Raw genomic sequence first — 57,671 nt, forward strand, 5'->3', positions numbered from 1 at the left:
AGGTTAAATAGTGCTAGATCTCTTATTTTATGAAAAAGTTCTAGTCGTATTCGGATAGCCCATATTTGCTGTAATTTCAGAGGTAACTTTTGTCCTACAAGCTTATTTTTATTCCAAGGCTCTTTGGGCTGATATATTGTTAACTGGTGCATTAGTTGTACTCCGGTGTTTATGGAGTTTTAAGCTTAGCCCGCTACAAAAGAATTCGGGTATGAGCGATAAGCGGTCAGTCAGGTGAGTCGTCATTAACTTAGTCAGAATAAGAGGAAACGTTCCTCTTTTTTACATGTTTATATATGCCACAGAAAGAATAATATTTATAGCTACAAATAGTTTTCATTATTTGCTATTAATATAAGTTCATAAAATAAGGACGTTTTCGCGCTAAAATAGGTAAGATGTTCTCTTATAAAGTGTTATATGCCAAGGGAAACTCAGGGAGTGGTTCATGATCAACAGCATTCTTCACAAACTCGATCAATTAAAAGATTATGAAGTGCACTACAAGCAGGTTTCTGGTGTTAAAACTATGGTTCAGGGACTGGAATACCACTTTGATAACTATATGGCGCAGACAAAAGTGAGGGAGCAACCTTTTTGGTTTCATGAGGTAGTTGCGTATCTGAACAGATTAGGTCAAATCTATTACTTTTTTAAATCTGATTTCATAAAAGTGGTTGACTCAGAAATGCCTAATATTCTTAAAATTATTCCTTTGAGAATGAAATACTCTGCTCATAGGAGTGTTGATGCTCCAAGGGGAAACGATCATTTAGTCATGATGGATATATCAATGCCAAATATTCACTATGTTCACTCATACTATGGTAGTGAAGAGAGAGATGTAGTAAACCCTAATGAGTGCTCACGTGGCTTTTGCATACCAAGAGTTGATGCCAATGGTGATCGCGACGATGTGAGAATTTTTCTTGACTACGAGCATGATGGCATTTTAGCTGATATTGGACTGGTTCTAGATAGAAAATTGAGAGAGTTTGGCATATAACAAACGCATCAAGGCGCTCGCAGGCTCCCTAGGACATCAAAACTACGCGGCAGTTACCAATGTCTGCTCTTGGCACTCTCCAGCCACTCGACAACATAAAATACTGATAATAATTGGCAAGGTACTTTACTGTGTCGGGTGGCGCTTCGCTTATCTGACCTGCACTGGCACATACACGGCTGTCAGATTTAATTTTACAACTATTATTCGTTAAAATCAGCGACCTACTTATGATGAGTTAACTACTAATTTTAATAACCGCTAACATATCGTCGTCATCCTCATCGAGGCCAACTTCTTCAAACCCAAAACTTGAATAAAAATCTTTAGCAACAGGGTTTAGCGGGTTGTAACAAATCTCGATTTGTTCAAGCTTAGAAGTTGTTTTAATCTCTTCAATAGCCATATTGAGGGCTTTGCGCCCAATGCCTTTATTTTGATGAGTTTGATCCACCATAAAGCGCCAAATAGAAACCTTTGTAGGGGTTTCTTGTACCCACATAAAAAAGCCTACTGGTACACCATTTAGGTAAATAGCTTTACAGGTATACCCGCTATTGTAGTGCGCCTCAACTAACGACCACATATTACACGCTAGGTATTCTTCTTGTGTTTTAGCAACCTCTAAATCGCATATGGCTTCGTAGTTATCGGCGGTGATATCTTCCAATGACAGCTTCATATTTTTCCTTCAGTACAACTTTGTGTAATTAGTAAGCTATCAGTGTATGTACCTATAATCAAACAAATGAAGAGATTGATTTTTATACCCCCTTAAATTAGCTTAAATAATGATCTACACGCCTATCTAAAACAAAAAGGCCGCAGTAATAAATACTGCGGCCTTTGATTTTAGCTAAGTGCTTTAAACTAGGTACGTTTAGTAAGCGCCTGCGCTATATATAAGCTCGTAGCTGTGGCTGTAAATCTCAAGGATGTTACCAAACGGGTCTTCCATGTAGATCATGCGGTACGGCTTTTCACCCGGGTAGTAATAACGAGGGGCTTCCATACGTTTTTTACCGCCAGCTTCTACAATACGCTCGGCTAAACCTTCTACATCAGGGTCTTGAACACAAAAATGAAAGATGCCTGTTTTCCAGTATTCAAAATTGTCTTTTGGGTTTTCTTGGTTTTTAAATTCGAAAATTTCGACACCAATACGATCCCCTGTAGATAGGTGCGCTATTTTGAATTTTTCCCACTTTTCGCCAAATACTTCTGTACACATTTCGCCAATTGGGCTTTTGTCTTCGGTAATTAAAGTCGGTTCCATTATTGTGTACCAACCCATAACCTTAGTGTAAAACTCGACTGCTTTTTCAACGTCGGGAACCGAAATACCAATGTGCGAAAAACTACGTGGATATGTATGACTCATAATGCTTCCTCTTTATCTTGTGGCTAGTTGATGGAGTTAGTTTACGAATTGAACAATATTAAGTAAAATTATCATTAATCATCATTTTGAGTATGTTTTGTAATGATAAACCCTGCATGGTTAAACACGTTTTGTACGTTGGTTGAGGTAAATCACTTTACCCAAACCGCCGAACGCCTTTTTATGACCCAATCTGGCGTAAGCCAGCATATTAAAAAGCTTGAGCAACAAGTAAACTGCGCGCTATTAGAGCGTCACGGCAAACAATTTACCCTTACCGTACATGGGCAAAATTTGTATCAGCAAGGCAGTTTGTTATTAAAAGAATGGCAATTTTTAGAACAACAATTAAAAGATGATTCGCCTTACAGCGGCTTGGTAAAAATACAATCGCCTGGTAGTTGTGGGCTACAATTTTACAACCAGTTATTAGCATTACAGGCTGAGCATACCGAGCTTAATATTGATTATCGCTTTGCACCTAATACCAGTGTAGAGCAAGCTGTAGCAAACCACAGTGCCGACATAGGCTTTTTAACCCAAGCCCCCACGCTTAGCGAAGTTACCAGCCACAAAATTGGTCAAGAAGCTTTATTATTAGTAACCCCCGCACATATTAAAAACCCAACATGGGAGGTTTTATGTGAGCTTGGCTTTATTGGCCACCCCGATGCAAAACACCACGCGCAGCTATTACTGAGCGAAAACTACAGCGAGTTTGAGCATGTTGATCAATTTAAGCGCACGGGGTTTTCTAACCAAATAAGTTTAATACTCGAACCAGTAAGTTTAGGACTGGGTTTTACGGTTTTACCTGCGCATGCCGTTAGCGCATTTAATAAACCTGCGCTTATTAAAACGCACCATTTAGCTAATCCTATCAGCGAAAATATTTATGTATGCCATCACCGAAATAGGCCAATGGCAAAGCGTATGAATACAGTAATTGAGCTAATAAAGGCGGGAGTAAATAGTTAAAACGTAAACCCCCTTTACACCCACGGCACTTAATACCATAAGCAAAAGGGGGAATAGAAAATTAATTAACGCTTTCTAATTTTGCTTTTAAATCAAGTAAGTCGGTTGCAATTGTATTTGGCTGTATTTCCCACGGATCGAAGATTGAGTCTTTAGATCGTTGAATCCACGCCGCGCGCATACCGTGCGATATAGCACCGGTTACATCAAACGGATTACTTGATACAAGCCACGTGTTTGCGCCTGTTGAATTGGTTTCGCGTAAAAAGTGGCTATAAACCCCTGGGTTTGGTTTAAAGGTTTTAACGTCGTCGGCACTTACTACCCCTTCAAAAAGCTCACTAATGCCAGCGGTTTCTAATAAGGTATGAACTGCGTCGGCAGCGCCGTTTGAAAATGCAAACAAACGGTAATCCTTCGCTTTTAATTGCTCAAGGCCTGCTTTTACATCATCGAACGCAGGAAGCGTTTTATAAAGCTCTAGCAGTTGCCCTTTTTGCTCTTCACTTAGCTCGGTTTTGTGCGCTAAGCAGGCGTAATCGAGTGCGTGTTTTGTACATAGCGAGAAAGGAATATAATTTTGCATTAATCCACGTCTAAATGAATACTCTAATTGCTTTTCGCGCCATGTATTTGAAAATGCTTGGGCGTTATCGCCAATCATGTCGTTGAGTAAGGACAGTACGCCGTGAGTGTTTATTAGCGTACCGTATACGTCAAATGCAAGTGTAGTTGCCATGTTTGCTCCGCAATAAAATAAATTAAGTTGGTTTTAGAGTACTTGCTTACAGCTTAACTTAATTTGAACGAACGCTCAATTTAATAAAACTTGTATGCATCAAGCGCTAAAATATCCATTTCTATATCTTCATGTATTTTTTTGGCTTTACCGTCACTACTTCCAAGCGCTGCAAAAAGAGGTAAAAAGTGCTCCTGGGTAGGGTGATTAAATAAAGCATGGGGTGCTTCATTTAAATAGTTAAGTAACGCTTGGGTGTTTTGCGCTATTAATTTTTGCTCAACCCAATGGGTAAACTCATTAACCATTTGAACACGATTAGGTGTAGCAGGGTTTTTAAATATTTCACGTAGATTGTGACTAATCCCGCCGGAGCCAATAATTAATACGTTATCGCTGCGCAGTGGTGCAAGTAACTGCCCGTATTTATACATAGCCTGAGCGCCCAAACGCGTGTTAATAGACACCTGAACAATGGGAATATTAGCTGCTGGGTACATTAAGCGCAGCGGGATCCACACACCATGATCCCACCCTTGATCTGCATTTTGCACCGCTTTAATACCCGCTTTGTAAAAGTACTCACTAATAGTATTAGCAAGCTTAGGGTCCCCTGGTGCTGGGTATTGAATTTCATACAGGGGCTTGGGGAAGTTATAAAAGTCGTGAATAGTATGCGGCGCATCTCCGGATGTAATAACTATATCGTGCGCTTCATCAAAGTGGGCAGAAAACACCACAATAGCACGTGGTTTACTCACCGTTTGACCTAATGATGCAAAAAAATCTGACGTAGCCGATTGCTGAATAGCCATCATTGGCGAGCCGTGAGATATAAATAAAGCAAGTTGAGTCATACTAAAACCTTAAACAAATAAACGAGTTATAAACACTATATAAGTTTCTAATTTGACGATAAATATGATACTTATTTATACATTATCAACAAAGTATTGTTAAAGATGGATAAACTCACCACCATGAAGACCTTTTTAGCCGTTGTGCAAGAAGGATCGTTTTCAAAAGCGGCCGATAAACTCGATATTTCGCCGCAGTTAGTCAGCAAATATATTTCTGCGCTGGAAGATAATCTACGCACGCGTTTATTACACCGTACAACGCGAAAAGTAAGTGTTACAGAAGCTGGAAATCAATATTATCAGCGTTGTCAGCAGGTGATTATTGATATTGAAGACATGGAAAACTCACTCAATAACTTAAGCGAAAATGTATCGGGTGTGCTTAGTATTAGTGCGCCTATGTCGTTTGGTACTAAGCATTTAGCAGGTTTGTTGGTTGATTTTCAAAAGCAGTATCCAAATTTAAAGTTAGATTTACGGCTCACCGACCAATATGTAGATATAGTAGAGCAGGGTATTGATATTGCTCTGCGCATTGGCGTATTAAAAAACTCAACGTTGATAGCTAAAAAAATTGCCCCTATACACCTAGCGGTGTTTGCATCACCCGACTATTTAAAACGCCATGGCACGCCACAAACGCTTTTAGATTTACAGTCACATAATTATTTACGCTATTCCCACAGCGAACCCACAAAGCGATTATTTGGGGTTAATGAGTTAAAAAGCGAGCTAAAGCTTGAAAGTAACTTTGTGGCTAACAATGGTGATTTGCTACTAAATACAGCCATTGCGGGTGGTGGTATTGCTATGCAGCCAACATTTATAGCAGAGGAAGCACTGGCTCAAGGTAAAGTAGTGCGCATTTTAAATGACTACGAACCCGAGCCAATGGGGCTTTACATGGTGTATGCAAACAGACAGTTTTTACCCAGTAAAGTACGTGCGTTTGTTGATTTTGCAAGTGGCTATTATGGCGATACACCTTACTGGGATTTAGGACAGTGATATATCGATAAGTAATCAATTAACGTTATTTGTAGATGTAGTGCAACAAGGCTCATTTGCCAAAGCCGCAGCACTGCATGATATGGATAATTCGTCACTATCTAAGCAAATTAAAAAAGGGACAAAACACCCAATTATTATGGAAGTAAAAATCCATAATAAAATAGGAATATAATTAAAATACAGATTCATATTACTGTGAGCGCGTTAAATTAATAATGCCCATTTTACTGTAATGGGGGTTTACAGTAATTTTTTGCGTTATACATTTAGCTCTTTTAATTTATTCCAGACGCTCTCGCCGCCAGGGTGAAGCGCTGCATGGTACCGATACGCATAATATGTAATAGGTACGCAATGATGCTTTTGGCCAACCACAACTAAACTTTTCTCTTTTAGCTCTTTAGTAATGACATAGTTTGGTAACCAAGCAATGCCATTACCCTCTAAAGCCTGTATTTTTAAAAGCTCTGTCATCGACGATACAAATACTTTTTTAAGTTTAGAGCCCGATATTATCGGCTCTAACTGCCTACCCATATAAGAATCTAAACTGTAAGCTAAGTGAGGTACAAACCCATCACTTTCTAAATTGTATATTGCCTTACCGTTTGCATTGCAGGCACTCACCGGCAATAACTCTGCACTGCCTATTTTTTGATGACTAAACGGAGGTAACTTTAATCGTTCGTTATCAAAAGCAATAAGTAGGTCACATGCGCCATGTTCGAGCGTAGCTGTGGCTTTATCAACATCAATGGCTTCTATATTGAGGACTACTTTGCGATCACTTTTACTATGAAAGTTCGACAGCTTTAGCGCTAAAAACGTAGCTAATGAGTGCGCTGCAGCAACCTTTACTGAGTGAGTTTCTTCAGAGGAGAGTTCTTCTAACATACTCACTGAGTTATTCATTTGGTTTATTAGATTACGCGCTGTTATATGAAATATTTTACCGCTTGAGGTAAGTGTAATTGGTAAGTTCTCTCTATCTATTAGCTCTGCACCTACGGCTTCTTCTAATGCTTTAATTCGTCGACTAAAAGCAGGTTGCGTTATATGCCTAAGCCTTGCGGCCTGCGAAAAGCTTTTTGTATTAGATAAGGCCAAAAAATCTTCTAACCATTTACTCTCTATATTCATAATACTCACTCAAGATATGCAATTTAAGCATGGCCAGTAAAATAATAGCATTATTCAAAACAAAAAAAACACGATAAATTTAACCCATACAGTAACAACTTATCGGAATATAACAATGCTTAGAACACTAGGAATATTGGGAGGAATGGGGCCTTTGGCTACCGCCTCATTTATGAATCAAGTAATTGCGTTATCACCTGCTAAGAATGATCAAGAGCACATACCTATGTTTATAAGGAATATCCCGCAAATTCCTGACAGAACAAATTTTTTAATGGGTATTGAAGATGAAAATCCATTTTTTGAGCTTAAAAAGGGTTTTAACCAACTTACTAGCATAGGTGTAAGTTGCATTGTTATACCGTGTAATACCGCGCATTATTGGTACAACGCACTAACGCAAAATGCTGATGTGCATACCATTAGTATTGTACAAAGTGTTATTAAGCGCGCAAAGGCAACGGGCAAACGTAAGATAGGGATATTAGCAACCACAGCCACGCTCAATATGCGGATATATCAGACGGCATTTAGTAAGCACAATATTAAATTTATTGAGCCTAACGAGCAGCAGCAAACATTTATAATGCAAGGTATAACGGCGGTTAAGTCAGGAGATTTAACCTCAGGACATAATCTTTTAAAACAAAGTTATGAGCTAATGCTAGCCCACGGTGCCGATACAGTACTATTTGGTTGCACCGAAATACCGCTAGTTTTAAATGAACAAGTATTAAATTCACCCGATACATGCTTAGATACCATCGCGATTTTAGCTCAAGAGTGCGTTAATTGGGCTTATATAAGCACTCAACAATCAACCCTCTCAAGTGTGGCTTAATTAAACATTAGTTATAAATAGGTGTGCTTACACTGGCGCATTTAAGTAGCACACCTAAATAGCCAACTTACACTGGCGCGTTTTGTTCAATCAAGTTTTTAGCTTTTAACTCACTCCAAAACGCATCCGGAATAGTAACCTTCATTGAGGCTACATTAGCTTTAATTTGCTCCTCCGTGCGTGCCCCAGGAATAATTGAGGATACCGTTGAAGGCGCCTCTGCAAACTGCAGTGCAGCTGTTTTAATATCAATCCCATGTTTAGATGCAATGTCGCTTATTGCATTAAACTTTTGCTGCATAGGCCCTGGAATTTTAGGCGAGTAATTAAAGCGGTTACGACCGGCTAAAAAACCACCATTAAGCGGCGCACCAATGACTGCTGAAATACCTCGTTTATCAAGCATAGGGAAGGTTTTATCAAGTGCCTGCTTGTGATCTAAAATTGAATACTGCAGCGCTAGTAAGCAAATATCTGGGTCTGACATATCAAGCGCTTTATAAACAGCATGAGGTGTATTTACTCCAAAACCCCAGCCTTTAATTATTCCTTCATCACGCATTTTAGTCAGCTCAGGAATAGCACCTTTAGCCGCTTGATCAAAATACTTAAGCCAGTCATCTCCCATATCGCTGTTTTGTGGTGATAAATCGTGAATATAGACAATATCGAGTGAGGCGACACCAATACGATGCAAAGTATCTTCTATTGAACGGCGCGTGCCTGAGGCTGAATAATCATACTTATAATGAAACGGTGAGTGATCAGCCCAATGCCAACTATTTTCTAAAGGCTCTGCTGAAGGGGTAAGAAGGCGACCTACTTTTGAGGATAAAACATAATCTTCACGCTTTTTGTTTCGAAGTAAATCACCGAAGCGCCTTTCGCTTAAACTCAAACCGTAAAAAGGTGATGTATCAAAATGACGAATACCAGAATCCCATGCTGCATTTAGCATTGTTAAAATTTCTGTATCGCTTGATATAGTATTAAAGCCATTCCCGGCGGCAAGGCCGCCCAAGCCCATTCTTGATTCCGGCCGGTAATGCTTAGCGTTAGTAACATCGTTTGTGGGTAGAGCAGCGCTTTTATCTATTGAGCCTTTAGTTTGCATAACACTGCCGTTAGACATTTTTACCTTTAGTTGCTCAGCCAAAGCTGAAGCACTAAAAATAGAGCCTAAACTTAATGCAGCCCCTGCTTTAATAAAATTTCTGCGAGATACCATGTGACTATTCTCCTTGAGTAGGTTAAATATCTACGCTCTAAGCTAGTATAAATAACAACCAAACTCAAGCAAGGAAAATATAATAAATGACAATACTATCAATAAGATAGTTAAATTAACAAACACTGAATAGACGTTTTAATTAACATTTATAACTGATTATTTTCTTTACTCGTATAGTCCTTTTAAATGTACAAAACAGTGCATTTTAATAGCTTGATAAAAAAGCATACTTCCAAATTGGTGCACGCTTTAATACTCATTTATACAATATAAAATGGTTACATTTATTAGATGTGTACAAATTAGTAGACAAAACCGCAATAAATTAAAGATGCACAAATAATCTCACTATCAAAGCGATTGCGGCAACACTTAGCTAATTTAACCGAGCGTAGTTGAAATAATTGGGGTAAATATTACAAAAACGTTTATTATTAAAGGTTTGCCTTGCAATACACGACGTATTTTACTCTTTCACAATGCAATTGCTGGCAAGCCCTGTAAGAGTTTTATCTTGCCAAGTAACACTCTGCAGTGCAGCAAATTGCAACTAAATTCAACGTAGTTAGCGCTGAAAATAGCTGCTTAAATAGATCAATTATTCAAGTTCAGGTTACTTGAGCTTTTTAATACCAATTAACACACAGATGGCACCGCCAATAATACCCGCCCATGCTTCTATTGGTGTGTCGCCACTAAATGCACGGCTAAGCTGCGAAGCCGCCGCATCATACACGTCGTATCCCCACATAATTAAAGCGATACCTATAACGATTAAAACAATTCCTACAATCTTATTATTCATAAATATCCTTAAGGTTTAACTTACATAAACTAAATAAAAATAAATCAGGGTTAATCTAATTCTAATTGAGCACGTTCTACGCTCTCACTAGGTAACTCTTTTTGTACCGATACACCAAGCTCTTTAAACTCTGATGCTTGTTTAATTAAATTACCTTTACCACGGTATAGCTGCGAAAATGCTTTATCATAACTTTCTTTCGCTTTATCAAGCTGCTTACCTACACCTTCCATACTCAATAAAAAACCATTGAGCTTGTTATAAAAACGCTCCGCTCGACTTGCCAGCTCTTTTGAGTATTTAGTTTGCTCTTCAAAACGCCATAACTGTTTAACAATATTTAAACTAGTAAGCAAAGTCGTGGGTGTAGCTACCAGTATATTTTTTTCGATTGCTTGTTGGTAAATATCGCTTTGATATTTGAGTGCTTCTACAAAAGCTGATTCTATTGGTACAAACATAACCACCACTTCTGGCGAGTTAATACCTGGTAAGCGGTCGTACGATTTACTCGCAAGTTCATTAATACGCGCTGTAACGGCGTTTACATGCTCTTTAATTGCTTGATTAGCATCTAGATCATTTTCAGCGTTCACGTAGCGTGTATAGGCATTTAATGAAGTTTTAGCATCAATAACTAAGTGGCGACCCTGTGGTAAGTACACAACTACATCAGGGCGCAAGCGGCCATCTTCAGTGTTAAACGACACTTCGCGCTTATAATCAACGCCTGCACGTAAGCCAGCACTATCTAATACGTTTTCGAGCATAAGCTCGCCCCAATTACCTTGGGTTTTCTTTTGCCCTTGTAGGGCGTTACTGAGCTTGTCGGCTTGATCTGTTATAGCTTGGCTTTTAGCTTGCAAATGCAGTAGCTCGGTTTTAAGTGCAGTCCGTTGTTTTATGTCTTCAACGTGCATTGATTCCATTTTTTCTCTAAAGCCTTTTAGCTCGCCTTGAACTGGTTTTAATAATTGCTCAATGCTTTCTTGATTTAAGGTTTTAAAGCTTTGTGATTTTTCTTCTAGAATTTTATTGGCTAGGTTTTCAAACTCTTTTTTGAGCGTATTTTTACTTTGCTCAATTTGCGCGAGTTGCTCGCTAAAGTTTTGCTGTTTTTGCTCAAGGGTAGTGCGCATATTATTATATTCAACATCGCGCTGATTGTATTGTTCACGAAGCGCTGCCAGCTCGCCTTCGGCTTTACGCCAAAAGTGATTGTATTGAATGCTTTGTTTTTCTTGTTCGCTAAAACGCGTTTTAAAATGCTGCGCTTCATCGCGCTGCTCTTGGTGAGTATGTTCTAGCAGTTCATGATCTTCTAGCAAGGCGCTGTATTGCAGCTCTTTATTATCAAATTGGTTTTGTAACAGGGAAAGCTGTTGCTGCTGTTCGCTTATTTGTAGATGTAGCTTTTTGCGAAGCCGTGTTGATACAGCGCCGTAAAATAGGGCGCCTAAAGCAACACCAGCACCAGCGCTTAGCCAATCAATATTAGTGAGTACTTGAGTGAGCATAAAATAAACTTATAAAATTTAGAGACATGCCATCATAACCAATAACCAACAACAGAAGTAGGGGAGTTAAGAAATTACAGACATAAAAAAGCCAGCTTAAAATAAGCTGGTCAAATATTACTAAGTTAAGTAATCAAAGGGATAATCAACATGTGCCCGAGCAAGCTGCAACTTAAATACATAATCACCAAAATAACTAATATTATTAGGTGAGGCTATATAACAACAGGCATTAGAGTAGACCGGATAACAAAATAATTAAGTCAAATTAATTTGCGGAAGATCAATTATTTTTATTCGGGTTGATTTAAACAAATCAAATTATGGGCATAAAAAAAGCCAGTTCAAAATGAACTGGCTCAATCATTACTAAAATTAGTAACTAAATAGGGGGAATCAACATGAAAACTTGTATTAACTGCAATTAATCAACAAGCATAATAGTAGACGCGTCTTTTTTAATTAAGTTCAAAAAAATAAAAAACTTTTAAAATAAGTGCTCAACGCTAAGTTTTAGACATAAAAAAAGCCAACTCAAAATGGGCTGGCTCAATCATTACTAAAATTAGTAACTAAATAGGGAATCAACATGAAAACTTGTATTAACTGCAATTAATCAACAAGCATAATAGTAGACGCGTCTTTTTGAATTAAGTTCATAAAAAAATAAAAACTTTTAAAATAAGTGCTGCACGCTAAATTTTAGACATAAAAAAAGCCAACTCAAAATGGGCTGGCTCAATCATTACTAAAATTAGTAACTAAATGGGAAATCAACATGATGCTTGTGTTAACTGCAATTAATCAACAAGCATAATAATAGACGTCCACTTTTTAATTAAGTTCATAAAAAGATCAAAACTTTTTAGATCTTTTTTAGTTTTTAATTAATGACAACATTTGCTGCTCATCAAACTTTGTAAAGCTCATTGATTTATCAGTAAATAATGCATCAACAAGGGCTTGCTTGTCTTGCTGCATTTTAAATACTTTTTGCTCTATTGAGTTACTCATTATGAGCTTATAAACAAATACAGGATTAGTTTGACCAATACGGTAGGCTCTATCAGTCGCTTGCTTTTCTACTGCGGGATTCCACCATGGATCAAAATGAATAACGGTATCTGCTTGTGTTAAGTTAAGGCCTGTTCCACCGGCTTTTAAGCTAATTAAAAACACGGATGTTTTGCCACTGGTAAACTCGTCGATTACTTTATCTCGTTGACGCGTTTGCCCTGTAAGCATACTAAAGTTAATGTTTATTTCTTCAAGGCGTTGGGCTATTAAATCGAGTGCCGATGTAAACTGACTAAATATAATAATCTTACGACCCAGGCTTAGCATAAGCGGTAAGTGTGTTGTTAACCATTCAAGCTTAGCGGAGCCTGCTTGAGTATCTGGATCTATTAATTTAGGGTGGCAACAAATTTGCCTTAACTTTAAAAGCGCCTCTAAAAATGCAAGCTTACTTTTTTGTGCGCCTTGTTCGGCAAATAAGTCTATTAGCTTCTCTTCTAATGAACGTGTAATGCCTTGATACATTTCTTTTTGCTTAGGCTCAAACTCAAACTCTTTTGTAAGCTCTGTTTTTTCAGGTAACTCTTGCGCTACTTGTGCTTTAGTGCGGCGCATTATAAAGGGCATAATTAACGCTTTTAACTGCTCAGCCCTCTGCATATCAGCTTCACGCTCAATAGGTGTTTGAAAGTGCTGCTTAAAGTGGGCTTGAGACCCAAGTAACGATGGCATAGCAAAATCGAGTAACGATTTAAGCTCAAGTAAATTATTCTCGATTGGAGTACCACTTAAACAAAGTTTAAAGTCGGCATTTAAGCGTTTAACTAATCGTGAGACCTGTGCGGTATCGTTTTTAATGTATTGTGCTTCATCGAGGATAATATTTTCAAAATATAATGGCGAATAATATGCAATATCACGCTTTAAAAGCGGGTATGTAGTAAGAATGCATTGCGCTTGTGCTAAGTGTTGTAAAGGATCGTTACGGTTTGATCCAAAAATAGTGGTTACTTTCAAACTTTTAGCAAACTTAGTAATTTCGTTTTTCCAATTACTCACCAAGCTAGTTGGGCACACTATAAGTGTAGGGCCTGCTTGTGGGCGATTAAATGTACTCGCTAAAAATGCAATAACTTGGAGTGTTTTACCCAACCCCATGTCGTCAGCTAAAATACCACCTAATTGATGACGTTTTAAAAAGCTAAGCCAATCAACGCCTTGCTGTTGGTACTCACGAAGTGTTACTGAGTCATTTAAGCCATGTAATGAAACCTTAGGCATTGCCTTATCGGTATTATTTAACTCTTGTAAATATAGCTCAAGTGAATCGTCGTGAAGCTCTACGTTAATAGCTGTGTGCTTTACTAGTTCAGGCAAATACGAAAGCGGAATATTAAATTCGTCACGTGTTTTTACAAATTCAAAACGTTCTTTAAATTCGTTTAATAAGTTAATGGCAGACTTATTAATAACCCCAAATTGACGGCCAAGCGGGTAGTAATAAAACAGTTCACTTTGGCGATTCAATGACTGATAAAGCGAATCAGCATTAGTAAACAACAGCGATGCTTTTGCGTCACACAACAATACTTTGCAGTGCATTTGATGCCCTGCTGCACGGTGTACATGTAAACTCACTTCACATTGTGGATTAGGGCTTGTTACTTTACTTACACTGACTTGCCAACCACGCTGCTTAAAGCCAGGGAATACTTCGTATATTAGCCAATGCAAATGGATAGGAGATTGCTTTGTAAATACAAGCTCACTTTGTAAACCCCCTTTACAAAATTCAAACCCTAGATTGATTAGCTCGTTAGTTACGGTGTTTTCAAATGCGCTATTTATAGTACTTGCTGGGGCAGAACCAGCTAAATAGTTTTTATTTTTATACTTAAATAACAGCGAAAGTGATAAACCTTGCTCGCCCATTGTTACTTTTAAAACAGCATTACTAGATAGCTTAGGTAACGTTGGCTGCAAGTTAGTAGGGTGCGGTATAACACCTGCACCAAAGTTATCGGCAAGCTGTTTATATATTCTGTCAAAATTAGCGTCATGCAAAGCAGGCATAGTTTGTAAATGCGCTATTTCGTCTGCACTCAATGGGGTACGAAGACGACCCGCTTTTAAATGATCTAAATCGAGATAAGTAGGCGGTGTTGTTTTTAATAAAGCCCAGTTTTGGGTTTGCTCAAGCTTAATAACTAATTGTGATAGATCTTTATCTTGCTCCCATCTAAAACTCAATGCTTGGCCAGATTGCGCTTTAATTGGCACGCGAGAGCGCTGAAAAAACAAGCGCTCAGTAGCTATCAATTGTTGTAGGGCACTAAAGCCCCATTGGCCTTTTAGCTCAATACTTCCTACTGCATTTTGTGAACGTATCCAACTAAATAATCTAAAATCACTTTCGAGTAAATCATTTGGCGTTACGAAACTATTTAACTGTTGCTCTGTGAGGTTTCGGCCTAACGTGTAATTCTTTTTAGTCTCAAAATTAGCTATTTTAGGTGTTAAAAATACTTTGTTATTTTCAATATCTAATACAAATAATAATACTTGCGACGGTGTATGTTGATCACCACTTTTAAGAGCGCTTAATTCACTAAACCAATCATTAATGAAGTAATCTTCACCGTATTCACCAGAGTGCTCTATTTTAAGCTTAAACAAAATAGCAGCTAAATGTCGGCATTTGGTTTTTGCATTACACGTACAGTGTGTATCAACAGAATAACCAGTTGGTACTTTACTGATCTCAATACGTTGGTTAAATGATGATCCGTTATCCACTTGCACGGTAGAGTCTACAACAGAAAAATTAGGGGTATGCTCTAGCCAGGTGATTTGACCTTTCTTGTAGTACTCTTTGCCTTTATCTAAGACATTTTCGCGGAAAAGTTTTTTAATAAAGCGTTCAGAAAGAGGAAACTGGGTAGCCTGCTCATTTTTAATTTCTTCAAAAATAGCCATTAAATCATTTTTTGATAAGTTAGCAGACATGTCACTCTAAGCATTAAATTTTAAAAATAATTCTGCCAGTATATGCCTTATGTGCTCTGAGCTAAAGCACTATTAACAAGATATAAACTGGTTGGAGCTGATAGCTTAGTAAAAAATCGGTTTATAGGTAAAAATGAGTATAAAATTTCGCAAAATATTAGGCATTACATACAAATATAAAGATTAAACGACACGTTATAGATCACAATTTTACTAACAATAATTATAAACCAAGAGCAAATAGCTAAAAGGGGGCGATTAGTTAGTAAAAAAGTGATCTTGAAGAGGAATTATGATTATTTAAGGTAGTATTAGGCTAGTAAAGATCAGATTTTTACTAACAAAACAATCTGTCAGATCAGTATTTAACTAAGTAGACACGTCTGACAGATCATTATTTAACTAACTAATTAAAAGCACTTAATAGCTTAGTTAATTGTTCTAAGCGTTTGTCTGTCATCACTTTATTGTCGATTTTGATAGACACATCACCACTTTTTAAATTGCGTTGTACCGATACAAACTTATTTTCAAGTACAGCTTCACGCTTAACAGCAGCTTGAGGCTCAGCAGTTAGGCATTTAGTGATTGCCATTGCACGCTTGTCGTCACTTGTAATGGCGTTTAGCTCTTCATCACTAGCTAGGTCACTAACAAGTTGATTAAACGCCTCTTGGTCTCTCTCCTTTGCGCTCATGAGCTTTTTAGCCACTTCGCGACCCACGTGATTCGCAGTAGGGTAGAGTGCAATAACTTCAGCAGGTATTTGTTCATACGCTTTAACAGCATCTGCAATGGCGGTGTGTGATACACCTTCAATTGCAGCAATCTCTCTGTAAGATCCTTTTTTACCTTGTTCAATAAGCTCATTTTTAGTTTGCTGGTAAGCTTGTCCTAGCTCCCATAGACTTGGAGCGATATATTGATCTGAAGATACAGCTAAAATTTTAGCGTCTTGCTCAGTAAAGTCACTTGAACTAAGTACTAAATAATCAGCGTTACCTAAAATACAGGCCATACGACGGCGAGAACCCGCTAAGACTAAGCTTTTATCACCCTGATCCCAAAGTAACGCAGGGTGCTGATTACGGCCATCCTCTGCAATGGCAGGTAAAATATCCGATACTGACTTTTCATTAAGAAGTGCTTGTACACGGCGGTTTTTACCGTACACACCTGTTGTAGATTCAATGTCAGCGTGTGCGATCACTTTGCAAATAAGAGTAATTTGGCGCTCAGGATCGCTCGGTGCTGGCATGCGAATTACATCACCAGCATTTGCTTGTTCAAGTAATGCGTCAAGGCTACTACTTCCTACAGCTGTTGCAAAAGGATCTAAGCGGGTGTCATTTTTACGTTTTTTAGCCATTTTTATTTAACATCCTTACTTAGGGGTATTGAGTGTTGATTGAGTTGACTGCCAATTTGAACGAATAAGCATTTCTAACTCATCGACAACATCTTTAATATTTTCTTGAGCGCGCATTAGTGATTCACGGCTTGCTAAGCTGTCTGACGCTTTTTGATCAAAAATAGTATTGAAAGACGAAGAGCTAGCAGTAATCGCCGAGCTGTGGTTGATTGGGTAACTCATAACTTGGCGACCGAATGCACTACGAACATCTTTAACAATATCGCGCTGTGAGTGATTACCTTTTACATAGTTGGTCACTAAAAACTGCATAAAGTCCCATCCCTCATGGCCAAGTGCCGCAACGGTATGGTAAATCTCGCCTAGTCGTTTTAAATATTTATTATTAGCATCAAAGTCTACAGCTTCTGGATGAACAGGGATAAGCATCGCAGTAGAAGCCATTAATGCATTATAAAACATAAAGTTAAGAGTTGGAGCTGTATCTATTAATATAATATCAAACTCGTCTTTAACAGGGTTAATTACTTTTTCAAGTAACTTATGGTAATGACGAGTTTGCTCATAATTTGAGGTGTCTTTGAGTAATGTTGCAGTTTCGTGCTCAAAATAAAAATCGTCCATACCTGATGGTAGTACACGAATATTTGGGATGTGCGTTGATAAAAATGAGTTTGAAACAAATTCAGGCCATGTTTCGCCCTCATCTAAATCTATACAATCACGCATTAAATCACCAACAGTAATTGGGTCATGCTCGCTTGAAGGAAAAAAGCTTGAAGAAGAACCTTGAGGATCTAAATCAATTATACCAATGCGATAGCGCTTAATATTTGTAGTTGCCAGCGCTGCTGCAATATTAACCATGCTAGTTGTTTTGCCACAGCCACCTTTGAGAGAATTAATGACAATAACTTGCAGTTTGTCATCACCAGTACGATGATCTGGTTTAATATCCATAATATCAGCCATAGCAAAAATGTTTACTAATGTGTAAGCATAATGACCATTGGCGCCGCGTTTTATGTTTAAATCATCAAAGTCACCGTTGTCATGACGTCTTTTTAAAGTACGATTATTACAACCTAATAAATCGGCAGCTGCTTTTTGCGTATAAGTTCTTAATTCTTTTTCTTCTGATTTAAGATGAGCACGATAGTGCTGAATACGACCTTCTAAAGATTTTTCAGCTACTTCTGCAGTTGCTTTTAAAAGCCGGTAGGTACTTAGCGCGTTATTATTGATAGACATACTTTCTTCCTCAAAGTTAGGCAGTTAGTATAATGTCCATTCAAATTGCTGTAAACAACTATTTAAGACGACATGCATTTTAAAAAGAAGACATTTAAAAATACTTTTACACTTTTAATATTGCTTAGTATAAATAAAGAAGTTTAAAGGTGGTTAAATATATAAGGTAGTAAAGGTTAAGGACCTTAAATTAACACATAACATTATGATTAATATAAACAATATAAAAAAAAGCAGATCAGCGTTATACTTGGTTAAGATCAGATCTTTATCTACCTGCAGATCACCTTTTTACTAAGCCTTATTTTTTAAATCAAGTTATACACAGGTTACGCATAAGGTTATGAACAAAAAGAGCCCTTGAGATCAATTTTTTACTAAGTAAATTATAAAGTTATGCACTAACCTTAGCGTCAATAGGTTCGTTTAATTAGTATAGATCTGATCTGTACTTGGTACAGATCAGATCTATGCTAACTCGATAAGCCTTTATCCACAGGGATATTAATTTTAGTATGAATTTGTCGTGCTAAATTTTAAAATAAAGCCATTGTGATGGACAAAATAACAGCTGAGTTAGTAAAAAACAGATTTGTGATGACCCCGTTAGTAAAAATATGATCTGAAATCGCAAGTTATATACATTACTTAGTATAATAGTGATCTAAACGTTTTATTTAAAGTCAGATCACTTTTATACTAACTTAAACATTTAACTTTTGTTGTTTAATGTGTTGTTATTAGATGTCGCAATAAAAATGGAAATAAGAACAATGAGCCGAAAGGTCAACATCTCGGTAGATAATTTGCCCGATACACTCAGGGGCCAAATCCACGGGGTGGAAAGTGCAATTGATAACGAAAGTTTAGCACTATTTACAGACAACAAAGACGTGCGAATTTCTATTGAAAATGCAGCTCATGGTTTACGTGCATATTCAAACACGTTTAATCATTATGATTTGTGGGGCCGTTTTGTTCGCTCTGGCTATAAAAAATTGCCACTTGAAGAAGCGCCTAAAAAAACAATCATTACGCGTAAAATATCAGAGAAAGTAGATGGTATTTTATACGATGGTGAGATAAAAATTACCCCTGCTGTTGTCAGTACTCGTAAAGATGGTGAAGATATCGAGTATCTTGTTTGGCCATCGGACAGAGAAGAAAAAGTAGAACGAGCACTTATTCGTTTAGCTTCTAAAGGCAAAATAGTTAAAATTAATTTTAAGTCCGGTATTCAATACGCGGTTGTTTTTTCTATGAACGAATTAGCGCAAGAGCTCAAAGCGGTAGGGCAGTCAATGCCATATCCTGCAATTAAAGAGTCACTTGAAGCATTGCAAGGTTCTAAACTTTCATTTAAATATTCAGCAACCGATACTAAAAACTCCGATATAGATGATTCGTTTTACGAGTCAAATATGAACTTTTTATCGTCACTTCACTTTAGTGGCAAAAAAGGTCAAGGTGGCAATGTAAAGTGTGTGGCCTGCTTAAATGCGTTTGTTCATAACATGATTGATAACCTTGAATACAAAGGGTATTACTTTAATAGTGCACAAGAATTAAAACGGGGATTGTCGCGTTGGATGATGCTTCGTTTGTATCACCTTTGGCGTTATGCAGCTCCAGGTAAAACGTATCATTTTAGATTACTTTCTATTATGGAAAAATACGGATCTATTTATTCAACTGATGATATTACGGAAAATAAATTAAAAGCGCTTCGTCGTGATATGACCACCACAATGAAAGATTTGATTGAAAAAGGTGCTATATCAGAATACAGCATTACAAACGTCAAAGATGACAAAACTGGTAACATTATTGATTACACATACGAAATGCACCCCTCTGATCAGTTTTGCGATGAAATACTTACATTGAACAAACACAACAAACGCATTGAGATTCAAGGCGGTAAACGTATTGTTGAAAATGCAGTGTTAATTGATGAAGATAAAATAGAAGAGATAGTAGAAAAATAATAAATGTTATTTTAAATACTGTACATATTTACTAAAAAGGCCACATATTGTGGCCTTTTTAACATAATAGCTATCGGTCAACTTGTTCTAAATATAGCCTATCAACTAAAAAATCATACTCACGTTTTCGAGGATGAGCTTCGGGTTTTTTATAATCAGGTAAGATACCTAGTTTAACGTCTGGTTCTGGATTAATCAGAATAAATGGTAATGCGGCGCTCACATGATAGCGGTTTTGTGCTGTGTATCTCACATTAACTTGAGGGCTTACGCGAGTAGGGCGACGAATTCTTAATTTTTCCTTTTCACCTAAACTAGCAACCCGTAATTGTTCTTGAGCTACAAGTGATTGCCATTTTTGTTGATCTATCATTCTTGGATTTCGATAACTGGCCGATTTGTCGAGCATTTCGAGGGCCATTTTTTTAGTCAATGTTTTAGTTGCGTGCTTGTGCATCCAAGTAAACCTAACGGAAAATGGTGATTCACTCTCACTGTGAATCTTACGATAAGCAGCAAGTGTTATTAAATTTGGTATTGCATTATGAACAGCCTCAAATCGGGCATCGTTATTATCAATTGCCAATATACACTCTTTGAAACTAGCTTTAGCTTTGTTAACTTGTGCTATACGATTATTTAAAGCTTGTTTATCTGCATTTTTAATAACAAGTAAACCAGGGTGCCTTTTTAACACGCGACTGCTTAAGCCCGATTTTTTATAAATGTCAGAAAAGGAGTTTAAAATTGCCTTTTGAGCCGGCGCTCCCGTTATTTTAGAGACAACTATGGACTCAGGAACCTTATTTTCATCTAAATTACTTACATCAGGTAACTGATAGTACTCTGCTCTGGAAAACTCACATTCGTTTAATTCCTCAATTAACCTTAAAGTTAATTCGTTCATTAAATCAAACTGACTCCTAATTTGCACTTTAGTAACCACGACACACCTCAAAGAACACATCTTACTAACTCCATATTATTGCATGCACTTTGCACTGAGTAAATATTTAATGAAATAATACTCAATGTTCAGATAGCATTAAAAGCAAATTATGTATGATGTGTTCTTTCTGGGGTAGGTGGTTCTACTTATTCCTGTAATTTAGTACTGTTTTATTGATTAAAGAGTTAGTCCGCTTAGAGCTTAATTGCCCACGTAATGTAATAAATGAGAAATGTAAAATGAACTTGGTGCGGTAGTATTCTAAATAATAGTGTTAGTTTTGGTTGTTTATCTAATTAGTGATTAATATTATAACGTGTTTTAACTATGGGTTTATCATCCAAAAGCGTAGAATGTCATACATGATTTTTGTTGCATGAGAGCCATTTAAGGCATCACTGGCAGTTAAGTTTTTAGTTATCACAACTTGCTACATAACGTTGGCGGCAGGGTGGAAAGGTGAGTGGTGAATCAGCAGATTACCTTGGGTCAGTTGTAAGTATATTCTGGCATCAGAATAATCAACAGCGCTATTCTACTAGGCTTAAAGTACATATAAATGAGCAACACAAAATCCCATATCATATATTTAGGCCTGCACATAGTCCCTGTTAGTTAATAATTAATTTAGCGCGTAAAGTTAAGATTACATTTGATGCAATTTAAGTATGATGTGTTCTTAAGTAAAATACATATAATATACCCTTGTGCTTTATTTATTCTCAATGTGTTAAAATTGAAACTAATTAACTCTAAATGTATGTTTTAAATCACTTTAGTTTATTTTAAATAAAACTAAAGTGATTGTTATATAACCACCTGAGTTAAGTAAAATTACTTTTATACTTAACTCATAACTAAATAATTGTAAAATAGTGAATTTAGTCCTTGAACATAGGGGTCTGCATACGTTAATTTCTTCTTATCAGGTAATGTAGGAATGAGGAAAAATTATGTCATCGTGGAACCCAAATAGCTGGAGAGAGCTGCCAATACTGCAGCAGCCACAGTACCCAGATCAAGAAATACTTAAATCAGTTGAAGGCCAATTAAAAACGGCTCCGCCTCTAGTTTTTGCAGAAGAAACACGAAGCCTATTCAAACAACTTGAAGACGTGTGCGAAGGTCGTGCATTTTTACTTCAAGGTGGTGACTGTGCCGAGTCGTTTAGCGATTTTAATGCCGCTAATATTCGCGATACATTCAAAACAATTTTACAGATGGCTGTTGTATTAACTTACGGGGGTAAATGCCCTGTAGTTAAAATAGCGCGTATGGCTGGTCAATACGCTAAACCTCGTTCAGCAGACTTAGAAACAATTAATGGCGTGTCTTTACCATCTTACCGTGGCGACATCATTAATAATATTGAGTTTACAGAAGAAGCGCGCATTCCAGACCCACAACGTTTAATGACTGCATACCATCATAGTGCTGCTACGTTAAACTTATTACGTGCATTTGCACAAGGTGGCCTAGCCGATCTTCACCAGGTTAACCGCTGGAACATGGGCTTTGTAGCTGCAAATCCACTTAAAGAAAAATACCAACAACTTGCAGATAAAATTCAAGACGCACTAGAGTTTATGGAAGTGTGCGGAATTAACTCTACAATTGCGCCAAGCTTAAAAGAAACCGATTTATACACTTCTCACGAAGCTTTACTACTTGGTTACGAAGAGGCACTAACACGTCGCGACCATTTATCGGGTGATTGGTACGATTGTTCTGCTCACTTTGTTTGGATTGGTGAACGTACACGCCAACTAGACCACGCACATATTGAGTTCTTTAAAGGCATTAAAAACCCAATTGGTGTTAAAGTTGGCCCAGGTATGGACCCAGACGACCTAATTCGTTTAATTGACGCATTAAACCCTGATAACATTCCTGGTCGTTTAACGCTAATTACGCGTATGGGTGCAGACGTACTGCCAGAAAAACTCCCAGCACTAGTAAGAAGAGTTCAACAAGAAGGCCGCAAAGTAATTTGGAGTTCTGATCCAATGCACGGCAATACTGAAAAAGCGACTTCAGGTTACAAAACGCGTAACTTCGATAATATTATGCGCGAGATCAGTCAATTCTTCGCTGTACACAAAGCAGAAGGTTCATACGCAGGTGGTGTTCACCTAGAAATGACAGGTCAGCACGTTACAGAGTGTACAGGCGGTGCTTACGGTTTATCTGACGATGACTTAGCACAGCGTTACAAAACACAGTGTGATCCACGCCTTAACGCCGACCAAGTATTAGAGTTAGGCTTTTTAGTCGCTGATTTACTAAAAGACGCACGTAAATAATATTTATTGATACAAAAAAACCGCTTAGTTGCGGTTTTTTTTATTTCAAATTTGATGAGTAAGTTAGTACTTACGTCGCTCCAAGTCTGTTTCTATCAGTATTTTTGCAGATATTTCTTCAACAGAATGATGCGTAGAATTAAAGTAAGCTATTTTGTGACGCTTATACAACATTTCCACTTCGCGCACCTCAATACGGCACTGTTTAATTGAAGCATACTTAGAGTGAGCCATACGTCGATGCCTTATAGCCGCAAGCCTCTCAGGGTCAATCGTCAGTCCAAATAACTTATGTTTATAAGGGACTAAACACTTAGGCAAACCTTCATTATCTAAATCTTCTTCTGTAATAGGATAGTTAGCTGCTTTAATGCCGTACTGAAGTGCTAAGTATAAGCTTGTCGGTGTTTTACCACTTCTGCTAACGCCAATTAAAATGATGTCTGCCTCGGAAAAGTTTTTAATATTTCCGCCATCATCATTCATAAGAGCATAGTTAACCGCATCAATTCTAAAATCATAACTTTTTTCGTGGATAGAATGCGTACGATGCATTTTTGGAACAGGAGCTACGTTGAGTTCTTTTTCTATTTTTTCGCTATACGTAGTTAAAAAATCATATGTAACTGCATCAGCCGATTTTATAATTTCACTTAAATTGTGATTCACAAAAGTAAAAAACACGAAAGGCTTTTCACCTGTTTTTGCAGCGGTTGCATTAATTAAAGCTTTAATTTCGTGCGCTTTTTCTTCAGTTTCTACAAATGGAATTGTTTTATGATTAAAATCGATAGGAAACAACGACAAAGTTGCATGCCCAAATACCTCTGAAGTAATTGCTGTTCCATCTGATATATAAAAAGCAGTTCTCATAATTAACCTTTTTATTGCGTTTAAATCCCTAAAATGGGTTTCCCACGGTTTACGTGAGGACTGTTGCCAGTGTAGAATGATGACGGCCTTTATAAAAGGTTTTCTTTCTTAACTCTCACAGTTAGACCTACAATTTGTTTTTTTTGGAGAAAGATCCGTGCAAGAATACGTTCTCTGGTATCAAGAGCTTGGTATGCAAGATGTTCCTCGAGTTGGCGGTAAAAACGCGTCACTTGGCGAAATGATTTCAAACCTCGCAAACGCAGGTGTACAAGTACCGGGTGGTTTTGCAACTACCGCAGATGCTTTTAATGAGTTTCTAGATCAATCAGGACTCACCGCCAAAATTCATGACATCCTAGATACACTTGATGTTGATGATGTAAATACACTCGCTAAAGTCGGTGCCGATATCCGCCAATGGATAATCGACACACCATTCCAACCAAACCTAGATCAAGCCATTCGCGACGCATATAGCCAACTCCATGGCGATACTGCAGCAGATGTTTCATTTGCAGTACGTTCATCAGCTACCGCTGAAGATATGCCAGATGCATCATTCGCAGGCCAACAAGAAACTTTCCTTAACGTTGTCGGTATCGATTCAGTCATGGTCGCTATTAAACACGTATTTGCTTCATTATTTAATGACCGCGCAATCTCATATCGTGTTCACCAAGGTTACGATCACCGTGGTGTAGCGTTATCAGCAGGTATACAGCGCATGGTACGTTCAGATAAATCAGCATCTGGCGTAATGTTTAGTATTGATACAGAGTCTGGTTTTGAAGACGTTGTATTTATTACATCAAGCTACGGCTTAGGTGAAATGGTTGTACAGGGCGCGGTTAACCCTGATGAATTTTATGTTCATAAACCAACACTCCTTAAAAACAAACCTTCAGTAGTACGTCGTAATATTGGTTCTAAAGCCATACAAATGATTTACTCAGAAGATAAAGCACATGGTAAGCAAGTAGACATCGTTGATGTTGACCCTGAGCTTTCTAATAAATTTTCGATTACAGATGAAGAAGTGCAAGATCTTGCCAAACAAGCTGTAATCATTGAAAAACATTACGGTCGTCCTATGGACATCGAATGGGCAAAAGACGGAAACGACGGCAAACTATATATAGTTCAAGCACGTCCAGAAACTGTCCGCTCAAACGAAGACTCAAACGTAATGGAACGTTTTCAATTAAATGGCACAAGTAATGTACTTGTTGAAGGCCGTGCAATTGGTCACAAAATTGGTAGCGGTGTTGTACGTGTTCTTGATTCAATTAAAGAAATGGACCAGGTACAAGTAGGCGACATTTTAGTAACCGATATGACCGACCCTGATTGGGAACCAATCATGAAACGTGCAGCAGCGATTGTTACAAATCGTGGTGGCCGTACGTGTCACGCGGCAATAATTGCACGCGAACTTGGTATTCCGGCAGTTGTTGGTTGTGGTAATGCAACTGATTTAATTAAAGCGGGCCAAGAAGTAACAGTATCGTGCGCCGAAGGCGATACCGGCTTTATTTACGAAGGTATTTTAGATTTTGAAATACTAACGTCACGCGTTGATAAAATGCCAGAACTACCAATGAAAGTAATGATGAACGTGGGTAACCCCGATCGCGCCTTTGACTTTGCACGCTTACCGCATGCAGGTGTTGGCCTTGCGCGAGTTGAATTTATTATCAACCGTATGATTGGCGTTCACCCTAAAGCGTTATTAAATTTTGATGCGCAAACCGATGCATTAAAAGCAGAAATTACTGACATGATTGCCGGTTACGAATCACCAGTAGAGTTTTACATAACAAAACTGGTTGAAGGTATTTCAACGCTTGGTTGTGCTTTTGCACCGGAGCGTGTAATTGTGCGTATGTCTGATTTTAAATCAAACGAATACGCAAACCTAGTTGGTGGCCAGCAATACGAGCCAGAAGAAGAAAACCCAATGATTGGTTTTCGTGGCGCCGCACGTTATATCTCTGAAGACTTCCGCGATTGTTTTGCACTAGAATGTGAAGCTATAAAACGCGTAAGAAACGACATGGATATGGCAAACATTGAAATCATGATCCCATTCGTACGTACCCTTGAAGAAGGTAAACGCGTAATTGAATTACTAGAAGAGCATGGTCTTAAACGTGGTGAAAATGGTCTTAAAGTAATCATGATGTGTGAGCTGCCTTCAAATGCATTACTTGCTGATGAATTTTTAGAAATGTTTGATGGTTTTTCTATCGGCTCTAACGATTTAACACAGTTAACGCTTGGTCTTGACCGTGATTCAGGTTTAATCGCACATTTATTTGATGAGCGTAACCCAGCAATTAAAAAACTACTTTCTATGGCAATTAAAACAGCTAAAGAAAAAGGCAAGTACGTAGGTATTTGTGGTCAAGGTCCTTCAGATCACGAAGACTTTGCAGCATGGTTAGTAGAGCAGGGCATTGACTCTGTTTCACTAAACCCAGACACAGTAATAGAAACATGGTTATACCTAGCTAAAAAATTAGCAAAGTAATAAATAGGTAAGCTATAAAAAATGCCAGCAATGTATTGCTGGCATTTTTTTTATACCCTATTAAAAGTATGTTAACGGGCTAATTTTTTATCTAAATAAGCACATGATTTAGTTAGCGCCTTTTGACAAAGTGATAAGTAATGTCGCGCTTTAGGATAATAAAACGAAAAACACAATAAACCGGCCATAAAAAATATAAGTGAAGGTCCTGGTACAACCGCAAAAAATAGCCCTAGCAAAATAAATAGCACGCCACTGATCTGTAATAGTAATTTTTTCATATAACACACCTCATTACTCGTTAACTTGAGTATAATTTAAGCTGCATTAAAATCGACTAAAAGAGTGTTACAAACTGTAAAATCTTCAATTTCTATTCGCCATCACCATGATATAATTAGTCAAATGCCCTAAAATATCGCCGTCATGATAGCAACAATTACACAGCAAGATGCCGCGACAGAACTTGTCGCAAATTACCTAAGTACCATTGCAAGCCAAGGTTTTAGTGGAGATACCGATGCAAGTTATGCAACGCGTATTACTGCTTCAACCGATAACAGTGTGTATCAGGAAATACCCCAAGGTGTTATTTTTCCAAAAAATGAAAAAGATATTCAACTCGCACTGCAAACTGCATCTCGCGACCCATTTTTATCTTTAACTTTTGGCCCTCGTGGTGGCGGAACAGGTACTAACGGTCAATCTTTAACACCAGGCATTGTTGTAGATTTGTCTCGCTATATGCGCGAAATCCTCGAAATAAATGTAGAAGAAGGCTGGGTACGCGTTCAAACCGGCGTAATAAAAGATCAACTTAATGACTTTTTAAAACCTTATGGTTTTTTCTTCTCGCCCGATTTATCTACCAGTAACAGGGCAACTATTGGTGGCATGATAAGTACTGACGCATCGGGGCAAGGTTCGTTAGTTTACGGAAAAACAAGCGATCATGTTTTAGGGCTTACAACTTATTTAGTCGATGGTACACCTATGTGTACCTCACCAATGGACATCGACAAAGCAAAAATTATAGCCGAGCAAGACTCTCTAATTGGTAGTTTATATAAAACAGTTTTAGATATTTCAGTTAATGAACGCGCTGCTATTTTAGCTAAGTTTCCACGGTTAAATAGGTTTTTAACCGGCTACGACCTAGAGCATGTGCTAAGTGATGACTTACTAACTTTTGATATGAGCCGCTTAATAACGGGTTCAGAAGGCTCATTAGGTATAGTAACTGAAGCAAAATTAAACCTAACGCCTATTGCCGAATTCAAAACGCTTATTAATATTAAGTATGATAGTTTTGACTCAGCACTTCGTCATTCACCATTTTTAGTCGATGCACGTGCAACATCGGTAGAAACCGTTGATAGCAAAGTTTTAAACTTAGCGCGTGAAGATATCATTTGGAATTTAGTATCGGACTTAATAACCGACGTACCAAATAAAGATATGCAAGGCCTTAACATGGTCGAGTTTAATGCAGTATCAAACGATGATATAAAAGACAAAGTAGACACGCTTTGTAAGCTTCTAGATGAATGCGTAATAAATCAAACTAATGGCGTTATTGGTTATCAGTTAACCAGTGATAAAAGCGATATACTAAAAATTTACGCAATGCGTAAAAAGTCAGTGGGTTTATTAGGTAATGTAAAAGGCAGCCAAAAACCGCTCGCCTTTGCAGAAGACACCGCAGTACCCCCTGAAAATTTAGCCGATTATATTGTCGAATTTAGAGCATTACTCGACAGCCACAATTTACAGTATGGTATGTTTGGCCATGTTGATGCGGGGGTTTTACATGTACGCCCAGCACTTGATATGTGCGACCCAGAACAAGAAAAACTACTTAGAACTATTTCAGATCAGGTTGTAAAACTAACCGCTAAGTACGGCGGTTTAATGTGGGGCGAACACGGTAAAGGTTACCGAAGTGAATATAGTCCTGAATTTTTTGGTGAGCATTTATATACTCAACTTCGTAAAATAAAGACAGCTTTCGATCCTAACAACCGCATTAACCCCGGTAAAATATGCACTCCTATCGATAGTGAAGACTCACTAGTTAGTGTTGATGGACAAAAGAGATCGCACTTCGATAAGCAAATATCAATAGAAGTTAAAACCAGTTTTAACAATGCAATGACCTGTAATGGTAATGGCATATGCTTTAATTACGATGAAAATTCACCTATGTGTCCATCGTATAAAGTAACTGGCGATCGCCGTAATTCACCAAAAGGACGCGCAAGTTTAATGCGCGAATGGCTTCGTTTACAAGAGTCAAAAAATGTAGATTTACTCGAAGTAGAAAAGCAACTTAACAAAGGTGAAGTAATCACCTGGTGGGAACGTTTTGTTCATAGCCGCGAAAAACGAAAAGGTATTTACGACTTTTCTCACGAAGTAAAAGCGTCAATGGATGAATGTTTAGCATGTAAAGCATGTACAACTGCATGCCCAATTAAAGTAGATGTTCCTACTTTTCGTTCGCGCTTTTTAAATTATTATCATAGTTATTATGCGCGTCCGCTAAAAGATTACCTTGTTGGTAACATAGAAAACAGCGCGCCATTAATGGCAAAGTTCGCTAAAGTCATAAATCCAATTGTTAAAACATCATTAGTAAGCAATGTTATTAAAAAAACAGTTGGCTATGTTGATACACCACAGTTAAGTATTCCTGCACTTTCAAAGCGTATTACTAAAACACAAAAATTTGATTTTGATTTATTAAATAAATTAAATGCAGAGCAACAAAGTGAATATGTATTAATAGTACAAGACCCATTTACGAGCTTTTACGAAGCCGAACTAGTAGAAAGTTTTATTACTTTAATAACCCAACTTGGCAAAAAACCAATGCTATTACCTTTTAAACCAAATGGTAAACCGCAACACGTAAAAGGTTTTTTGCATGAATTTAAAGTTACAGCTAAAAATGCAGCCGAGTTTTTAAATAAATTAAATGATATTAATGCACCCCTAGTCGGTTTAGATGCGTCACTCGTTATGTGCTACCGCGATGAATATAATACAATTTTAGAAAATAACCGTGGGCAATTTAATGTGCAACTTGCCCATGAATGGCTAGAAACACAATCGTTTAAATCACTAAGCGCAAAGCAAAATACAGATACTGAATTTACATTACTGAGTCACTGTACTGAGACAACTGCACTGCCAAAAGCGGCAAATGTTTGGCAAACAATTTTCAGTGATATTGGTTTAACATTAAAAACAACAAATACAGGTTGCTGTGGAATGGCGGGGACTTATGGCCACGAAGCACAAAATCAAGATAACTCACGTGCGCTTTACGAAATGAGTTGGAAACCAATTGTAGATAAAAATAAACCAGAGCAACTTTTATCTACGGGATTTTCTTGTCGTAGCCAAGTTAAACGTTTTGAACAATTTAAACCAAAACACCCAATTGAATTACTAGCACAGGTTCTTAAATAACTTTATAAAATAAGAGTGCTTAAATAGATTTATTAAATTAGTTCTTAAGCAAAAAAGGCGTAACAATTAACTTCATCAATAATGAAAGTAATCGTTATGCCTTTTTTAAATCTATTATTTTAATTATCTAATTTAAATAACTGTTTTAAAAACTACTTTTTAACAAAGCTATCTGCAATAGGTTTAGTGCTAATACCATGTATAAATACACTAAACAAAATAGTCGTCATTGCTATCGTCGCTATTTGATATTTGTTTTCTATTTGCGTATCTATCACCATCAATGTAAAAACAATTGATGCTAAACCTCTTGGTCCAAACCACGCAAATGTAAAACGCTCTTTAATACTCAATGCCGTAAACTGCAGAGACAGCATAACTGGAATTATTCTAATCAATGTTGTACTTAACAAAGCGTAAATTATAATTTCAGTATTTAATTTCGGAATAACTAAGTAAGCACAAACAAACCCGAACAAGCACCAAATCATTAACGATGTGAAATCTGCGATATGCTCTGAGTCTTCAATTAATTCTGTTCTAACTTCTTCGGTCGAAAATTTATCAAATAATAAGCCTGCAATAAACACCGCAATAAATCCACTGCCATGAAAATATTGAGTCACAGAAAACACAGCCATAGCAAAACCGAGTAATAAAAACGGACTGGTATTTTGTGCAAAGTAATGACGTTTCATTGCAAAGTTTAAACTCGGTATAAAAACAACAATACTTGTAATAGCTATTAATAAAGCCAAGCCAAGCTCTCGGCCAAACACACTTAATGTTTGTGTTGCAGTAATAGCTGAATCAGGATTTTTAGCGAGTAATATAAATATTAAAAATATGGGCACACATAATCCATCGTTCAAACCACTTTCAGTATTTATTCCTTCGCGTATTTTTTCAGGCACTTGTGTACTTGCTAGTAACCCTTTACTTAAAGCTGCATCGGTAGGTGTTAAAATAATAGCGAGCAACGCTGCTTGAATAAGTGAAAGCTCAGCAAAGAAAAATAAAGCAACAGCAATACCAAGTAACAAAGTTAAGGGTAGGGCAACAAACAACAGTAAACTAGGATACTGAAAACTATGCCTTAAAACACTTAGCTTTGATTTAGTTGCATCTGAAAATAAAAATATACTTAGCGTAAGCTCTATAAATGGTAATAAAAGATCAACGCCTTCTTTTATTTTATGTCCTTCGTTGGGTAGCATAAAAGCTAAACATATTCCGCCGACAACAAAAAACATTGGACCTGTTACTTCTGTTTTTTCTAACTGGCGAAGTGTTAAAGAATAAATTAAAAATAGTCCGCCTATAAATGCTATTACTAAATACTCCATTAAATTTTCCTTTTAAGTCCTGATTTTGCTCGCTCTTTAATATTTGTTTGAATATAAATTTGATCGGTAGTCGCAATTTTAGAATGGCCTAAATCTTCTGATAAATGTTTGAGCGGTCTGGTTTGCGCATCATGTGTAGCACCAGTATGACGAAGCCAATGTGCAGTTGCAGCGCCAAGTTGTTCAGCGTCATCTTTAAAACCATCATCAAGTAATGATTGCTGAGCATAATCAAAACTTTGTTGAACTAAACGCCTAATTTGCCTTACGGTCATACCACCTTGACCGCGAATTTTATGAACTAACGGCTCAGATTCATCAACCCGAGGAAGGGCAGGTAGACCTCGATATAATCTGTATCGTTTTAAATATTCAACAAAATCATCACTTAAGGTTACATCTCGTAATTTATTACCTTTACCCATTATACGTAAAAACCAAAATCCATCATTATCTTGCCAAAAATGAGACATTACCGGCGACCATTGTGGGCGCTCAGATAATTCTGAAATTCGTAAATAAAGACCTTTTAAGCAGGCAAGCGTAAATAAGTTTCGCTCTAAATCAGGGTTATGTTCGCATAAATCACGAGTTACACCAAAAACGTATTCCCATTGAATATCACTTAATGTATCAGGAATTTGAATTTGTGATTGAACAACTAAGTACGGACTATTTTTTTTAACAACAGGGACAAAGTTCGCGAATGTTTTTTCTTCGAGTAGGGCAAACTTATAAAATACATTTAAGGCAGTAAACATGGCCGATAAAGTTTGTTGGCTGGCAGTTGATTCTTTTAGCATAAAAGGGCGCCAATTTTGATTTAATCTACGAATTCCTTGCTCATCTTTATAACGCCATTGCACTGAAGTTGCAGCCCATTCTTTATCAGGTTCAACCATAAAATCAATGTAAGCTTCAATATCTTCACGTTTTAAATCGAATACTGATTTTTCTGCTATTAACCACGACCATAAATAAAAGCGTTCAAGCTCATTTCGAAAACGGCTATAAGTCGCTTCTGATTTTCTGCCATAAACATATAAAAACTGATATAAGAATGTCAGATCGGCTTTTGATTCAGTTACAGTCAAGCCAACTTCCTGTATAAAGGATGCAAGTTCTGGGTATTCTGAATTTAGAGTACCGTCATCTAGATGGGCAATTTGATATCTTAATTGTTTTAACGTATCAACCAAAGCAACAAGCATAATGTATTAATATTCAATTAAATAATAGGCTTACAGAATAACGTTAAAGTCCGATACTGTCTAGTATTGGACATAGTAAAGCTCTAATTATTTTAATGCCGTGATTATTCTATGGTTGTTGGTTGCTATATCTTATTTAGGAAAACATTATGAAAAAACTAATTATACTAAGCGTACTTGCATTAACTGTTGCGTTAACTGGGTGTGCTACTACAGGTAGTGCATCACCAAGCGAAAAACGTGCACTTGTACAAAGTATGAAAACAAATACATTAGATAAATTATACGCTGAAAAACCTGACGTTAAAAAACAAATTGCTAATTCGGCTGGTTACGCTGTTTTTGATAACGCGAACGTAAATGTAGTTTTAGCCAGTTTTGGTGGCGGTTACGGCGTAGTTAAAAATAACCTCACAGGTAAATCGACTTACATGAATATGGGTGAAGCCGGTTTAGGACTTGGTTTAGGGGTTAAAGATTTTAACGTTGTAATGGTTTTTCATAATCAAGCTGCACTAAATAGATTTATTGAACATGGTTGGGCTTTTGGCGGAAACGCTGATGCAGCAGCTAAATATGAAGATAAAGGCGGTGCATTGGTTGCCGAAGCGATTGCAGATCAAGTAACTGTATATTCTGTAACCGAAAATGGCCTTGCACTACAAGCTGTATTAAAAGGCACTAAGTTTTGGGTTGATTCAGAGCTTAATTAACCACCAAATTACTCTCCTAAAAGCGAGCTGGTTTGTATAATCACGCTCGCTTTATTAAAACCCATCTAATTTAACATAACGTAATTTATGGGTTGTTAGTAACTATTCTGAGATTGTTTCCTAACGATATATAAGTCACCAGAAATTAAAATTTTTTGTTTAGTTCATTGAGCTATTTTACTTATTTTTATTTCGTTATTAATCTCATTAGCTTCCATTTTGAAAGCTATATCTCTTATATTACCAATGTCTAGATTAATTGCATCGTCAGAAATATTATTAGGATAAAATGCAAATCTGTATTCTTTTTGATGGGAAAACTCTATTCTTTTTTTAAATATCGCATCATCATCTGTGAATTTTCCTGAGAATATTTTTGGGTCGTAATATTCGATTAAACCAGCTCTTAAATTCAATTGCTGTTGATCAGCCTTATTAAGTACTCTGTTCATAAATTCTTGTACATTTGTCACAATTACAGCTTTTCTACCCAGCCCCAAACAGCTTTCTGATATTTTTAATTGTTCAATTAATTTTGGTATATTTTCTTGAGTCAATTCAAAATTTTCTGTTTGATATGATGCATACAAACAGAAGATGTTAACATTATCATGGCTGTTCATTTTCATTGATACATTACCTACTACATCCTTTAAAGTAACACCATTTATTTCAATTATTAACTCTTCTGCTTTGTACCAACTAATAACTCCTTCGTGCCTATCACCTCGATTTCCTTCAGCTTCATCATAAAGTTTTCTAAAATAAGATAGTTTTTTTGAGTGAAGTATCCCATCTAAAAACATTTCAGCATGTTTATCTTCATCAAAAATTTTTATTAAAAAGTATATATGCTTATCCATATCAATCCTTATTTATATTTATAGTTCCTACCAGATTCAATCTATTATCGTTAAATAAAACATCTTACATTCTAAAAGTACATAATTTCAAATGGTTAACTTCCCATAAATATATTATCCAGATTAGTCAAACTAGAAACCCGACTTAAGTTTTTATTTTATTACCTCCTGCTTCTTCTCACATATTACAAAATATCGTAGTTCATGTATTTTCATTAATTAAATTATTAATATGGCTTCAAATAAAATTATCATTATCTAATTTTTCCATCAAACGCTTCAGCCAACTTTTCAGTTTCACTAAAAACAGTATTCCAATATTTAATACGTGTATCGGCATCAAGATCGGTAAAGTCATTTCTGTCTGGAATTTTTCCGTAAGGTAAGTTTGCTACAAATTCTTTTGATGGGGTGATCATCACCACGTTATCGTAATTAAGTGGTGATACTTTACGTTTTAAATTTTTATCGAACCACCCTGCTTTTGGATCGCTATTAAAATGCGGGTATAAAATTAAGCCAGGGTTATTAATTTTTAAATCAAAGTGGTAGTCAATTATTCCGCCATCGCGATAAATACCGGGTGGCGAGCCTGCAATATTTTTTATGCCTTGCATAACAAGTGGTATTGAACCCGATGCAAGTAACGCGTCTTTTAAATTATTTTGAGTAAGCGCTATGTTCTGCGTTTTAAAATTGTAGCTGTCGGTAATTGATAAGTCACTTGTTGCTGGGCCAAATATAAAGCGCTCATACTGCGAACCTAATAATTTTCGGTTAACGCGGTTTAACATATAACTTTTTGATAAACCCATTAGCTGTATTAATTTATTTTCGCTGGCAATAAAGCCATTCGATTTTGCTACTATAAAGTGCGCTTTAAATATTGGGTTAGTTATAATTTCGGTTACGCCGTTATCGCCAAAAACATCTTCAAGTAATGCCCGCGCTTTTATTGTTATTTCATTTGGTGTTGGTTTATTACTTGAGTACCTAGTTTGCGAATACGATTTTGCTAAGCGCTCAATCGCGGCAACAGGATCGTTTTGTGCAAAACACGCAGAGCGAAAAGCGCCGGCAGATGAGCCAATTAAATTAAGTGGTTGGGTGCGGTTTTTAAAAAATTCACCAAAAATATATTTATCTAAGCCAAATAATGTAAACCATTTAGGACCGCCACTTGCACCTAAAAAAGAGGTGAAAAGTTCAGGTTTAAAGCCCTGTTCGTTAATAATTTTAGCCGCTGTTTTCCCTGCGTGAATCTCGATCATTTAAAAAATTATGCCTTTAATTTTGGTTTTTTCAGTTATTTTTACAACACTGAAAGTGAATACTTATGCAAAATGAAAAGCGGCTTTATGTTGACATAAAACCGCTTTTTATAGTTAAGTGTGCTTAAAATACGTGAGTTAGTCCCAAATGCCGTCTTCGCATTTGCCCTGTACCTTTACATCTTTTACTTTAAATTCGGGCTCTAAACCTTTGTCTCTTTGTGCGTGGTAATCGCTCGTAACAGACAAAATAGTCGGCGTTAACAGTATAATAGCGATAACGTTAACCACTGTCATTAACCCTAAGGCAATATCGGCTAAATCCCAGACTTCTTTTAACGTGGCCGACGCGCCCCACAACATCATTGATAAATAAAGCAAAGTGTAAATGCCGCGCCCTACTTTGTTGTCGAGCTTAAATAAGTGCAAGTTGCTCTCTGCATAGGCGTAATTTGCCACCACCGATGTAAAAGCAAATAAGGTAATAGCAGCTGCGACAAAATAAACACCACCTTGTGCTAAGTGAGCAGTCATGGCGCTTTGTGTTAAACGAATGCCTTCCATTTCGCCGCTTATGTCTATATCGGCTAATAAAATGATCACCGCGGTACAGCTACACAGTACTATTGTATCGAAAAATACGCCTAGCATTTGTATGTAACCTTGCGTTACAGGGTGATTAGGAATTGGGCTGGCGCTTGCTGAAGCATGCGGCACACTACCTGCACCGGCCTCATTAGAATATAAACCACGTTGAATACCGTTTTTAATGGCAGCGCCCATTGCACCGGCGCCTGCTTCTTGTAAACCAAACGCTGATAAAAATATATCTTTAAGCATGGCGGGTACTTGCGTGAAATTTATAATCGTAATAATTACCGCAGCAAGTACAAACACAATGCCCATTATTGGCACAACACGCTCTGCAAACCGGGCAATTGCTTTAAAGCCACCGAGTATAATTGAGCCGGCTAGCACGGTAATAACCAGGCCTGAATAAAATGTAGGAACTTCAAACGCGTAATTAAGTGCGTCGGTAATCGTGTTCGTTTGCATTGCGCTAAACGTAAAGCCGTAACCTAAAAACAAACACGCAGCAAACACAATTGCAAACGCCCGGCTACCCAAACCTTGTTGAATATAATACGCAGGGCCCCCTCTAAACTCGCCGCCACTATCGCGCACTTTATATACTTGCCCAAGTACACTTTCGGCAAAGCCTGTAGCCATACCCAATATGGCTATTACCCACATCCAAAATATAGCGCCGCTGCCGCCAAGTGAAATTGCAACCGCCACACCGGCTAAATTACCGGTACCTACCCGTGCACAAAGCCCTGTACACAACGCTTGAAATGATGAAATGTCGTCTTTTTTACATTTGCTACTGCCTTTTAAAAGGCTAAACATATGTTTAAATTTAAGTATTTGAATTGCTTTTAGTCGTACTGAAAACCATACCCCCGTAAACAAGAGTATATAAATAAGTACCTGGCCTTCTCCCCACAAAAGGTTGTTTACGCTTTTGACGACGGTATCGAACATTGCTAATTCCTTCTTATATTTTTTATATTAATACCCTTTTTTGGGTATAACGGCTTTTGCTTGCGACATCGACTAACAAATTTAATGTAAATAAGGCAGCTAAGCTGCCTTAAAACTATACATTATTTATTTTGCAAATGAACTCCTGCAATCATGCACCTAACTGAGCCACCAGCCGACTCAATAGTAGGTATAGGTAATGGCACAAGCTTAGCCGTTTTTTGTATAACTGTTATTTGTGCCGGTGTAAGTGCATTAAACGCAGTTTGCGATAAGGCTAAAATACGACCATTTTTACCTTGTAGTTCAATAGCATTGCCACAAAAGTTATTAATTTGCTCAAGCGTTAAATCGATAACTTGATGATGGCTTTTCAAAAAATGTTTAGCTAACTGTGCACGTTGTTCAATTGGCACCATATTTAAACTGATCATTACAAATTTTGTAGCAATACACATTAAAACATTAGTATGATAAACCGCAGTTCCTTGCTCGTCATATGCGTTAAACACTATGGGTGATAGTTTTAATTGCTCACATATTGTATTAACCACCGACTTGGTAGTTCTTTTTGATTCTACCGCGTAAGCGAGTTTATTTTGATGATCGATAACCAGAGAACCAGTGCCTTCAAGAAATGAATTTTCTTTCGATAAAAATGAATAATCAGTCACTGAAGACACTTTATAGTGATCCGTTAAAAAATCAATAATATCTTTTCGATATTCTAACCTTCTGTTTTCTACAAACATTGGATAGATTATTAATTGGCCACTTTGATGAGTTGAAAACCAATTGTTAGGAAAAACTGAATCGGGAGTGTGTGTTTGCTCATCTTCAAAAAGGTGAACTGTTACCCCTTCATTTTTTAATAATTTTACTGCATTTGTGACTTCGCTATATGCTTGTTCACTTTGATTTGGTGCTAAGCATTCACTTTGAAATGCATTGTCGAGCATTGTTTGTGGGTTAGACGTAAAGTGATGCGGACGTACCATAACAACCGCACTCGGAGCTTGATTTACGTGGCTCATGCTACGTGCTCTTGTGCTGATGTTTGCTCTGTATTAAGTACCGAAAACAAGTTGCGCGGATCGGCTTGCTGTGTAATTAAATCGAGCAATGTAAATTCACCGCTTTTAATAAGTTGATCGCGTATAAATACAAGCGCTGTAAAGTCTTCGCTCGCAAAGCCTACACCATCAAAAATAGTTAATTCGTCTTGGCTAGTACGGCCAAGTGATTGCTTATTAACGACTTTATGAAACTCAGTTACAACAAAGCTTTCACTCATTTGTTGTATTTCGCCCTCTATTCGAGTTTGTGACTCGTACTCTACAAATACATTAGCGCGCTCGAGTAATTTAGCATCTAACTCTGTTTTACCTGGGCAATCGCCACCTATGGCATTAATGTGCACACCTTGTGGGATCATGTCGTTTGTTAAAATTGTAGCATTGGTTTTATCGGCAGTGCAGGTTGTAATAACGTGCGCACCTTGCACAGCTTCCTGTGCGCTATTACAAATAGTTACGTTTAACCCGTAAGCACTTAAATTAGTAAATGCTTTTTTAGACGCGTTTGCATCTATATCGTATAAACGAATATGTGTTATGCCCAATACAGCTTTAAATGCCAGTGCCTGAAACTCAGACTGTGCCCCATTACCAATTAAAGTAAGGGTTGTTGAGTTTTTAGGTGCTAAATATTTAGCTACCATTGCAGAAGTTGCGGCTGTACGTAGTGCTGTTAGTAAACACATTTCGCTTATCATAACCGGATAGCCACTATCTACATCGGCTAAAATACCAAATGCAGCGACTGTTTGAAGTTCTCTAAAGGTGTTTTTTGGGTGACCATTTACATATTTACAGCTGAACATTTGGCCATCACTCACTGGCATTAGCTCTATTACACCCTCTGGTGAGTGTGCTGCATAGCGAGGTGACTTATCAAACTCAGTCCAACGGGCAAAGTCGGTTTCTAATTTATGTGTTAGATCTAGCAAAACGTTTTCGACCCCTAAGCTATTTATAAGCTTAACCATTGCCTGAACGCTAACAAATGGAACGCCTTGTTTTGGCTGTGCTATAAAATGACTCATGCTGAAACCTCTTGAATAAATGTATTAGTTAATTTAAAACAAGTTTAGCGAGGCTATGTGCTATTTAATATGGCAATTAATTACACAAATAGTACTAATTTTTATCATTTTGCTATGCAGTTATGTACAATTTATGTATTTTGGTCAGTAACTTCTTTTAAAGGTTTGATTTATGACTCCTTATATTTATGACTCTCTTGATAATGCTTTAATAGCTGAATTACGAAAAGACGGCCGCGCTTCGGTTTCAGCTTTAGCCGGTTCTTTAAATGTATCACGCGGGACAGTTCAAAATAGGTTAGACAGATTAGTTAGCTCAGGCGCAATATTAGGGTTTACTGTACGCGTTCACGAACACATAGAAACAGAAGCTGTGCGCGCAATTATGATGATAGAAGTCGTTGGTAAATCTACCTCACAAGTAATTAAAACAATGCGCGGAATACCCGAGCTTATAAAATTACACACCACCAATGGTGCATGGGATTTAGTTGCAGAACTACAAGCTGGAAATTTAAGTGAGTTTGATGGAGTGCTAAGGCAAGTACGCGAAATTGACGGTATTTTAAATAGTGAAACAAGCATATTACTTTCATCAACTTAAGTTATTTTTAATATTTAAAAGAATACTTAAATGACACCCATTTATAATGTTTTAAGTATTCACAAGGCACTTCCAATTAGAATCCAGGGGTTAATAAATGTACAAATTAGGGTGGGTGTCATTTAAATAAAAGGCATTTAAATGAATAATACTGCAACTTTAAGTCGCAGTATTATTCATGATTTGGGTATCCGATTGGCTTAATTGTAACGATACTCGCTTTGTGAGTAATTATGCGTATTGCTGATCTCAAATTGGCTTTGCTGCGCTAAATAAGATCGACCTGCAGCTAAGCCTAATTTATGATCAAAACGTAAATCGTTATTTGAACTACCTAATAATTTGCTATGCAGTTTTTCGTCTGCAAAAATTTGTATTATTTCCACATCACTTGGTGGATTTGCAATAAACTCAAGCTCATCTAAATACGCTTTTTCGTGCTGTATCAAGTAGTCCAATGTTTTTGGACAATAGCCTGATGCTATAGCAAATGTTCTTAGCTTTTGTACCCATGCAGATTGCGCTTGAAAATTAGCGTCAACCGTTCTTATTACAACAATTTTACGAGCACCTCGGTTGTAAGCCTCACGCACGGGGAGTGGAGCGGCTAAACCGCCGTCTAGATAAAAATCGCTCTGTGCTTGTTCTTCAACAAGATGTGTTTCATTCGCTACTTTTGCGTTTAACCAAGGTGTTAACTTTACACCTTGTTTGTATAAAAACGGAAGTGCGCTAGAAGCCTTTAACAAATCACGCCATTGACCGCTATCACCTGTAGGCGATAAGTAATAAGCTTTTCTGTCTCGTGCATTTGTGGCTGTTATAAGTAGTTCACGCTCACCTAAACTAGTTTTCGCTGTTTTGAAATCTATAGCTCTGTTTACTTCAGTGGTTTTGTCAAAGTACCAATCTAAATCAACTATATGCTTACCCACTAATCCGCGACCAAGCTGAAAAAAACGCTTATTACGCGAAAGTCCTCTAATCAGGCGTTTAGCGTAGCCTTTTTGACGCGCTAAGTAGCTAGTTAAGTTTTGCGAACCCGCTGAAGTACCAATAAATAAATCAAATGGGTCATAGCTTTGCTCTAACCAAGCATCAAGTACTCCAGCTGTGAATATCCCTCGCTGCCCGCCACCTTCAGCAATCAGAGCAACTTTTGGCTGCGCTGTTTTGTTAACTGAATTAGCTGTTGCGGTGTTTAGAGAGTTCACGGTGTACCTGCCTTTAATTTTATGATGTCTGGTTTAATAGCTACATTATAAAAAACAAAAGTGATATCTTAAAATTGATTGTTTAAATCAGTTCAATTGAAAAAACAGAACGGTATATAAAGCAAAATATTTACTAAAAATAGCAATCAAATTTACTTTGAATATTTAAATAACAAATACAGACATCACTTAAAGTTAATAAAATGAGTTAAAAAAGTTTAACTTTTGATGATGTCTATAATCTTAACAAGCCCAGAGTGTACGCTTGCTTAACTAACTATATTTTAGTGTTTTATTTCCATTAAAATTTCGAGTGCACGGTGGCGTTTTTCACTATCGAATACATCATTGGTAAATATAAACTCATCAACTTCTAGCTGTTTAGCTATCATCTCTAACTTGTGTTTAATACTTACATGTCCGCCTACTACGCTTAGACTTAAAAAGTTCTCTACATGAGCGCGTTCTTGTTCGCTCCACAACCCGTCCATGCTTTCAACAGGCGGTTTTAGCCACAGCTCATTACCGCGTATAAGTTCGAGTACACGTTGCTTAGAAGTAGTCGATAAATATTGCGCTTCATCGTCGGTATCTGCAGCCACTAAAGGCAGTGCAAGCATTACGTATGGCTTATCAAGTACGCTTGATGCTTTAAATTCGCGCTTATACAACGCTATTGCATCGTGCACAAAGCGCGGTGCAAAATGCCCTGCAAATACATACGGTAACCCTTTTTGCGCCGCTAGTTGCGCGCTAAATAAACTCGAGCCTAATAACCAAATCGGAACGTTTGTGTTTTCACCCGGTATAGCACGTATAGGATGCGTACCATTGTAAGGACCTAACAATGTTTGCAGTTCAGTTACCTCACCTGGGAAATTTTCTGCGCGGCTCATATCGTTGTTTAATGCACGACTCGTTACAGGATCGCTACCTGGGGCACGCCCTAGCCCTAAATCTATTCGTCCTGGATATAAGCTCTCTAATGTACCAAATTGTTCAGCAACAACTAATGGGGAGTGGTTTGGCAGCATAATACCGCCTGACCCAACGCGTATCTTTTTGGTATTACCTGCAATGTGACCAACCAAAATTGAAGTGGCCGCACAAATTATACCTGGCATATTATGATGCTCAGCAAGCCAAAAACGGTTAAAGCCAAGCTCATCAGCACGTTGAGCGTATTTAGTACTTTTATGAAGAGTGTTAGTAACGCTGTCCCCTTTGATCATGGGGGCAAGTTCTAATAACGAAAAAGGAATGGAATTTAACAAAATAGCAGCTCCTAAAAATGCATGCTAACAATGTATTACATCATTAGCATAAAACACTTAAATGGGTCTCCTATTAGGTCAATTCAAGTTACGCAGTGGTATTAGAGCAAAATAGGTATATGTTATTTTGCTCTAAGGTATTCAAGCAAGCTGTGCATCACGTTGGCGCAGCTTTTTATAGCCTTCTGAATCCACGCCTTTTTTCCAATACCCTGAGGAAACAATATTACCGCGTGGTATATTAAATTGCTCTGTTAACAATGTCTTTGCTTTACGCACAAGCCCAGCTTCCAATGCCATAAATACAATGGGAGGCTCTGCTGTAATGTGCAAATTTTGAAGCGCGCTTAGTAGCACTTCGTCAGCGTTGTCGGTAACAAGCCAATTAATATCGCGGCTTGTTTCTAAATCAATAATGTCTTGCTCAGTGGGCGCATGTACAAAAGCATCAATTTTTGAAGTTAAAGGTAATTGCTGCGCATACCCCTTTATTGCATTTACCGATGTTAAATCCCCTAGCAACACATAATGCGAATGCCCATAATTATCTAGCTTTTTAGGGCCTGGGCCTGCAATACCTACCTCATCACCTACTTTTGCAATTTTAGCCCAGTCAGTTGCCGGACCTTGGTGCATATTTATAACAAAATCAAGTGTTAACGCGCCTGTTTGTGCATCTACATGCCTTATTGTGTAAGATCGCATACACGCTGTTTTTAAGTTAAAATCTACTTCACCATTTTTTGGGATCAGTACTTTTACATAGTTACCAATGTGCTGTGAGGTTAAGTCGTTAAAATCATCAGAGCCTACAACAATGCGTTGTAGGTGTGGTGTGATTTGCTGCGTACTTAATATGTTAGCTTTGCGAATTTGTTTACCCATGCATTACCTCGTTTTACAAAACTTGGACTTTAATACCAACTTGCATAAATCTTTGATCAATTTAACAAATTAAATAAACCCCATATATAAGCAGATTGGTATAATAATTAGCTGCTATAAAAGCAGACATTGCACAACGCCCCATTGGTTGATAAAATCAACTATAACAAATTGATTGACTTTGTCAACTACATTGAGAGTTTTATGAATACACCTTTATCAAATACGCTATTTGAATTGATGCAAAATTACCGCGTCACAATTCGTGAAGCAATTAACGCAGGCGAACTTGGTATTAATGCTATGCACGTACGCTGCATACATATTATTGCGAACGTAAATAACTGTACGGCTAACGATATTGTTACTAAAACGCAGCGCGACAAAGCGCAAATAGCACGTTTAATTAAAGATCTTATTGGCTTAAATTTAATAAATAAACAGGCAAGTGAGCACGATAAGCGCTGCTTTATTTTGTCGCTCACAGAGCAAGGTAAAGTTCTTTTTGATAAGTTATTAGCCTCAGAGCAGAAAATAAATAATCAAATGTGTAAAAACTTAAACCCTCAGCAAATCAAAGACTTTTTAGATATCGCACAGCAAATGATCAAAAATATGGATTGATCGGTTATACATTTCTTGGCATAACTTACACAAAACGCATATACTGTACACTTATACAGTGTATGCGTTTTAGGTTGTGTTATGTTTGTAATTCCCATTTATATAGAAGCAGGCGTGTGTGGTTTTGAATCGCCCGCAGCGCAGTACACCGAGCTAGGTGTAACCCTTGATGAGCTTTTAATAAAGCACCCAAATGCTACCTTTATTGGCCTAGCATCGGGTAACTCTATGCAAGAAGTCGGAATTTTTGAAGGGGACTTATTAGTTATCGACCGTGCAGAGCCTGCAGAAAATGGTGACGTTATTGTTGCTAACTTAAATGGTCTTTTTGTATGTAAGCTGCTTGATAAAACCAATGCGCGGCTGCTTTCAGCTTCTTCTTTACATAAGCCTGTACAACTAACCTCTGCAGACGAGTTTCAGCTCGAAGGCGTAGTAACGCTATCAATAAGAATGCACAGGCAAAGCCCAGAGTTACTAAAATGTATGCCTTAGTTGATGCTGTGTCGTTTTATGCCAGCGCCGAAAAAGTATTTGACCCTGCTATTCGATCCAAACCCGTGGTTGTACTTACCAATAACGATGGCTGTGTATGCGCTATTTGCCCTATTGCTCGGCGCTTAAATATTCCTAAATTTGGCCCGTACTTTAAAGTTAAGCATTTACTTGAGCAAAACAACGTTGTTATTCGCTCTAGCAATTACGAGCTTTATGCTGATTTAAGCGACAAAATGATGAATATCATCGCTCGCTTTTGCGATACACAGCACATATACAGTATTGATGAATCGTTTTTGCACTTTGATGGCTACACATCATTAATTAAAGACTGGCATGAATACGGTCATACAATAAGGCGCACAGTATGGCGCGAAACAAAGCTACCTGTAGGTGTTGGTTTTGGCCCGACCCCTACTTTAGCAAAAGCCGCTAACCATGCTGCTAAAAAGCTCAGTGGTTTTAATGGTGTAGCAGTAATAAATAGCGAACAAACTCGCCAAGCTATTTTACAAAGAATGAGCTGCGAAGATGTGTGGGGGATAGGCCGGCGGCTAGCTAAAAAACTTAAAATAATGAATATACACACCGCCTGGGATCTTGCTCAGCAAAACCCTAGAGCAATGCGCCGTGCATTTAGTGTGGTTGTTGAACGCACAGTAAGCGAGCTTAACGGGATAACATGTTTAAACTGGGATGATGTACGACAAGATAAGCGGGAGATTTATTCAACCCGTAGTTTTGGAGAGCGCATATGTGAGCCAACAGCACTTAAAACAGCGCTAATTAACCATGTAACCACAGTGGCTAATAAATTAAGAGCGCAACACTCGCTCACTCACCAGCTTTATATTTTTGCAGCCAGTGGCGCGCACGAAAATAAATATTATAAAAAGTCTTTTGTGTATAAGTTCCCCTCACCCACTAACGACACCTGCGTGATGGCTAATGCTGTATCTGAGGTATTTAATAAGATTTACCAACCCGGTATACGGTTTTATAAGTGTGGTGTGGGCGCGGTAGAGCTAATATCAGAACAGTTTCAGCAAAATGACTTATTTAATAAAAGCCCTGATAATCCAAAACTTATGCAATGCTTAGACACAATTAACAATCGATACGGAAAAGGAATGCTAAGCCTTGCAAGTAGTAAATTAAATGACCGGTGGCACATGAACCGTGATTTTTTATCGCCGCAGTACACTACGCGTTGGCGCGATATCCCTAAAATATACTGCGAATGATTTGCTACTTACTAGATGCTTTATTTACTCTCATCTGCTTTTTTAAATGTGCACTCTACATTGGGTTCGCTCAATGTGTATTTGAGTGTGTTATCAGCTAAAAATTTGATACTTTGACTGATTGTTTTTTCGTTTGCTGGGCTTTCACAACGGCTCATTCTTAAGCCGTTTTCAAGGCCATCACTTTTATATTTAAGCGTGCTGGTTATAAAGCAAAAGTTTGGTTTTTTAATGGTTCGGGTACCATTGTGGAGCGATCCAAATACAATTTGCTCACCAAGTTTAAAACCAGCACTTAAATCACTTTCATCTGTCAAACTCAAATTGCTGTTAACGCATAACCCTGAGTTGCTCGACACAACTTCGTAGGCTCCCAATTTTGACTTTAAAAGCGGTATAAATCGTGTTTTATTACTCGGCTCAGAAAAAGCATTTGCACTTGTAAAAGCGACAGTTAATAAAGCGAGTGTTAAATATTTCATTTCGTGGGTGTATCCTCGTGAGTCAGCGTGTTAAATAATAGCAAAATGCCTAATCACTTAGCTTTTATAACTTTTAACAACTATAACAGAGATTTACTATAAAAGGAGAGAAGTCGTATTCAGGAACCAAGACGCGAGCAGCTAAGGGAGCTTTGCTCGACTATTACTAATTCTTACATGTGTGTAAGCCAGTAAGATAACGCAAGAGCAATTACCGAGCTTATTAGGTTACAAACCTCGTGCCGCGAATAAATCCCTTAGATTGAACACATTTAAATCCACAAAGATTCATCCTAGATACTGCATTACAAACCATTTTGCTGTTAAGTACTTTAGTTAATACGTACTTAAACAACAAAACGATTTATATCAATGCGCTTACTTGTAGGGAAATTAAACTCATTAAATTGTTTAAATAGCGCACAAATTACTATTTATTTTATTGCCAGTACTTTGCAAATAATAAAGGGTAGCTTTGCTTTAAAAACTTAGGTTTGTCTTTAAAACGTTTGCCTTTGGGTTCATCGCTGCCTGATGGAATAAACGGTAATTCGTCTTCGCTGCGTTCTTCAAATAATAAACCGGCTATTAAATCATACTCATCAATATACGGGTAAGGCTGCTCATTTAAGTAATAAACAGGTGTACACTGCGCTAACGAATCAGCATTTTCTAAAGCGTTTTCGAAAACTGTTTTACCGCGCGAAATTAACCAACATCTAAACTCGCTAAAACCGTAATCGTCGTTACATCCAGCCATCACAAAAGCGGCACCAAACAAATCCCAGGTAAAACATTTACGCATATGTATGCCAAAGTGTTTATCAAAATCAATAAGGTGCTGATCGCTTAAATCATTAAGTTTGTTTTTTAGGTTATCGCTCACACTTTGCGGATCGAGCCCTAAATCAGGCGTTGTTACTAAATCCCAAAAAGCCTGCTCTGTTAACGCTGCCATTATAAAATCTCTTTTACTCGGCCAACTTGACCATCTTCTAAACGTACTTTAATGCCGTGTGGATGATTTGGTGATTTTGTTAAAAGGCGCTCAACCACACCCTCAGTTAATGTGCCGCTGCGTTGATCTTCTTTTAATACAATATTTACTGTGGTACCTGGTGAAATTTGCGAACGCGTAGGAACAGCCATAATTTAAACCCTAAAAATAATTTATCTAATTATAACGTCCATGTGCTATCAAACCAACAAAAGCTCTGTTAATTGGCGGAAAATGAAATCTGTGCTGGTTTTGCGTTCAACTTAATACTAGTAAGCTCTTTGAGTATTATATTTGTTAATTCGTTAAGTTGCGGTTTTGCACTTTCAAGGGCTATATCATCATTAAAATAGCATTGTACTTTTAACGTATTGGCCTCATTATTTAAATCAACTGTATGCGTTAGATAATCAAAACCAATTACCATTTCTTTTATTGCTTCGCATGCATTAGTAAGCGCTAAGCGAATTTGCTTATCGCGCTGTTTTTGAGTTTTAGTCATAAATATAAAGGTTACTTATTTAGTCTGGGCTTGTTGCTGTTTTTTAAACTCTTCGTAGTTAGAGTCTTGTTTATCTAAGCATTCGTAATATTCTTTGTCAGCTTTATAGTTACACTCATCAAGGCGCGCCGATTGAACTTCATGAAAACGCGCATCAGAGCTACAACCTGCTAAAACACATAATCCAACAATAAGTAATGCGCTACTTTTTAGTTTATTGATAAACATTAAATTTCCTTACACTTTCTATATCGAAAAAGCGTTAAATTATTACAGTATTATTGTATATTAGCGCCATAAAATCTTAATCTCCAAAGGATCTATTTCTATGATGTCGCAGTTACAAAAGTTGTTTCAGCGTATAGACAAAAGCAAGATATTTCAATCATTTGTTATAGCTGTAATTATTGTTTCTGCCCTGACAGTAGGTGCGCACACTTACTCACTACATCCTACCGTAGAGCTTGCTCTAAATTGGATGGACGTTGGCATTACCGCATTCTTTTTAATTGAACTAGTAATCCGCTTTATTGCAAGTAAAGGCATAAAACATTTTTTTTCTAAAGGATGGAACATATTCGACACCATCATAGTATTGGGCAGTTTATATCCTGCTGCTGGCTCTACTATGTTAATTGCTCGATTACTTCGCATATTTAGAGTACTGCGATTAGTATCGATGATCCCAGAGCTGCGCTTATTAGTTAATTCATTGCTTAAAGCCATTCCACAAATGGGTTATATAGCCCTATTAATGTTTGTTATTTTTTATATATACGCTGCAATGGGCAGCATGATGTTTGCTGAAATAAACCCCGTACTTTGGCAAGATGTTTCAATCTCCATGCTTACTCTGTTTAGGGTGGCAACATTTGAAGATTGGACCGACATAATGTATGAAACAATGGCGGTGTACGAACTAAGCTGGATTTATTACCTTACGTTTATATTTTTAACCGCATTTGTATTTTTAAATATGATGGTAGGTGCCATTTTAGAAGTAATGAGTGAAGAGCACCGCAAAGCGCGAGAAGAGCTCGCAGACGACAGCTCATTACCTGCAACGCAAGGGCAAGTAAACGAACTACAAACCCAAATTGCTGAGCTTAAAGAGCTATTGAGTAACCGCAAAAACTAATCTGAGAAAAGTACTAAAGCACCCACTTAAAGTTTAAAAAGTGGGTGCAGCTTAAGTATTTAACTAAAACGAACATTACCAAAGAGCTTTAATTCTCCTCGTTATCAGATTTTTCATCCGTATCTTCAAAAGAAATAACGTTATCTACTTTCATTTTAAACGCATCAAAAAATGCGTTTTCTAATACCGAAATCACAGCTTGAAAAGTCGAAACATCCGTATTATCTAATTGCCCCTCTATAGGGATACGTGCAGCAACAAGTTTAGACTCATCGTTTTCGAGTATAGAGCCCAGTAAATCAACACTGCCTTCAAATATGGCCGTAAATATTCCATCGTCATCTTTTTCTATATCTTCGCGCCACGAGAACACACTCAAGTTTTGAACGCCCGCTTTTACATAACCATTTAAGTTATTGTCTTTAGCCACCAATTCCATAGCGCCATCAATGCCACCCGCTTCAATATCAAAAGGCGTGTATACCTTAAATACAGTATCGAGGTTTTTAACAGAGAAACGCTGTACCTCTGCGTTAAAATCAAAATTGGCTTGTTTGCTAAAGGGATCTAATTTGCCATCAAACTTTAATGCGGCCTCCCCCATTAATGCACCTTCTACGCTTAGAGTAGTCACTAGTGTTTTTGATAGGTTTTGCGCGTTAGTTATATTTTCAATTCGAGCGTTGATATTTGATATAAAAGTGGGTTTTTCACCGCTATTGGTTGAGTTAACTAAGGTTAACTTGCCTTGCTCAATTATTAAGGTATCAATAGAAAACAGTACTAAGTCATTCGCCAGCCCCACCCAAGTGGTTTCATCTTTTACTTGTTGATTTTGCTCAGAAGCATTGGGGTCTTTATCATAAATAACTATTTTAGGGCGCGTAAACGCCATGTTTGTTACTAAATTCCCTTTTAAAAGGGCTGACCACGCAAGTGAAAAATCGAGAGTTTGAATACTCAGCAAAGGCTTAGGAGCTGAAGTTGCATCAACAGCATAAATTTCAACGTCGTCAATTGCGTAGGCACCGCGATATAAAAACAAATCTACGTCACCAACATGCCCAGTAACACCTTGTGTGTGCTTTAGCTGATAATTTACGTAGTGCTGAACTACATAAGGCGCGGCTATTCGCGTTAGTATAAGTAACACAACCAGCGCTATTACACCTTTAAGGTATTTGTCGTGAAATATTTTGGATGAAAAATGCATTGTAATTTCCTTTACTAAAAACGGGGGCCTTTTGACCTTTCAGGGTTAAATTTTTCTATATAAAGGGCTGCGTATGTTTAATATTTATTTTTATAAAGCACTAATGAAGATAGCCACACAACATAAACTCTGCTTTACCTAAAACCTAAACGTACAGCTACAAATTTAACCTAGAAGAATAAATAAGCCCTAGCTGAATTCTTTAATTAAGCAAATAAATAAACGTGTAAAAATTACTAATAATTGTAATTTAAATACCTGTTAGGAATAAAATTATAAACAAAGCAAAGTCATATAAGCTTAAAGCTCTAAACAACAGTTATTACAGCAAGGGATATACCACTATTCAAATACACAACTTAAGAAATGATTGCATACATATCTATTTACAATTTAGCTAACTAATAACCGGCGTTAGGTCGAATAAACCGCTTTCATCTACTAAAGTAAAATTAACGCAAACAAGAATAAAAATACATGAATCCTATTTTTTATATATTAGTTACCCTCTTTTTCACCAGTATTATTTGGTCTGTCATATTTTTAATGTCGTGGTATACGTTAGGTAAAAAGCAATATGCCATGCTTTGGACAATCGCATTTGCATTCTCTGCATGCCAATGGGCAACAATGTTGGCAGAACCATTATTTAACTCAAACACATTATATTGGATGTTAGGAAGTAGCTTCTCTGTAGGTTCAGTACTGCTAGGTACGTGGGGGCATTGCATTAGGGTAAACTCGGGTATAAAAATTCGCTATTTAATTATCTCAGCAATAGTTACTCTTGCTGCTGTCTATTATTTTACAGCTATATATGTGCATGTTGGCTTATTTATGTCCTTGTATGTGTATTATGATGTGATTTTACTTGTACTCAATGCAGTTATTATTTTCAGGCATAAACAAAAATCACTTCCTGCCGAAATAGGCGCTAGTATTACTTATACGCTATGTGGATTACTTTTATTTGTTGCAGCAAGCATAGCGTTACTGCAAGGCAGCCAAGTAAATGAAGAATATATAGCGCTGTATACATTAATTAATTTTATTACTGTCCCTACTGCACATGTAGGCATGGCCGTATTCATAATATTTATGATGGCATCAGATTTAGCTGAAAAAATGAACCATCTTGCAATGAGCGACGAACTTACAGGCTGCTTAAATAGGCGTGGATTCTATAATAAAAGCCAAGAGCAACTAAAAGATAAACTTAATAATTATAACTACGTCAGCTTAATTTATTGGGATATAGATAAATTTAAAAAAATAAACGATGAATTTGGACATGCAGGTGGTGATTTAGTTTTAGTAGAAGCTGCAAAAATAATGCAAAACTGCATAAACCCATGTGATTTATTTGGCCGCATTGGCGGCGAAGAATTTGCTTTATTAATAGCAAGAAACGACGAATCGTCAGCTAAAGATCTTCCCGAAAAACTAAGAAGTGCACTGGCCAGTTACCCAATTCATTTTAACGATAAAGTAATTAATGTAACGGCAAGTTTTGGCGTAATAAATATTAAATGTAATAAAACGACAATTGAGAGTGCAATAAATGAAGCAGATAAAGCACTCTACCATGCCAAGAATGAAGGGCGTAATCAGGTGGCTCATGTGAATACATTAAGTTAATAAAAGTTCATTATTACTAGGGGTATTGACCTTTAGCGACTGATTTTTCAGTAGCAGGATTATGTACAAAGCATGATGAAAACGCTAAGCAAAACGCACGGCACTGTTGGATCATCCCTACATAAACAAACTTTGTGAAAAAGTCAGCGCTCTAACTAATAAGTTTAAGCGCGTCGGCAAATCTAACTGGTTTACTGAATATGAAACCTTGATACTTATCAATTTGTAAGCTTTGTAATAACGTTAACTGAGCTGGGCTTTCTACGCCCTCCGCTATTACTTGGCAACCTATCATATGCGACATGTTAGTTACCGCAGATACAATACTTTTATCTTTTGAGCATTCACAAATGTTATCAATATAAGATTTATCCATTTTAATGTAATCAACTGACAGCTCTTTTAAAACCGATATAGAAGAAAACCCGGTACCAAAATCATCAATAGAGATACGTACACCGGTATTTTTTATGGCCGTAATCACTTTTGACAAATACGGTAAATTTTTAATCATGACTGTTTCTGTTATTTCTAAATGCACATTGTATGGTTTAACTGCGTATCTATTTAAAAGCGCAACTAAAAAATCTAAAAAATTATGGTTTTCTAGTTGCAAGACAGACACATTAATCGACAATCCAATCTTACTATTCACCGCATTTAACTTACTTAAACTCGCAATGGCTTGCTCTAGTACAAACTCACCTAATATATTAATTTTTCCATATCGCTCTGCAATATCTATAAATTCTGAAGGGGGGATAAATTCATCATTAAATTGCCAACGAAGTAATACTTCAAACGTGGTTATTTCATTTGTGCTTATATCAACAATGGGTTGATAACAAAGATGAAAGTCACCTTTTTCTACGCACTCTTTAATTGAGCTGCGAAGTACTTCTTCTCTTTTAAGCGATTCATGCATTCGCTCGTCAAATACCGATATTTCGTTACGGCTTTTCTTACCTTCATACATAGCAACATCAGCGTATTTAATCGCGTCTTCAAGATTAAAATTTTCGCGCGTAAAATACAGCCCAACCTTAAAAGAGGGATTTACTTGATAGCTGTCCATGCTTACTGTTTTAGTTAAGGTTTTAACTAATCTAAAAACACAGTCAAAAAGTTCGTCTTCGGTGTTAGTGCGAGAATAAAAAATAAACTCATCACCTCCCCATCGACAAGCAATAAAGTCGCCTTGGGTTTGTGTTTCAACTAATCGTTTACCTGTTTGAGCCAGCACAAAATCACCAAAATCGTGACCGTATTTATCGTTGATGATTTTAAAGTCATCCATATCTAAAAATAAAACAGCTTTAATATCATCATTTTGATTGGCTAAATCAAGTTCAACATTAGAAACAAAGCTCCCCCTGTTAAACAATTTAGTTAGGTTATCTTTTTGCTCTAAAAGGATTATTTGCTCGGTGCGAAGTTGCACTTCATTTTCTAAGTTTTCAATAAATTGATCTAACTTAAGTTCATTATTAATTGATAATTTTACATCTTTTGCAGTACGTACAGCAGTGACAAAGCATAAAATAAACCATAAAACGAGCCCTAAAATACCTAGTACATTCTCATCTTCAATAGGCTGTAAAAGTAATAAAATACTAAAAGGAACCAATAAACAGGTTATATACGACAATGAAGAGCGAATATCGGATGCTAAAACATTTACACCGCCACCAGCAAGGGAGCTAAAAACAACGAGTGATATAAACTTCTCCTGCATTTGCATTTTTTCATAAAACAAAATAGGAAAAGCAGCCCATGTTAAAGCCGTTAATAATAAACCTATAAAATACAGGTGATATTTAAAAGCATGGGTGTTGTTAACAAATACATGGCTCGCTATTCGAAGTAATGAAATAAATGATAACGTAAAAAGCCAGTAAAGTTTTTCTTGCGAGGCGCTGTGGTTAATACTACTAAAAATAAGAAAACAAGAAACAACCGTGTTTATAGCAATTGCAGAACTAAAATAGGAGCTAACAAATGCTAATCGCTTATTGGCAAAGTTATTTATGTGAGAGGTCATCAATGTTACTTGAATAGGCTGTTGCACAATGTAAACAGTTTACTTAAGTTCAATAATAAACAACAGTGAACATTCATAAAAAAGTATTATTTGAACCTCTTAAGCGGTTTTATAAGCCATTAAACTAAAAAGGGCTGGCAAATTGCCAACCCCTTTTTGTTAATGTTGATTACTTATCACTCACCATCAACAATTATGCGTAGCATACGACGAAGTGGCTCTGCCGCGCCCCATAAAAGCTGATCGCCTACTGTAAATGCGCTAATGTATTTTGGTCCCATCGCTAATTTACGAATACGGCCAACAGGAATGCTTAAAGTGCCCGTTACTTTAACCGGTGTTAAATCTGTGGCACTAATTTCACGCTCGTTTGGAATTACCTTAACCCACTCATTATGAGACGCTAAAATTTCTTCAATTTTTTCTACGCTAATATCTTCACGTAATTTAATGGTCATCGCTTGCGAATGACAACGCATAGCGCCAATACGAACACATAAACCATCAATTGGCACTGGTTGCTTAGAAGAGCCTAAAATTTTGTTGGCTTCTACTTGCGCTTTCCACTCTTCTTTAGACTGACCGCTTGGCATAGGTACGTCAATCCACGGGATTAAACTGCCCGCTAATGGCACACCAAATTGGTCTTGTGGTAAGTCTTTTGAAGCCATTGTTTCACTGACTATTTTATCAATTTCTAAAATAGCAGAGCTTGGGTTATCTAATTGCTCGGCAACACTTGCATGAATAGCGCCCATTTGTGCAATAAGCTCTTTCATATTTCGTGCACCAGCACCAGAGGCTGCTTGGTAAGTCATTGGGCTTACCCATTCAATTAGGTCTTGCTCAAATAAACCGCCTAATGCAAGTAGCATTAGCGATACTGTACAGTTACCGCCAACAAACGTTTTAACGCCTTGCTCTAAGCCTTGTTCAATAACATCTTTGTTTACGGGATCTAGCACTATTATGCTGTCCTCACTCATACGCAGTGCTGAAGCTGCATCAATCCAGTAACCATCCCAACCCGACTCGCGTAATTTTGGATATACCGCATTGGTGTAGTCACCGCCTTGGCAAGTAACAATAATATCCATTTTAGCAAGTTCGCTAATGTCACTTGCATCTAGCAATGGTTTTGCGTCGCCTGCTATATCAGGGCCTAGTTGACCCGCTTGTGAGGTGGTGAAAAAGGTGGTGTCGATATGGGCAAAATCACTTTGCTGCTGCATACGTTCTAATAACACAGAGCCAACCATGCCACGCCAACCGACTAATCCTACTTTTTTCATTGTTTGTTCCACTGTTTGATTCATAAAAGATGCCTTAATACATTAAAAATTAAATTCATTGCGTGAGATTTAATTTTCATTAACGTCAAAATAACACCACCAGCGCGCTAAAACTAGTGAATAAAGTAGAACTTAAATATTTTTCATAGTCATAAAAAAGCCCTGTATTAAATACAGGGCTAATAGGTAATTAGGTTTTATTATATCCCCCTTCCTTGGGTAGAAAATTAAAACTCGTAGCTAAAGCTTAAACTAAACTCAGTGCCTTCTTCTTGACGCCAAAGTGTTAAGTTTTCTTGTTCAATTTCTTTTTCTTGGCCAAGTATATTTTTAACTTTAAAATTAACTTTAGTATTAAAGTTAGGGAAGTAAGAATAAACTAAATCAAGAGAATGAAATGACTTTTCTTCTGCGTCTTCGTTACCACGCGTACCTGGTACGATTATGCGCGGCCCAAACACGTTATAAACAACTGAGGTAGAATGAAAACCATCAGCAGAGTCATAACCCATTTGTAAGTTTGCTACCCATTCAGAATGACCAACTAAACGACGTTTATTATTAGTAACAATGTTAGAAACAGAGTCAGCTTCCAACGCCTCTTTTAGTTGTTGTTCAAATAATGAATCAACCCCATCAGCATCGTTTATGCCAAGCTCAACACTTGAATCCGATAGAGTAACGTTACCTGATAAAAATATGGCAGATAAATCATTATGAATAAAACTAAAGTCAGTTAAAAAGTCTACCTCAATACCTGTTAGTTCACCCGACTGCGCATTTGCTGTTAGTAATTGCGGAGCAGCTCCACCAACACCCGCTAACTCAACCATTTCAATTGGGTTTTCAATATCTTTATAAAACAAAGCAACTGATAGATTGTTTCCTGAAGGCATGTACCACTCAAACCTAAAGTCAGCATTTTTTAGCTTAGAGCTTTGAAGTGTAGGCGAGCCTCGCACTAAAAACTCTGTTAGTGGGTCAACATAATAAGTTGAGCTTACATCACGCATATCTGGGCGAATCGTCGTTTCACTTAAGTTTAAGCGAAACTGCATTTCTTCATCCATAATATAAGTAATTGCTAAAGAAGGAAAAAAGTTATCTTCTTTTATTGCAACTTCGCTCACTTCTTCAATTGTTCCATCAAAGAAATTAGTATGAGCCTGAAAAGGGACTGATATTTGAGAAAAGTCTTCCCAACGAATACCACCGGTTATACGCCATGTGTTTTCGTAGAAAAAGTCGGCCATAAAATAATAAGCGTCTAACTTATGTGCAGCGCTGTACTTATCACCATCTGCGGTACCATCATCAAAAATACCAGAGCCTGTAATACTTGTATAAAACTCACTATTAGCTAAATTTTCGTCAGAAAAAATTTGGTCTATGTTTGAGCCAAATGTATATTCATCTGTTATACCACGGTGCGTAATACCAAATTGAATATTACTTGCATCACGTTTTTTTTCAGAAAAATCGCCACCCACCTTAAGCTCTAACTCATAGCCATCACCATAAAACGGGATGCCCATATTCCAACCATATGTATCTACGTCATCATGCAAAGTTTGATAATCACGTGTTACGTTTGTTGCAGCAACATCTTGTAACTGCTCTGATTCAAATACACCATCATTTAAGTTAGTTTGAAAAACAACATCCAATGCGCCAGGAGCATCTCTGTTGGCGCGGCTTGTACCTGCATACCAATCAAAAAATAAATTTTCTAATTCAGGAAAGTTATGCGTCCCTTTGAGCTGCGTAGAGAACATTTCACGCTCTTCATACATAACGTCAACACGGCGTAACTCAGTAACACCTTCTTCTGACTCGTTAGCATCGAAAAAGTCACGATTACGCACTCTGTCACTCATATCATGAAGCGCTATATTCGTTAGTTCAAATTTATGGTTATTATTAAATTCATAACCTAAATTTAATGTGCCACTCCAACGAACGGTTTGTTCAGTAGATATGCCATCATAAGTTTGTGCAAAACATTTGTCTTCGCAGCCCAAACTACCTAAATTTGTACCGCTTTGCTCTTTAACTACTTCCCATTCATTGTCATAGGAAACAGCGGCTAGAACGCCAAAAGTACCTACTTCAGACTCAAACCTATCACCTAGTGCTACTGAAAAATTCATGCCTGGATCAACGTCTTTCTCAGTAGGTCCAACTTGCCAATCTAGAGATTGTAAGAGCGCTTGACGCTGCTCAAGCGAAGTACTGCTGTCACCTTCAAGTCCTGCATCACTTTTAAGCGCTGTAGAAATTAATGAAGGTAAAGCACGTGTACCATCATCGCGCCCCATCCAATCATCATCACCACCACTGTAAAAATAACCGGTGTCACTGTTAGAGGTGTTATATGAAGTACCTAACTGTATTTTAAACAAAAAATCAGAAGGAATAGATTTGGTGCGTATATTTACATTACCACCACCAAAGTGCGCTGGCATATCAGGAGAAAACGATTTCTGCACACTTAAGCTTTCAATAATATCCGATGGAAATAAATCCAGTGGAACAACTGATCGAGTGGGATCTGGGCTTGGCACATACATGCTATTAAGTTGGGTACTTGAATAACGTTCACCCAAACCACGTACATAAATATATTTACCATCGACTAAGGTTAAACCAGTCACACGACGAAGCGCTGAAGCTGCATCGCCATCACCTGTGCGTGAT

The 57,671-nt window shown here is 37.3% G+C and carries 49 protein-coding genes (1 of these 49 running past the window's edge); 16 read left to right on the forward strand and 33 right to left on the reverse strand.

Annotated features, from left to right (window positions below; genetic code table 11):
• Positions 1–448 precede the first annotated feature (448 nt).
• The gene (locus tag H5159_RS03950) at positions 449–1,006 is read left to right on the forward strand and encodes a hypothetical protein (RefSeq protein ID WP_039036690.1); all 558 of its coding nucleotides are present in this window, start codon (positions 449–451) and stop codon (positions 1,004–1,006) included.
• Positions 1,007–1,244: 238 nt separating this feature from the next.
• Here the strand turns inward: H5159_RS03950 and H5159_RS03955 are convergent, their stop codons facing one another.
• Together H5159_RS03955 and H5159_RS03960 are read right to left on the reverse strand one after the other, a co-directional pair.
• A complete protein-coding gene (locus tag H5159_RS03955; RefSeq protein ID WP_182693489.1) occupies positions 1,245–1,688 on the reverse strand; it encodes a GNAT family N-acetyltransferase in 444 nt (147 codons plus the stop codon).
• A gap of 198 nt (positions 1,689–1,886) precedes the next feature.
• The gene (locus tag H5159_RS03960; protein ID WP_002959229.1) at positions 1,887–2,387 is read right to left on the reverse strand and encodes a lactoylglutathione lyase family protein; all 501 of its coding nucleotides are present in this window, start codon (positions 2,385–2,387) and stop codon (positions 1,887–1,889) included.
• 102 nt (positions 2,388–2,489) lie between these two features.
• Between H5159_RS03960 and H5159_RS03965 the strand changes: the two genes are divergently transcribed.
• Positions 2,490–3,365 carry a LysR family transcriptional regulator gene (locus tag H5159_RS03965; RefSeq protein ID WP_182748268.1) on the forward strand — a complete coding sequence of 292 codons (876 nt, stop codon included), beginning with the start codon at positions 2,490–2,492 and terminating at the stop codon, positions 3,363–3,365.
• Between the two features lie 61 nt (positions 3,366–3,426).
• Here the strand turns inward: H5159_RS03965 and H5159_RS03970 are convergent, their stop codons facing one another.
• Both H5159_RS03970 and H5159_RS03975 read right to left on the reverse strand, forming a co-directional pair.
• Positions 3,427–4,104 carry a haloacid dehalogenase type II gene (locus tag H5159_RS03970; RefSeq protein ID WP_182779761.1) on the reverse strand — a complete coding sequence of 226 codons (678 nt, stop codon included), beginning with the start codon at positions 4,102–4,104 and terminating at the stop codon, positions 3,427–3,429.
• 80 nt (positions 4,105–4,184) lie between these two features.
• Positions 4,185–4,961, reverse strand: coding sequence for a class III extradiol ring-cleavage dioxygenase (locus H5159_RS03975; protein WP_182779762.1), 777 nt, complete (start codon positions 4,959–4,961; stop codon positions 4,185–4,187).
• Positions 4,962–5,066: 105 nt separating this feature from the next.
• On the opposite strand from H5159_RS03975, the gene H5159_RS03980 reads away from it, so the two are divergent.
• Positions 5,067–5,972 (forward strand): LysR family transcriptional regulator, encoded by a 906-nt coding sequence (locus H5159_RS03980; RefSeq protein ID WP_182779763.1) that lies wholly within the window; start codon positions 5,067–5,069, stop codon positions 5,970–5,972.
• Between the two features lie 7 nt (positions 5,973–5,979).
• Positions 5,980–6,147, forward strand: a complete 168-nt coding sequence (locus tag H5159_RS20985; RefSeq protein WP_261765618.1) for a LysR family transcriptional regulator — start codon at positions 5,980–5,982, stop codon at positions 6,145–6,147.
• A gap of 86 nt (positions 6,148–6,233) precedes the next feature.
• On the opposite strand, the gene H5159_RS03990 is transcribed toward H5159_RS20985, so the two are convergent.
• A complete protein-coding gene (locus H5159_RS03990) occupies positions 6,234–7,115 on the reverse strand; it encodes a LysR family transcriptional regulator (protein ID WP_182715973.1) in 882 nt (293 codons plus the stop codon).
• Between the two features lie 115 nt (positions 7,116–7,230).
• Between H5159_RS03990 and H5159_RS03995 the strand changes: the two genes are divergently transcribed.
• Positions 7,231–7,956 (forward strand): aspartate/glutamate racemase family protein, encoded by a 726-nt coding sequence (locus H5159_RS03995; protein ID WP_182779764.1) that lies wholly within the window; start codon positions 7,231–7,233, stop codon positions 7,954–7,956.
• A gap of 67 nt (positions 7,957–8,023) precedes the next feature.
• On the opposite strand, the gene H5159_RS04000 is transcribed toward H5159_RS03995, so the two are convergent.
• The 6 genes from H5159_RS04000 to H5159_RS04025 all read right to left on the reverse strand — a co-directional run bounded on the left by H5159_RS04000 (position 8,024) and on the right by H5159_RS04025 (position 18,155).
• On the reverse strand, positions 8,024–9,184 hold the full coding sequence (locus H5159_RS04000; protein ID WP_024596529.1) for an aldo/keto reductase: 1,161 nt from the start codon (positions 9,182–9,184) through the stop codon (positions 8,024–8,026).
• A 616-nt stretch (positions 9,185–9,800) separates the two neighbouring features.
• Entirely contained in the window at positions 9,801–9,992 is a 192-nt protein-coding gene (locus H5159_RS04005) for a DUF3185 family protein (RefSeq protein ID WP_024596528.1), read from the reverse strand.
• A 50-nt stretch (positions 9,993–10,042) separates the two neighbouring features.
• A complete protein-coding gene (gene rmuC, locus H5159_RS04010) occupies positions 10,043–11,509 on the reverse strand; it encodes a DNA recombination protein RmuC (RefSeq protein ID WP_024596527.1) in 1,467 nt (488 codons plus the stop codon).
• Between the two features lie 876 nt (positions 11,510–12,385).
• Positions 12,386–15,532, reverse strand: coding sequence for a DEAD/DEAH box helicase (locus tag H5159_RS04015; RefSeq protein ID WP_182725205.1), 3,147 nt, complete (start codon positions 15,530–15,532; stop codon positions 12,386–12,388).
• Between the two features lie 406 nt (positions 15,533–15,938).
• Positions 15,939–16,901, reverse strand: coding sequence for a transcriptional regulator (locus H5159_RS04020; protein WP_024605352.1), 963 nt, complete (start codon positions 16,899–16,901; stop codon positions 15,939–15,941).
• Between the two features lie 15 nt (positions 16,902–16,916).
• Positions 16,917–18,155, reverse strand: coding sequence for an AAA family ATPase (locus tag H5159_RS04025; protein WP_182692735.1), 1,239 nt, complete (start codon positions 18,153–18,155; stop codon positions 16,917–16,919).
• A gap of 773 nt (positions 18,156–18,928) precedes the next feature.
• Between H5159_RS04025 and H5159_RS04030 the strand changes: the two genes are divergently transcribed.
• Positions 18,929–20,143, forward strand: a complete 1,215-nt coding sequence (locus H5159_RS04030; RefSeq protein WP_024596523.1) for a hypothetical protein — start codon at positions 18,929–18,931, stop codon at positions 20,141–20,143.
• A 70-nt stretch (positions 20,144–20,213) separates the two neighbouring features.
• On the opposite strand, the gene H5159_RS04035 is transcribed toward H5159_RS04030, so the two are convergent.
• Positions 20,214–21,089: a DNA replication terminus site-binding protein gene (locus tag H5159_RS04035; protein WP_182779765.1), complete on the reverse strand. Its 876-nt coding sequence runs from the start codon at positions 21,087–21,089 to the stop codon at positions 20,214–20,216.
• Positions 21,090–22,045: 956 nt separating this feature from the next.
• Here H5159_RS04035 and H5159_RS04040 point away from each other — a divergent pair.
• On the forward strand, positions 22,046–23,395 hold the full coding sequence (locus H5159_RS04040) for a class II 3-deoxy-7-phosphoheptulonate synthase (protein ID WP_024596521.1): 1,350 nt from the start codon (positions 22,046–22,048) through the stop codon (positions 23,393–23,395).
• A gap of 63 nt (positions 23,396–23,458) precedes the next feature.
• Here H5159_RS04040 and H5159_RS04045 read toward each other — a convergent pair whose 3' ends face one another.
• Positions 23,459–24,268: a pyruvate, water dikinase regulatory protein gene (locus tag H5159_RS04045; RefSeq protein WP_182779766.1), complete on the reverse strand. Its 810-nt coding sequence runs from the start codon at positions 24,266–24,268 to the stop codon at positions 23,459–23,461.
• 157 nt (positions 24,269–24,425) lie between these two features.
• On the opposite strand from H5159_RS04045, the gene ppsA reads away from it, so the two are divergent.
• Positions 24,426–26,801, forward strand: coding sequence for a phosphoenolpyruvate synthase (gene ppsA, locus H5159_RS04050; RefSeq protein ID WP_007378803.1), 2,376 nt, complete (start codon positions 24,426–24,428; stop codon positions 26,799–26,801).
• 71 nt (positions 26,802–26,872) lie between these two features.
• Here the strand turns inward: ppsA and H5159_RS04055 are convergent, their stop codons facing one another.
• Entirely contained in the window at positions 26,873–27,082 is a 210-nt protein-coding gene (locus H5159_RS04055) for a PGPGW domain-containing protein (protein ID WP_024596520.1), read from the reverse strand.
• A gap of 145 nt (positions 27,083–27,227) precedes the next feature.
• On the opposite strand from H5159_RS04055, the gene H5159_RS04060 reads away from it, so the two are divergent.
• Positions 27,228–30,275 (forward strand): FAD-binding and (Fe-S)-binding domain-containing protein, encoded by a 3,048-nt coding sequence (locus H5159_RS04060; protein WP_182779767.1) that lies wholly within the window; start codon positions 27,228–27,230, stop codon positions 30,273–30,275.
• 152 nt (positions 30,276–30,427) lie between these two features.
• Here the strand turns inward: H5159_RS04060 and H5159_RS04065 are convergent, their stop codons facing one another.
• Positions 30,428–31,621 (reverse strand): sodium:proton antiporter, encoded by a 1,194-nt coding sequence (locus H5159_RS04065; protein ID WP_182779768.1) that lies wholly within the window; start codon positions 31,619–31,621, stop codon positions 30,428–30,430.
• Positions 31,621–32,832: a tyrosine-type recombinase/integrase gene (locus tag H5159_RS04070; RefSeq protein ID WP_182779769.1), complete on the reverse strand. Its 1,212-nt coding sequence runs from the start codon at positions 32,830–32,832 to the stop codon at positions 31,621–31,623. Before H5159_RS04070 ends, H5159_RS04065 begins: the two co-directional genes overlap by 1 nt.
• A gap of 149 nt (positions 32,833–32,981) precedes the next feature.
• Between H5159_RS04070 and H5159_RS04075 the strand changes: the two genes are divergently transcribed.
• Positions 32,982–33,545 (forward strand): YSC84-related protein, encoded by a 564-nt coding sequence (locus tag H5159_RS04075; RefSeq protein ID WP_149614959.1) that lies wholly within the window; start codon positions 32,982–32,984, stop codon positions 33,543–33,545.
• A gap of 164 nt (positions 33,546–33,709) precedes the next feature.
• On the opposite strand, the gene H5159_RS04080 is transcribed toward H5159_RS04075, so the two are convergent.
• From H5159_RS04080 to H5159_RS04100, 5 genes are all read right to left on the reverse strand, one after another.
• The gene (locus H5159_RS04080) at positions 33,710–34,408 is read right to left on the reverse strand and encodes a hypothetical protein (RefSeq protein WP_182779770.1); all 699 of its coding nucleotides are present in this window, start codon (positions 34,406–34,408) and stop codon (positions 33,710–33,712) included.
• Between the two features lie 254 nt (positions 34,409–34,662).
• Positions 34,663–35,679, reverse strand: a complete 1,017-nt coding sequence (locus tag H5159_RS04085; protein WP_182779771.1) for a patatin-like phospholipase family protein — start codon at positions 35,677–35,679, stop codon at positions 34,663–34,665.
• 138 nt (positions 35,680–35,817) lie between these two features.
• Positions 35,818–37,224, reverse strand: a complete 1,407-nt coding sequence (locus H5159_RS04090) for a sodium:alanine symporter family protein (protein ID WP_007377576.1) — start codon at positions 37,222–37,224, stop codon at positions 35,818–35,820.
• Between the two features lie 122 nt (positions 37,225–37,346).
• Complete coding sequence (gene ctlX, locus H5159_RS04095; protein ID WP_182779772.1) at positions 37,347–38,258, reverse strand: citrulline utilization hydrolase CtlX; 912 nt, start codon at positions 38,256–38,258, stop codon at positions 37,347–37,349.
• Positions 38,255–39,328 carry an ornithine cyclodeaminase gene (locus H5159_RS04100; protein WP_182779773.1) on the reverse strand — a complete coding sequence of 358 codons (1,074 nt, stop codon included), beginning with the start codon at positions 39,326–39,328 and terminating at the stop codon, positions 38,255–38,257. Before H5159_RS04100 ends, ctlX begins: the two co-directional genes overlap by 4 nt.
• 172 nt (positions 39,329–39,500) lie before the next feature.
• Here H5159_RS04100 and H5159_RS04105 point away from each other — a divergent pair, with 172 nt between their 5' ends.
• The gene (locus H5159_RS04105; RefSeq protein ID WP_182694871.1) at positions 39,501–39,932 is read left to right on the forward strand and encodes an Lrp/AsnC family transcriptional regulator; all 432 of its coding nucleotides are present in this window, start codon (positions 39,501–39,503) and stop codon (positions 39,930–39,932) included.
• 200 nt (positions 39,933–40,132) lie between these two features.
• Here the strand turns inward: H5159_RS04105 and H5159_RS04110 are convergent, their stop codons facing one another.
• The 3 genes from H5159_RS04110 to H5159_RS04120 all read right to left on the reverse strand — a co-directional run bounded on the left by H5159_RS04110 (position 40,133) and on the right by H5159_RS04120 (position 43,305).
• Positions 40,133–41,146, reverse strand: a complete 1,014-nt coding sequence (locus H5159_RS04110) for a patatin family protein (RefSeq protein WP_182779774.1) — start codon at positions 41,144–41,146, stop codon at positions 40,133–40,135.
• A gap of 284 nt (positions 41,147–41,430) precedes the next feature.
• A complete protein-coding gene (locus tag H5159_RS04115) occupies positions 41,431–42,420 on the reverse strand; it encodes an LLM class flavin-dependent oxidoreductase (protein ID WP_149603722.1) in 990 nt (329 codons plus the stop codon).
• A 141-nt stretch (positions 42,421–42,561) separates the two neighbouring features.
• Positions 42,562–43,305, reverse strand: coding sequence for a siderophore-interacting protein (locus tag H5159_RS04120; RefSeq protein ID WP_024597584.1), 744 nt, complete (start codon positions 43,303–43,305; stop codon positions 42,562–42,564).
• 204 nt (positions 43,306–43,509) lie between these two features.
• On the opposite strand from H5159_RS04120, the gene H5159_RS04125 reads away from it, so the two are divergent.
• The 3 genes from H5159_RS04125 to H5159_RS04135 all read left to right on the forward strand — a co-directional run bounded on the left by H5159_RS04125 (position 43,510) and on the right by H5159_RS04135 (position 45,671).
• Positions 43,510–43,929 (forward strand): MarR family winged helix-turn-helix transcriptional regulator, encoded by a 420-nt coding sequence (locus H5159_RS04125; protein WP_004334811.1) that lies wholly within the window; start codon positions 43,510–43,512, stop codon positions 43,927–43,929.
• A gap of 81 nt (positions 43,930–44,010) precedes the next feature.
• A complete protein-coding gene (locus tag H5159_RS04130) occupies positions 44,011–44,424 on the forward strand; it encodes a S24 family peptidase (protein ID WP_004334808.1) in 414 nt (137 codons plus the stop codon).
• Entirely contained in the window at positions 44,412–45,671 is a 1,260-nt protein-coding gene (locus tag H5159_RS04135; protein ID WP_024597582.1) for a Y-family DNA polymerase, read from the forward strand. Before H5159_RS04130 ends, H5159_RS04135 begins: the two co-directional genes overlap by 13 nt.
• Positions 45,672–45,691: 20 nt before the next feature.
• Here H5159_RS04135 and H5159_RS04140 read toward each other — a convergent pair whose 3' ends face one another.
• From H5159_RS04140 to H5159_RS04160, 5 genes are all read right to left on the reverse strand, one after another.
• The gene (locus H5159_RS04140) at positions 45,692–46,153 is read right to left on the reverse strand and encodes a hypothetical protein (RefSeq protein WP_004334802.1); all 462 of its coding nucleotides are present in this window, start codon (positions 46,151–46,153) and stop codon (positions 45,692–45,694) included.
• Between the two features lie 439 nt (positions 46,154–46,592).
• Positions 46,593–47,111, reverse strand: a complete 519-nt coding sequence (locus H5159_RS04145) for a DUF4240 domain-containing protein (RefSeq protein ID WP_182720336.1) — start codon at positions 47,109–47,111, stop codon at positions 46,593–46,595.
• Positions 47,111–47,302: a YwbE family protein gene (locus tag H5159_RS04150; protein ID WP_007583223.1), complete on the reverse strand. Its 192-nt coding sequence runs from the start codon at positions 47,300–47,302 to the stop codon at positions 47,111–47,113. Before H5159_RS04150 ends, H5159_RS04145 begins: the two co-directional genes overlap by 1 nt.
• 68 nt (positions 47,303–47,370) lie before the next feature.
• Entirely contained in the window at positions 47,371–47,652 is a 282-nt protein-coding gene (locus H5159_RS04155; RefSeq protein ID WP_182779775.1) for a hypothetical protein, read from the reverse strand.
• 15 nt (positions 47,653–47,667) lie between these two features.
• Positions 47,668–47,880 (reverse strand): hypothetical protein, encoded by a 213-nt coding sequence (locus H5159_RS04160; protein WP_121954678.1) that lies wholly within the window; start codon positions 47,878–47,880, stop codon positions 47,668–47,670.
• Positions 47,881–47,980: 100 nt separating this feature from the next.
• Between H5159_RS04160 and H5159_RS04165 the strand changes: the two genes are divergently transcribed.
• Positions 47,981–48,790, forward strand: coding sequence for an ion transporter (locus H5159_RS04165; RefSeq protein WP_182779776.1), 810 nt, complete (start codon positions 47,981–47,983; stop codon positions 48,788–48,790).
• A gap of 88 nt (positions 48,791–48,878) precedes the next feature.
• Here H5159_RS04165 and H5159_RS04170 read toward each other — a convergent pair whose 3' ends face one another.
• The gene (locus tag H5159_RS04170; protein WP_182779777.1) at positions 48,879–50,003 is read right to left on the reverse strand and encodes a DUF748 domain-containing protein; all 1,125 of its coding nucleotides are present in this window, start codon (positions 50,001–50,003) and stop codon (positions 48,879–48,881) included.
• A gap of 477 nt (positions 50,004–50,480) precedes the next feature.
• Between H5159_RS04170 and H5159_RS04175 the strand changes: the two genes are divergently transcribed.
• Positions 50,481–51,641 carry a GGDEF domain-containing protein gene (locus H5159_RS04175; RefSeq protein ID WP_165723860.1) on the forward strand — a complete coding sequence of 387 codons (1,161 nt, stop codon included), beginning with the start codon at positions 50,481–50,483 and terminating at the stop codon, positions 51,639–51,641.
• 151 nt (positions 51,642–51,792) lie between these two features.
• On the opposite strand, the gene H5159_RS04180 is transcribed toward H5159_RS04175, so the two are convergent.
• The 3 genes from H5159_RS04180 to H5159_RS04190 form a co-directional block, all read right to left on the reverse strand.
• Positions 51,793–53,682, reverse strand: a complete 1,890-nt coding sequence (locus H5159_RS04180) for a bifunctional diguanylate cyclase/phosphodiesterase (RefSeq protein ID WP_220496426.1) — start codon at positions 53,680–53,682, stop codon at positions 51,793–51,795.
• A gap of 176 nt (positions 53,683–53,858) precedes the next feature.
• A complete protein-coding gene (gene asd / locus H5159_RS04185) occupies positions 53,859–54,998 on the reverse strand; it encodes an aspartate-semialdehyde dehydrogenase (RefSeq protein ID WP_004334779.1) in 1,140 nt (379 codons plus the stop codon).
• Positions 54,999–55,201: 203 nt separating this feature from the next.
• Positions 55,202–57,671, reverse strand: the 3' portion of a protein-coding gene (locus tag H5159_RS04190) for a TonB-dependent receptor domain-containing protein (protein WP_182692812.1). The gene runs 227 nt beyond the window's last position; the window shows 2,470 of its 2,697 coding nt (coding positions 228–2,697); its start codon lies beyond the right edge, outside the window — the gene reads right to left on this strand; it ends in the stop codon at positions 55,202–55,204.

It is taken from the genome of Pseudoalteromonas sp. SG43-1 (genome assembly GCF_014164415.1).
GTDB classification, from domain to species: domain Bacteria; phylum Pseudomonadota; class Gammaproteobacteria; order Enterobacterales; family Alteromonadaceae; genus Pseudoalteromonas; species Pseudoalteromonas distincta.

Coding starts and splice junctions, on each gene's coding strand:
- H5159_RS03950 (WP_039036690.1), top strand. CDS start 449: ATGATCAACAGCATTCTTCACAAACTCGATCAATTAAAAGATTATGAA.
- H5159_RS03955 (WP_182693489.1), bottom strand. CDS start 1,688: ATGAAGCTGTCATTGGAAGATATCACCGCCGATAACTACGAAGCCATA.
- H5159_RS03960 (WP_002959229.1), bottom strand. CDS start 2,387: ATGAGTCATACATATCCACGTAGTTTTTCGCACATTGGTATTTCGGTT.
- H5159_RS03965 (WP_182748268.1), top strand. CDS start 2,490: ATGATAAACCCTGCATGGTTAAACACGTTTTGTACGTTGGTTGAGGTA.
- H5159_RS03970 (WP_182779761.1), bottom strand. CDS start 4,104: ATGGCAACTACACTTGCATTTGACGTATACGGTACGCTAATAAACACT.
- H5159_RS03975 (WP_182779762.1), bottom strand. CDS start 4,961: ATGACTCAACTTGCTTTATTTATATCTCACGGCTCGCCAATGATGGCT.
- H5159_RS03980 (WP_182779763.1), top strand. CDS start 5,067: ATGGATAAACTCACCACCATGAAGACCTTTTTAGCCGTTGTGCAAGAA.
- H5159_RS03990 (WP_182715973.1), bottom strand. CDS start 7,115: ATGAATATAGAGAGTAAATGGTTAGAAGATTTTTTGGCCTTATCTAAT.
- H5159_RS03995 (WP_182779764.1), top strand. CDS start 7,231: ATGCTTAGAACACTAGGAATATTGGGAGGAATGGGGCCTTTGGCTACC.
- H5159_RS04000 (WP_024596529.1), bottom strand. CDS start 9,184: ATGGTATCTCGCAGAAATTTTATTAAAGCAGGGGCTGCATTAAGTTTA.
- H5159_RS04005 (WP_024596528.1), bottom strand. CDS start 9,992: ATGAATAATAAGATTGTAGGAATTGTTTTAATCGTTATAGGTATCGCT.
- rmuC (WP_024596527.1), bottom strand. CDS start 11,509: ATGCTCACTCAAGTACTCACTAATATTGATTGGCTAAGCGCTGGTGCT.
- H5159_RS04015 (WP_182725205.1), bottom strand. CDS start 15,532: ATGTCTGCTAACTTATCAAAAAATGATTTAATGGCTATTTTTGAAGAA.
- H5159_RS04020 (WP_024605352.1), bottom strand. CDS start 16,901: ATGGCTAAAAAACGTAAAAATGACACCCGCTTAGATCCTTTTGCAACA.
- H5159_RS04025 (WP_182692735.1), bottom strand. CDS start 18,155: ATGTCTATCAATAATAACGCGCTAAGTACCTACCGGCTTTTAAAAGCA.
- H5159_RS04030 (WP_024596523.1), top strand. CDS start 18,929: ATGAGCCGAAAGGTCAACATCTCGGTAGATAATTTGCCCGATACACTC.
- H5159_RS04040 (WP_024596521.1), top strand. CDS start 22,046: ATGTCATCGTGGAACCCAAATAGCTGGAGAGAGCTGCCAATACTGCAG.
- H5159_RS04045 (WP_182779766.1), bottom strand. CDS start 24,268: ATGAGAACTGCTTTTTATATATCAGATGGAACAGCAATTACTTCAGAG.
- H5159_RS04055 (WP_024596520.1), bottom strand. CDS start 27,082: ATGAAAAAATTACTATTACAGATCAGTGGCGTGCTATTTATTTTGCTA.
- H5159_RS04060 (WP_182779767.1), top strand. CDS start 27,228: ATGATAGCAACAATTACACAGCAAGATGCCGCGACAGAACTTGTCGCA.
- H5159_RS04065 (WP_182779768.1), bottom strand. CDS start 31,621: ATGGAGTATTTAGTAATAGCATTTATAGGCGGACTATTTTTAATTTAT.
- H5159_RS04070 (WP_182779769.1), bottom strand. CDS start 32,832: ATGCTTGTTGCTTTGGTTGATACGTTAAAACAATTAAGATATCAAATT.
- H5159_RS04075 (WP_149614959.1), top strand. CDS start 32,982: ATGAAAAAACTAATTATACTAAGCGTACTTGCATTAACTGTTGCGTTA.
- H5159_RS04080 (WP_182779770.1), bottom strand. CDS start 34,408: ATGGATAAGCATATATACTTTTTAATAAAAATTTTTGATGAAGATAAA.
- H5159_RS04085 (WP_182779771.1), bottom strand. CDS start 35,679: ATGATCGAGATTCACGCAGGGAAAACAGCGGCTAAAATTATTAACGAA.
- H5159_RS04090 (WP_007377576.1), bottom strand. CDS start 37,224: ATGTTCGATACCGTCGTCAAAAGCGTAAACAACCTTTTGTGGGGAGAA.
- ctlX (WP_182779772.1), bottom strand. CDS start 38,258: ATGAGCCACGTAAATCAAGCTCCGAGTGCGGTTGTTATGGTACGTCCG.
- H5159_RS04100 (WP_182779773.1), bottom strand. CDS start 39,328: ATGAGTCATTTTATAGCACAGCCAAAACAAGGCGTTCCATTTGTTAGC.
- H5159_RS04105 (WP_182694871.1), top strand. CDS start 39,501: ATGACTCCTTATATTTATGACTCTCTTGATAATGCTTTAATAGCTGAA.
- H5159_RS04120 (WP_024597584.1), bottom strand. CDS start 43,305: ATGGGTAAACAAATTCGCAAAGCTAACATATTAAGTACGCAGCAAATC.
- H5159_RS04125 (WP_004334811.1), top strand. CDS start 43,510: ATGAATACACCTTTATCAAATACGCTATTTGAATTGATGCAAAATTAC.
- H5159_RS04130 (WP_004334808.1), top strand. CDS start 44,011: ATGTTTGTAATTCCCATTTATATAGAAGCAGGCGTGTGTGGTTTTGAA.
- H5159_RS04135 (WP_024597582.1), top strand. CDS start 44,412: ATGTATGCCTTAGTTGATGCTGTGTCGTTTTATGCCAGCGCCGAAAAA.
- H5159_RS04140 (WP_004334802.1), bottom strand. CDS start 46,153: ATGAAATATTTAACACTCGCTTTATTAACTGTCGCTTTTACAAGTGCA.
- H5159_RS04145 (WP_182720336.1), bottom strand. CDS start 47,111: ATGGCAGCGTTAACAGAGCAGGCTTTTTGGGATTTAGTAACAACGCCT.
- H5159_RS04150 (WP_007583223.1), bottom strand. CDS start 47,302: ATGGCTGTTCCTACGCGTTCGCAAATTTCACCAGGTACCACAGTAAAT.
- H5159_RS04155 (WP_182779775.1), bottom strand. CDS start 47,652: ATGACTAAAACTCAAAAACAGCGCGATAAGCAAATTCGCTTAGCGCTT.
- H5159_RS04160 (WP_121954678.1), bottom strand. CDS start 47,880: ATGTTTATCAATAAACTAAAAAGTAGCGCATTACTTATTGTTGGATTA.
- H5159_RS04165 (WP_182779776.1), top strand. CDS start 47,981: ATGATGTCGCAGTTACAAAAGTTGTTTCAGCGTATAGACAAAAGCAAG.
- H5159_RS04170 (WP_182779777.1), bottom strand. CDS start 50,003: ATGCATTTTTCATCCAAAATATTTCACGACAAATACCTTAAAGGTGTA.
- H5159_RS04175 (WP_165723860.1), top strand. CDS start 50,481: ATGAATCCTATTTTTTATATATTAGTTACCCTCTTTTTCACCAGTATT.
- H5159_RS04180 (WP_220496426.1), bottom strand. CDS start 53,682: ATGACCTCTCACATAAATAACTTTGCCAATAAGCGATTAGCATTTGTT.
- asd (WP_004334779.1), bottom strand. CDS start 54,998: ATGAATCAAACAGTGGAACAAACAATGAAAAAAGTAGGATTAGTCGGT.